Here is a 44,660-nt window from a genome sequence, read left to right as displayed (position 1 = left end):
AAATAGACTACCGCATTATTGGCGGCGATATTCAAATAGTAGAAGTAGAGCTTGACAATGGCGAAACTGTCATTGCAGAGGCAGGTGCTATGTTGTATATGGAAGGCGGCATCAAGTCGGAAAGCAAGATGGGCGATGGCTCGAATCCAAGTCAGGGCTTTTTTGGCAAACTCATGTCGGCAGGGGCGCGTATGATAACGGGCGAATCGCTCTTTATGACACACTTCACACACGAAGGTAGTGGCAAGGGTCATGTCGCTTTTTCTGCACCTTTTCCGGGTACGGTGATGCCTGTTCATTTGAATCAGTGCAATAATAGCACGCTTATTGTTCAAAAAGATGCCTTTTTGTGTGCCGCTTTGGGTACAAAAATCTCTATTCACTTGAATAAAAAGTTAGGGGCAGGCTTTTTTGGCGGTGAGGGTTTTATCCTACAAAAATTGCAAGGCGATGGCATGGCGTTTATCCATGCAGGCGGTACGGTCATCGAGCGCACGCTCAATAACGAAACCTTGCGCGTGGATACAGGTTGCGTTGTGGCTTTTGAAGAGGGTGTCAATTACGACATTCAGCGTTCAGGCAACTTGAAATCTATGTTTGTAGGGGGCGAAGGCTTGTTTTTAGCCACTTTGAGCGGAACAGGCAGAGTCTGGATACAATCTATGCCCATTTCAAAATTAGTGCAGGCACTTTCTCCTTTTAGCGGAAATGCGACAAAAGGAAGTTCTGCCTTAGGTGCTATCGGCGACCTTTTAGACTAAGTGCGATACACGTTGAAAACAACCGAAACCCTTAGCGAGGCAACTTGCTAAGGGTTTTTTATCAGTCAGCTTAAGTTGTGTGAAAAGCCTTTTTTTGTCAAATTTATAAACCCTAAGGGTCTTTAAGACCCTTAGGGTTTGGCTCATTCGAACCTGTTTTTTAGAATTTAACATCACTGTTTTTTATGGGCTTTTCGCCTGCTTTTTCGCGCTTTTACCCAAAAAAAACGAACTTTGCACCATACGCAGACCAATAAAAACACGCCTACTCTTTTCTTTTCTCCAATCTTTTCTCTTTTTTATGACTCCTAATTCGTCTGTCAAATATTTTATCATCGACTTTGATAGCACTTTCACCAAAGTAGAGGCTATGGACGAGCTTTGCCACCTAAGCCATGCGCATAAAGCAGAAGCGGAAAAGGCGCGAAGTTTGGCGCAAATCAGCGAACTTACCCATTTGGCGATGGAAGGCAAAATTTCATTTCGCGATTCTTTACAAAAAAGGCTGCAAATCTTGGCAGCAAATCGCCGCCATTTGCCCGATTTAATTTCAATTTTGAGCGAAAAAATATCAGACTCTTTCAAACGCAATCAAGAATTTTTTAATACCTACACCGACCATATCTTGATTGTATCGAGCGGCTTTAAAGACTTTATAGAGCCTATCGTTACAACTTTTGGCGTGAAGCCTGAAAATATTTATGCTAATAGTTTTGTTTTTGATGCAGATGGAAATATTGTTGGCTTCGACGAACAAAACTTTTTATCCGAAGACAAGGGCAAAGTCAAACTGCTCAAAAGCCTCGATTTGAAAGGTGAGATTTACGTCATCGGCGATGGCTACACCGACTACGAAATCAAAGAGGCAGGCTTGGCAAACCAATTCTACGCCTTTACCGAAAATGTGCGCCGTCATTCGGTTGTGGAAGTGGCTGAAAAAGAAGTGGTTAGCTTAGACGAGTTTCTTTATATCAACAATCTGCCGCGCAATGTTTCTTTTCCTAAAAATCGCATCAAGGTTTTACTTTTAGAAGGTATCCACCAGAGGGCAGTAGATTTGATGCGTGCCGAAGGCTATCAGGTAGAATTGCTCAAAACGGCTCTAAGCGAAGACGAACTTTTGGAACGAATGGCAGAGGTTTCGATTTTGGGGATTCGTTCCAAAACACAACTAACGGCAAAGGTGATAGAAAAGGCAAATCGCCTTTTGGCGGTAGGGGCTTTTTGTATCGGCACAAATCAAATTGATTTGGAGGCTTGTACCAAAAAAGGCGTTACCGTTTTCAACGCGCCTTATAGCAACACGCGCAGTGTCGTAGAGCTTGCGATTGCCGAAATGATTATGCTCTTGCGCAATGTGCCTGCCCAAGTGATGGACATGCACAAGGGAAAATGGACAAAATCGGCTGCTAATAGTTTCGAAATTAGAGGCAAAAAATTGGGTATTGTCGGATATGGCAATATTGGCTCACAACTTTCGGTCTTGGCAGAGGCAATGGGCATGGAGGTTTATTTTTATGATATTGTCGATAGATTGGCTTTGGGAAATGCCAAACCTTGCCACTCGCTCGAAGAGCTATTAGAAAAAGCCGACATCGTAACCCTGCACGTAGATGGGCGCAAAGAAAATCAGCACTTAATTAGCCATGCCGAATTTGAGCGCATGAAAGAAGGCGTGGTGTTTTTAAATTTGGCGCGTGGTGCGGTAGTGGATATCGAAGCCTTAGTTACTTACCTACAAAATGGCAAAATCTTGGGCGCAGGGATTGATGTTTTTCCTTATGAACCCAAAAACAACAGCGAAGAATTTATTTCCCAACTTCGCCACATTCCCAACTGTATCCTAACGCCGCACGTAGGGGGCAGTACGCAGGAGGCGCAGGTAAATATCGCCCAATTTGTTCCCAATAAAATCATAGATTACATCAATGCAGGCAATACCTTTGCCAGCGTTAATTTCCCCGAATTGCAACTGCCCAAACTCAAAGATGCGCATCGTTTGATTCACATTCACCGAAACGTACCGGGTATTTTGGCAAAAATAAACCAAACCTTAGCCCAGCATCAGGTCAATATCGTGGGGCAGTATCTCAAAACCAACGAAGAAATTGGCTATGTCATTACCGATGTCAATAAAAAATACAACGAAAACGTTATCGCCGACCTAAAAAATATAGAAAACACCATTCGTTTTCGCATTTTATATTAGGCACTAAAACAGATTTGTAGGGACAAGGCTGACCTTGTCCTTTTTTATTTTTCAGACCCAACTGCTTCAAACCCGAAACGCCTTCCCTGCGCTTCGGGTTTGAAATTAAAATCTGAAAGGTACATTAAAAATCAGATGTAAGTTTTTTGTCAAAAGAAAACGCCTGCCCTTTTTCTGACTTAGGATAAGAAAGTTTTATTTTTTTTGGTAAAAAAGGGAAAACAAAGCAGGAAAAATCGAAAAAAAACGATTTTTGCGAAAAAAAAATCGTCAATCGCTTGCAAATCAGGATATTATGTTTTTACTTTGCATCAATGTTATGCAAGCATACCTTTTAAACAAAAAAAAGAAATGCCCAGCGGCGTTTGCACAACTCAAAAGGCTTTTATCTTCTAACTGCTTTGCTAACAAAACGATACAAATTTTCACACAGACACACTCAATATTCCCCTTCTTTTTACCCATGAAAAAAATTGTCCTCTCTTTGGTGGCTTTTGCCTTCTATTGCCTTGTTAGTTTTGGCGCATTTGCGCAAATAAAGGAGATAGAATTAGATGTTCCGACAGGAAACTTACCTACCACTTCACAGCTAAACACAACCCTACAACGCAGCCAAGGCGACATTTTGGGCAATGGCAGCAGCGATGCAGGCAATATTTATTACGGTGCAAATCCTACAAATCCGCGTGCAGGTGCGCCCGTTTTGGTCTTCATTCATGGCTACTCGTCGCGTGCCAGCACTTGGTGGGAAAACAACGACATGTACACACGCGCCTATAACGACGGCTACCGTACCGCCTTTGTATCCGTTCACCCCGATAAAAATATGTGGGTCAATGGACAACTTTTTCGCGACATGCTCAATACGGTTGCCAATCGCTATGGTGTTTCGCGCGTGGTAGTGGTAGCGCATAGCAAAGGTGGCTTGGATAGTGATGCCGCCTTGGTACATTACGGCGCAACAAGTCGCGTGGAGCGCGTCATTACTTTGGGTTCGCCACACTTTGGTACGCCTTTGGCAGATTTGGCGCAAAGTGGTTGGGTTTGGTGGCTTTCCAATGTTTTTGGACAGGTAAATGATGCCACTTACAGCCTGCAAACAGGCTATGCCAGCTATTTCCGCTCTCAAACGGATTCGCACCCGAACCGTCCTAATGCGCGTTTTCGTACCGTAGGCGCGTGGGGATATGGTGGAATCCTTTGGTTTTCAGGCGTTTATCTCAATCTAAATGGTGGCAGTTCTTCCACAGGTGGAAATGATGGCGTTGTGCCTTATTATAGCACCAAACGCCCCAATTCTATACACCTTTTAGGCGGACATGGCACTGCCGCAACCGATTTAGACCACAGCGAAGTGCATAAAGGGCAGTATATGTGGCAATATGTCAAGGCGAATTTGCCCACAACCCTTGCTAAGGAGCAAGCCCAAAACCTTGCGCCCGAACCAGTGAAAAACCCCAACGCCATTGTAGAGAGTTTTGTGCAGGTGATTAGCACCAAAGAAGGAAAGGCGAATTTGGTTGTAGAAAAAAATACAACAGAACTTTTGCTCGATATTCACCATCTTTCCGAAGCAGACGATTTTGTACTAATTGCGCCTAATGGCGAAACAATGCGTCCCGAAATTTTGCGCAGTGCAGAAATCGTGCAGATGGACATGTTGGGTGGCTATGTAACTACTTTGCGCTTGGAAGGCGAAAACCTACAAAGTGGCACTTACACCTTGGCAAGCCGTTTAGACGCTACGCCTTTTGTAGCCTTAGTGAATACAGGCACACAAGTTGGATTGCGACTTACTTCTGACCTAAATGACGAAAAATGGACGTATCGTGCAGGCGAACCTATCGCACTTAATTTGCAAGTTTTGGCGCATCAGCCCCTTAATGCGCAGGGTGCAAAGGTTACGGGTGTAATAAGCCTAACTTCTGATGCCGAAGGTTTTGATAGAATGACTGCCCCTACTTATGTAGTGGAATTTGAGGAAAAGGCAGGCGTTTATAGCCTTCATTTACCAAAAGGATTGCCACAAGGCTTGTATAACCTCGCCATTCACGCTGAAAACGGCAATTTTAGCAAGTCTTTGGTCAGCAGTTTTGCCGTAGTAGAAAATACCTTGCACCAATTAGGCACAAGCCAAAAAGAGGACGAAACCAAAAAAGCAAGCTCTTTGCGCTTAGAGGCGGCTTATCCAAACCCGATGAGCAGCCAAACGACAGTGGTTTTTGAAAACCAAACCTTACAAGATGTTGTCGTTTCGGTTTATGATGCCAAAGGGCGCAGAGTGGCGCAGCAAATTTTGCCAGAGCTAAACTTGGGCAAACACCAATACCAATGGCAGGCAGAAGGGGCAGAAAACGGACTTTATATCATAGAGATTCGCACCGAAAATGAACGCCTGACGCAAAAAGTCATTTTAGAAAAATAGCCTCGCGCCTATTTTTTGAGCCTTTTTGCACCTAACTAATAAACCCCAATAAACCCTAAGTGTCGTCAGTACGCTTAGGGTTTTGCCGCTCTTGGGGTTTTGTTTTCGAAAGCTTTTGGTTATCTTTGCCTATCTTCGCTTATCTTCGCTTATCTTCATTGCTTGTCTTTCTCTTTTTTCTCATTTTACTTCAAATGTTATGATAGTTGTTACGGGTGGTAGCAAAGGCATTGGCAGAGCCATTATCGAAAAATTTGCACAGAAAGGCTACCATGTCTGCACTTGCGGACGTGATAAGCAAGCCTTAGACCAGCTTAAAATGGAAATCGAGACCAAATATCAGGTTTCGCTTCACTACCGTCTTGCCGACCTATCCAAACCCAAAGACATAGAAGATTTTATTTGGTTTGTTCATTTTTTAGACCAGCCCATCGAGGTCTTGGTCAATAATGCAGGCTACTTTGTGGCAGGCTCTATCACCGAAGAACCCGCAGGCACGCTCGAAAATATGCTCAATACCAATCTTTTGAGTGCCTATCACGTTACGCGCGGTTTGGTCGGAAAGATGAAGGCACAAAAGAAAGGCGATATTTTCAATATCTGCTCTATCGCCAGCATTACAGCCTACCCGAATGGTGGCAGCTATTGTATTTCCAAATTTGCCCTTTACGGCATGACCAAAGTCTTGCGCTTAGAACTGATGCCGCACCAGATTCGCGTGGTGGCGGTCTTGCCCGGTGCTACCCTTACCGATAGTTGGGCAGGGGCAGGTTTGCCGCCTGAACGCTTCATAAAGCCGCAAGATGTGGCAAAGGCTATCTATGCCGCACACGCCCTTTCTTCACAAGCCGTTATCGAGGAAATGATTATCCGCCCTCAATTAGGCGATATTTAGACCTGAAAAATGCTTTTTGCTTTACAAATGCTGTTTCTCTGTTGCCAAAAGTAGGGACAAATAAAAAGCGCGAAGTCGAAACTTCGCGCTTTTTTTAGGTCAGAAAGAACGCAATAACGCAGTGAGGTTAAATTCTAAAAATTAGATTCAAATGAGCCAAACCCTAAGGGTCTTAAAGACCCTTAGGGTTTATAAATTTGACAAAACAAGGCTTTTTACAGAACTTAACATTACTTGATAACACCGTTGCGCTCTATTTTGAAAGCCTTTTGGGGTTGAAAGCGTTTTGATATTTGTAACGTCTTAGAAAGAGAAGTCTGTATTTTCGTTTAGTATTCTGTAATGAGCGTGCCTACGGCTTCGCCTTGCAAGACCTTTAATAAGTTGCCGGGCGTGTTCATATCGAAGACAATGATAGGCAGATTGTTTTCGCGGCAGAGGGTAAAGGCGGTCATGTCCATGACGTTGAGTCCTTGTTGATAGACCTGCTCGAAGGAAATATTTTCATAGCGCACAGCTTCGGGATTTTTTTCAGGGTCGGCAGAATAAACGCCATCTACGCGCGTACCTTTCAAGACCACGTCTGCACCAATTTCTATGGCGCGAAGCGAAGCGGCAGAGTCGGTAGTGAAGTAGGGGCTACCCAAGCCTGCGGCAAAAATGACGACTCTATTTTTTTCTAAGTGGCGAATGGCGCGACGGCGAATGTAAGGCTCGCAAATTTGCTCCATCTTGATTCCCGACATCAGGCGCGTATAAACACCCATCTGCTCTAAGGCAGATTGTATCGCCATCGCATTGATAACGGTAGCAAGCATGCCCATGTAATCGCCCTGTACGCGGTCTATGCCTACATTATCCGACTGTACGCCTCTAAAAATGTTGCCGCCCCCAATCACGACCGCCACTTGGATTCCATTTTCTACGGCGTTCTTGATTTCTAAGGCATATTGCTCTAAGCGGCTCGGCTCGATGCCAAATTGTTGTGTTCCCATGAGGGCTTCGCCGCTTAATTTGAGCAGCACCCGTCTATAGCGTTTGTAAGTCATGGTAGAATTGGGGTAAGGATTTAAAAAGTTATCAAAAAAAGGCAAGCCAGAAGCTCACCTTCAAATATTGCGATATTACTGAACTTCGAAAGTAGTCGTACCGATAAGTAGCTCGTCTGCCCAAATTTCGAGGCGAAAGAAGCCTCGTTCCTCCGACAAATGCTCATAAACAAAGGTGAGCATTTGGTCTGTTTGGGTATAATGAAAATACTGCTGGGCAGTGCAGGCGTGAGGGACATTGGCAGATTGAAGGAGCTTTCCACTCGGACTTAATACTTTCAGACATATATTCTTCTGCCCGATTCCTACCTTAGAAGTGGCGCGAATCAGAGCCTTGATGCGGATTTTGGCGTATAAAATTTGTAGCGGTTTTTTCAAATTGAGAAGCGAATCGCCTTCATAGAGCATAATCGGCTCGGCTTGTAGGTTTAGCGGTTCTAAATCGCCTCTTTTCGATTGTAGGCTATCGCGCAAGGTTTGGCTTTCGCGTTTCATATTTTGAATCAGGACATCTCTTTGTGCCAATTCTGCCTCATATAGTTTGAGCTTTTCTTTGAGCAACTTGTAGTTTTGCGTCGTCAGTGCGTTGCTATGGGTGAGGGTCACGATTTCTTGGCGCAAGGAAGTTTGCAGATTTTTGAGTTGCTCGATGTCCTCGCCCATCTGTTTGAGAAGCGATTGTCGGAAGTCAATTTCGCGTTGTAGGGAGTCGTAGGCGTGTTTGAGAGCTAAAAGTTCCTGATTTTTGTTGGTATTTTCCTGCCACGCACTTTTGAGGTCTTGATTGAGATACCACGTGTAAATTCCTAAAAAAAGAAGCCCAAAGACCAAAAGCAGTATGAACCACCTTAGTCTTTGCAGACGCTGCGAATGGAAATCATCGGGGAGGGGCGCAGACATGGGAACGGGCTTAGAATAGAGGCAACCTAATCACGACGATTGCCGACGTGCAATTTTTAAGACTTCAAAACAAAAACAGCCCATAAAGTGAAGTGCTTTACAAAACGCAACACCCTTTTCAGGCTTTCATGGCAAAGATACGAAAAAAAAGCAGAGCTACAAATTAGGGTGCAGTTCTATTAGTGCTTCTATGTAGGTTTCGCCTTTCAAAGGTAGCGTTCCTTGATAAGCGCAACGGTATTGAGGAGTTTGGCGGCTTCTACGCCTTCGCCTATGGTATAAAATCGCCAATCTTGCCCGCGTCGGAATAGTTTGCCCATCACCATCGCGACTTTGCCATGAAAGGCGGCATTGGCAGCTACATCAAAACTACCCAAGAGATTTTCTACCTGATTGGGCGCAGAGGCTGTGTAGATGCGGATTTGGGTATAGGGAATGTCCGAAAAATCTGTCTGACTGCTGCTTTGGACAAAGAAAAAGAGCTGACTTATCGAGGGATTAAGGCGCGTAAGGTCTAAGACAATGGTTTCGTTATCGTTTTGGTCGCTACTAAGGGTCTTGTCGCCTGTGGTATCGTCGCCAGAGTGAGAGATTGCACCATCTTTCGAGTGAGGCTTATTGGGGTAGATAAGGTCGAGCATTTCGCCTTGCTCATCAAAAAGAGCCGCGCCTAAGTCTAAATTCACCCCTTCCCAAGTAGGCACTAAGCCCAAAAAACGCTTCTTCTTCACAATCGCGCCCCAATTTACCCCAATGCAGAGTTTGGGTTGGGTTGCTAAAACGTCAATCGTGCTGCCTTTGTGTAGGATAGGAATTTGCATAGAATACGCAAGAGAGGTAAAAAAGGAAAAAATCGAGGTAGGCTTGCTTTAAAAGCATACTTTATCTTACAAAAGTGCTTTATCGCGTCATGAACACATACTCTTCCAAAACTGCTTCTAAAAAGCGCACAGGCTCTTGTGGCACTTTGCTAAGTTTTAGCTTTTGTGCAATCGTCTGGGCTGCTTCCTTCAAAAGGGTCTGATGTGTTGGCGAGGGGTTTTTATAGTAGCGAGCGAGTAAGTTTTTGATGAGCATCATCTCTTGGTCGTTGAAGGCGATAAGATTGGGGTACAAAAATTCGCGCTCCTGCTCCTTGTTTTCTTCCTTAAAAACGCGCCCTTTGTGTTGGTTGCCTTCGGGTTGGAGCTTGACTACGAGCGTGCCTGCCAAGACATCGCCCAAACGTTGCTTGTTTTCCGAAGTCAGAATGAGGGTAGCGGCTAAGGCGGTAAAGGAAAAACTAACATCAATCATTCTAAAAGCCCAACGAAGCAAAAAATCGTCGGCAGAGGGCAAATCGCCATTAAACTTGACCACTTTGAGGCGCATGATTTTTTTGCCTATGCTCTGTCCCTGCCAAAGAATTTCTAAGGCTAAATGGTAAAAAACAAAGAAGGGGACTACCAATAAAAAATAGACATATACAAACCAATCGCTATCTTGAAGCAAAATGCCCATCAGAGTACCGATAAGCGAAATCCAAGCGATAATTACGATAAAATCGATGAAATAAGCCACTGCCCTTTCGAGGGAAGAAGCCAAGCCTACTTCAATGGTTACATTCTGCGGAGTTTTTAAATAAACTGTTGCCATTTTTTTGTATTTCTATTTGAAAACGGAAAAAAACACGACTAAGATTTGGGCTTTCTAAAAAAATGACTATATTTACAATCCCGACGCTACTGCCTACTATGCGCCGCAAGTATAGGCGTAAAAATAGCCACAGCCGAATTAAAAATCAGGCTCTGCCGTCTTCAAAGATAAGACTTTTTTTCAAATTTATCGTTCTTGGGCTTTTTTTTTCGCTCTTTTTCGTAATTTGTCGGGGAAAGACTATTTCAAGCCGCTTTGCTTTCCAATTTCCTAAGCCGCCCAAATTTTACTTTTTATGCGCGAAAATGAATTTATCCGTCAGAACAAGTCTAAATGGCTGCATTTCGAGAACCTACTTGTACAAAAACACAAAGACCCTGACGAATTAGCCGAGCATTTTATTAAAGTTACAGACGACCTTTCTTATGCGCGTACCTTCTACCGTCATCGCGTTATTTCGGTCTATCTAAATGGTTTGGCGCAGCGCGTCTTCAACCAACTTTTCCGCTATCGCAGCAAAGAGCAGGGCAGTTTTGTGCGTTTCTGGACACACGATTTGCCTTTGGCAAACTACCACATTCGCTATGAACTTCTCATTTCTTTTGTCGTCTTTGCCTTAGCGTTTTGTATCGGCGTGCTTTCCAATCAGGAGTCTGACGGCTTTGCGCGTTTGATTTTGGGTGATGCCTATATCAATATGACCGAATCGAATATCTCACAAGGCGACCCTATGGCGGTCTATAAAGATAGCCAAAAAGTCAATATGTTTTTGGGCATTACGCTCAATAACGTCCGCATTGCCTTTATGGTCTTTGTCTTGGGCGCATTGGGCGGAATTGGCACTTTGGCGATTCTGATAAAAAATGGCGTAATGGTGGGCGTTTTTCAGCACTTTTTCTATCAAAAAGGCGTGTTTTTAGAGTCCTTTGCCACAATTTGGGTGCATGGCACGCTCGAAATTTTAGCCATTATCGTAGTAGGGGGCGCAGGCATGACCCTAAGCAGGGGGCTATTTTTCCCCAACTCTTACACGCGCCTACAAAGTTTTCAGATGGCGGCACGTCGCTCGATAAAGGTCATTATGGGCATTGTGCCTGTCTTTGTGGTGGCGGCTTTTATAGAAAGTTTCGTTACGCGCTACACCGAACTTTCCTATACCATACGCTTTATGATTATCATTAGCTCCTTGCTTTTTATGATTTTCTACTTCGTATTTTATCCGTTTTGGGTGGCACGCCGCCTTTCAGCGCAGGAGCGTACCGAAACACAGCCTGCTTATCAGCCTCAAAGCGTGTTTAAATACTACCAAATCCGCTCGGCGCGTCAGCTCATCAAAGATACTTTTACTTTCTATAAAAAACACATTGGTTTTTATCTCAAAGTGTTCGCGCTGGTAGTTTTTCCACTTTCCTTTTTGCAAATGTATCAAATTAGTGCGCGAGAGTTAGCCGACAAAGACTTCTTCTTCTTTTTCTTGGAAAGTGAAGGCTATTTTGTGCATTACCTCAAACTTATCTTCGGTTTGGCGATGAAGCCTTGGGCGCATTTTGGGGTGTATCAGGCTCTTAATACGCTCCTTTGGCTGCTTAGTAGTCTGCTTTTTCTGTTTCATATCGAGCAAAAGACACTGCGCCCTGACCTTCCTTTGGGTTGGAATCAAGGCACGCTGCAAATTGTAGGTAAATTTTTGGCTACAAAAGGGCTTTTGGTGTTTGCCACTTTGCTCCTTGTCAAATTGCTTGTCTTGATAAGTGCCGCTTGGATTTGGGTTGTTTTTCCCCTACTTTCCACTATCTTGGCTTTTTGGGTGGCAGAGCGCAATGCCTTTTCTTTTTGGAAAGGTAACGTGCTAAAAGGTGGTTTCTACTTGGCTTTCCTGCTTGTTTTGGTGGGTTTCTACCTGCTGCTTTTGGGTTCGCCCCTGCTTTATCTGCTCTATGATAGCCTGATTTCGATATTGGGCTTGGGCAATACGGGGCAGACCAACTTGCTTTTGCAAGCCTGCGTAGTTGCTTTTGCACAGGCGAGTTTTTTTGTGGCTTATCCGCTTTTCATTATTGCCATGCGCCTGCTCTATGGTTCGGAAGTGGAAAAAAGCGAAAGCCTGACTTTGCAGCGCGAACTTTCCGACTTTCATTTTCGCCATCAACCCAAAGAATGGGAGTAGCAATTTTTGGTCTAAGGGTGTTCTAATTACAGTCTAAAAAAGTATCTTCTTATGCGTTTTTCTCTATTAAGTCCTGATTTTTTGGCTTCTTTTTGGCGCAGGTTTTTCCTTCTGGCTCTTTTCTGCACGCTTGCGCTGCCTCTTTTGGCACAAAAAGCCACACGCCTCGAAGGTTCGCCCTATGTTTTGGGCAAAGAAAGCCTAAAACAAGCCACTTGGGAAAAGGCGATTGAAGGCATCGATTACACGCCGCCCGAAAAGAAAAAAACAGATGGAGGAGAAAACATAAATCTTCCTACTTGGCAACCAAAGTGGGACGCTTTTGATGCGCTGCCTTTTTTGAAGCCGCTTTTGGTAATTTCTATCTCCGCGCTGCTTTTGGGGATTATTTTTTGGCTGGTTTTGCAAAATTGGGGCAAATACAATAAGCGCAACCGCCAACAGATTCAGTTCGACTTCGAGCAGGAAGTAGATGTTAAGAAGGTGAATTGGAGCGATTTAGAGTACCTTTTGCAGCAAGCCCTTCAAAATCAGAACCATCGCATTGCCTTGCGCCTTTTGTTTCTGATTTTACTAAAAAAATTGCAAGAGAATGGCTATCTCAAAACGGCAAAAGGCTTTTCAAACGCCCAATATCTACAACAGATGCAGCATCAAGTCGAGCTTTATGATACCTTTGCTTACCTTTTGCGCTGTTACGAATGGGTTTGGTATGGTGAGCGTAGTCTCTCCGCTCATCAATTTGAAGCCCTCAAAAATCAATGGGACAGCTTTTTGGCACAAATCAAACCCCTACAACAGGTCTGATACACTTTCTAATGACCTTTTAATGCTTTGAATGGTATGAAAAATAAAGGATTTATTTTACCGCTTTTTATTTTTATTATCGCACTACTAACGGTAGTGTCGATTTTCGTTTTGCCAAACTTTAATACAAATAAAAATTTAGATTGGGACGAAGATTACCACAAGAGTAGCAAGCAGCCCTACGGCACTTATATTCTGCACCAAATTTTGCCCGAAGCTTTTGGCAGCGGCGAACTAACCGAAATAGACGATACTTTGGGCGTTTTTTTTGTGGAAAATGAAATGCCAAAAAATACCAATTATGTCTTTGTGGGAAACCACTACAACACACACGAAAGAGAGATGGAGCTACTCTTCGAGTATGTGGGGGCAGGCAATGAGGCTTTTATCAGCAGTGAAGGCTTTTTAGACTATCAATTTATCAATTTTTATCAAGATAAAATTGTCCAAAATCCGCAAATGGTGGAGGCAGACTTTGCCGCTGCGCTTGGTTCGGCGGCAGCCGTTGGGAGCGATTTGATAACAACTTTGAATCAGATGACAGGTGCAACCTTAGAAAATGTGCCTGCCGACCGTTTGGGTTTGTATTTGCCCGAAGTTCGAAAAGGGCGCGTTGCCGCTTATGAGCGCGTTCTTTATTTTGAAAAACAGACCATTACACACACTTCTGTCTTTACGCCTGCCACACAAGAATATCCTGACGTGCGCTTTTTGGGTGGTATCAAGGTAGAAGAAGCCGCCTTCGAGCTTCTCGATAAAGGCGAATATACGGAAGAAACAAAAGAAGTGGAAAAACGCGGCTATAATGTTGATTTGAGCAAAGCCTACAAAGCCGACCAAACCTTATTGTATAATTTTGTCCGCTTTCGCTATGGAAAAGGGCATTTTTATATCCATACCTTCCCACAAGCCTTCGCAAACCACCAACTTCTCAAAGCCGAAGGCTACGATTATGTAAAGGCTATTTTTTCGCATCTGCCCCAGCAGAAAACCTATTGGGACGAGCGCAGCAAATTCTACAAACAGCCGCCTTCCCAAGTGCCTTTCACCCGTTATGAAAGCAAGGAGTTGAGCTATATCCTTTCGCAGCCGCCTCTGAAATTTGCCTATTACACTTTGTTGATAGCGGCATTGCTCTACATCTTTTTTGCAGGAAAGCGAAAGCAGCGCATTATCCCCATTTTAGAAGAAAAAACCAATACCTCTTTGGAATTTGCCAAAACCGTAGGCACGCTCTATTTTCAGGAGCAAGACCATGTCAGATTGGCAGAGCTAAAAATCAAACTCTTTTGGGACTTTGTGCGAAACAAATACCAAATAGAAACGCAGGTACGCAATCCAGATTTTTACAGAAAATTGGCACAGAAGGCGCAAATTTCCGAAACCTACCTTAGTCAGATTCAGAAATTGATAGAGGTAGTAGAGCGTGCGCGTCAGGCACGGATTCAGATTTCGGCAGAAAAACTCATGGCGTTGCATGAACACTTAACCTATTTTTACAAAAAATCAAAATAAAAATGACAGACGAGCCACAAGCGAACCCCGAAAATAGCCCCTTAGAGGAAAACAACCAAACCGACCAATCGTGGCAGACTGCCCAGATTGATAGCCAGCGCATCGAGCTACTGATACGGCGCATCAAGACCCAAATCCACCAATACGTCGTAGGGCAGGAAAAGATGGTAGAGCAGCTTTTGGTAGCACTCATCACAGGCGGACACGTCTTGATTGAAGGCGTACCCGGTATTGCCAAGACGCTCACAACCAAACTTTTAGCCAAGAGCATCAATACCAACTTTTCGCGGATTCAATTTACGCCCGATTTAATGCCTACCGACATCATTGGCACTTCGGTCTATAACCTCAAAACAAGCGAATTTAATTTTGTTTCGGGTCCCATTTTTTCCAATTTGGTACTTATCGACGAAATCAATCGCGCTCCCGCCAAAACGCAGGCAGCCCTCTTCGAGGTCATGGAGGAAAAACAAGTAACCGTAGATGGGAAAACGTATCGCATGGAAGAGCCTTTTTTTGTCATGGCAACGCAAAATCCCATCGAGCAGGAAGGAACTTATCGCCTACCCGAAGCGCAATTAGACCGTTTCCTCTTTCGCATCAAAATTCACTATCCCGAACTGCACGAGGAAAAGCAAATCTTGGAACGCTTTAAAAATCAGTTTCAGCCCAACTTAGATACCTTCGAGGCAGTAGTGGAAAGCGGTGAGATTGCTTTGTGCCGCAAAATGGCAGAGCAGGTCTTTGTCAAACAAGATTTAATAGATTATATCGCCGAAATTGTCTATCAGACACGACACAATGGCGCACTCTATTTGGGTGCTTCGCCACGCGCTTCTTTGGCTATCTTGCGCAGTGCCAAGACCTTAGCCGCCATGAGAGGACGCGACTTTGTTACCCCCGACGACATTCAAGAAATGGCATATCCTGTTCTCAATCACCGCATTATCCTAAGCCCCGAAAAGGAAATGGAAGGGCTGCAAAGTGAGGACATTGTCAAGCAAATTATACAAAAAATAGAAGTGCCGCGCTAAATTCCCGCACTAAATTTCTAAGATGCACACAAACTTTTGCCTAACGCTTTATCTAATAATACCTTATCGAACTTGGGTCTTGTATTTCGGTAGGATTTAGGGCAGAAAATTGCAACACCCCTAAGTGGCTCGCCTTTACTTTTTTAGAAAGAAGCAAGCTACTTAGGTTTTTAAATTGCACTTTTTTGAGTTTAACTAAAAATAAAGCAAGAACGTTTCGTTTTTTTTGAGCCTAAAAATTACATGCCCGCTTTTATTTCAGAAAAAAAGTGTTACTTGCAGCGCAAGCATGAAAGTATTGCTTACTTGCCCTTATCTAACCTAATTTCAAGTAGGTGAAAGGGGACATAAAAAGGCTTTCATTTTCAGCCAATTATAGGAAAAGGTATAATCCAGTTTGAAAGCTCAATAAAAACTTGGTTTGCTTTTTGCAAGAAAGGCTGCTTAAAGTAGCATGGTTGTGAAAATTCTTTAAAATGACACAATCCTCGCGCTTGCTCGGCATCTGTCTTTATGACGGGGCAGGTGGAAAACAAACCGCTTCCGACACACGCCACAAAAAATAAGAAAATAAGGCTTTCGGTCTGATGACCCTAAAAAAGCTAAAAAGGTTGGCACTTGTGTTAGAAAAAGTTGAAATCTTACCTCGCCATCATCGCTTCTTTTGCAAATGAAAAGGGTAGCTTGTGTTTGATAACATTTTTGCACCCTTGTTTCGTACCAACCTCAAAAACTACATGGCACGAATAAAGTATTACTACGACACAGAAACCTGCCGTTATGAGCGGGTCAAGACGACGAAATCTGACGTTATTTTCAATATATTAGGCTTTCTTGCCGTTTCTGCCCTCTTTGCTGTGGGATTAACGATGCTCTATGTCTATTTGTTCCCTTCCGAAAAAGAAAGGCTATTGGCACAAGAAAACCGCGAACTTTTGCTCAAATACCAGCTTTTAGACCAAGAGTTGAAATCCGCTTCGGTGATGATGCAAGAATTGCAGGAGCGCGACAACAAACTCTATCGTGCTATCTTCGAAGCCGACCCTATCCCGATGGAAATGCGAAAAGGCGGTACAGGGGGCGCAAAACGCTATCAGGAGCTACTCTCCGAAGGGCTTTTCAATCAGAACCTAATTATTGGAACAGCGCAGAAGATAGACCAACTCAAACGCCAAATGTATATCCAGACCAAATCCTATGATGAGTTGGTTACTTTGGCACAAAATAAAGCCCAAATGTTGGCTGCCATTCCAGCCATTCAACCTGTGCAGAAAAAACACCTGACGAGTTTTGCCTCTGGTTTCGGCATGCGCACACACCCCATCTACAAAGTTAAGAAAATGCACACAGGTTGCGACTTGGCTGCGCCTACGGGTACGCCCGTCTATGCCACAGGCGATGGGGTTGTCATTTCGGCAGGCTGGCACAGTGGTTACGGTCAGAGCATAGAAATAGACCACGGCTACGGCTATGTAACGCGCTATGCGCACCTTTCTAAAATAGACGTAAAAAGAGGGGCTAAAATCAAGCGCGGGCATCTAATTGGAAAAGTAGGAAGTACAGGACTTTCTGTATCCCCACACTTGCACTACGAGGTGTTGCACAACGGCAAGTTTGTCAATCCTGTCAATTACTTCTTCAACGACCTGACTCCACAAGAATTTAATGAACTTTTAGAAATATCAAGCCGTGAAGGACAATCCTTAGGGGGCGGACACTAAGAACTTTGCAAGAGGTAGCCTCAATTTTTTCCTAACTTTCTGGCTCATTTTCTACAAATCATCAATACACCACATCAACATATCATCAATATATCATCAATATATCATCAATAAGGCTTCAAATTGAAAGGACAAACTTTTAAAGTTTGTTCTTTTTTTTGTCCTTGTGGCTAAAAAGGCGTGTTTGGGGAAAGATAAAAGCCCATAAGGTTAGGTGCAAAAGCCTTTTTGGGGCTGAATACACAGTTTTATTTCAATCTCACTACGAACAAGGCAATGCCCTACATTTGCACCTAATTTTTAGAATTTGACACAAATGCCCCTTAGTTTTTTGCGTTTGTTTGATGGCTACCCTGCTCCATTGTTTGCTATTTTTCTATACAAAAAAACCACGAGGTTCGCTCGCGGTTTTTTTGGGTGCGCCCTAAACAAGTAGGCTTGCAAAGGGCTATGAAACTGTAACGCTTGTGTTTTATTGTACGACTACAAATTTGAGTACCTGTTCGCCTTGTGCATTTTTGAAGCGGACAAAATAAGTGCCTGCTGCAAGGTTTTCTATCTTGACCTGCAAAGGTGCATTGGGTTCTACCTTGCCTTCCAAAAGTGTATTCCCCAAAACGTTGAGGATTTGGAAGTCGGCAGCCTCTGTACCACTCAAAGTAACTTCCCCTTTGGTAGGGTTGGGGTAGAGTTGGAAAAGCGCGGATTCTAATTCGCTATTTCGGCTCACCTCCACTACTTTCGAGTAGAAAATCTTGCCACTATTTTCCACACCTTTGATGCGATAATACTCTATTTTTTGTGGTTTGGTATGATGGAAAGCATAATGGTTTGCTTGATTGCTTTGTTTGCTTTGGCTCAAAAGGGTTGTGAGCGTTTCCCATTGTGCTGCCTCTCCATTACCTTTTACAAGTCTTTCCACTTCATAGCTTGCAACATCAGACTCTAAGACCGTCCAAACAATTTCATTATAGCTCGCCTTTTCTTTTCCTGCCACTTCTAACCAAGAGATAGGCAAAACGATATTTGGGGCAGCATAAAATTCTTGCGCTTCACAAAGACAATACTCGTTGGGTTGTGCAGGGTTTTGTACCTGATTGATGCTCACGATTACGCCATTGGTTTCAGGGCAGGCAGCGTTGGGAAAGAGATTGGGGAAAGGCACACTTACCAAATTGTAACTTCCGCCCGCAGGAATGGTTACGTTGAGCTGAATTGTGCCAAAATCGAAATCGCCTGCATCAGGGCTAAGACTTGCGTTGTTATCGCAAACCATCGCAAGAGTGAGGGTTTCGGTCAAATCTGCCGTACCATTATTTAGAATTGTACCCGTTAGCTCGGCTTGGTAAAATCCAAAAGGCGCGGGTTGCCATTGCAGATAGACCTCTGTAACGGTCAAATCGGCATTGGGGCGGATAATGGCAATATTGGCAGCGTTTGTAGAGCCTGTGGGGATAAGCACGCTGGGACAATTTGTACCTGTAAAGGCGCAGAAAAGTTCTTCTTCTACTACCGTAGAGGCAGGCATGGTCGTCGGACTCATACAAGCGGCATTGGTAGCATCTAAATCGAAGCTAAAACGCATGCGCGAACCATTTGGCACGCCTGCTTGCAGGCGGAAGCGCAAGCGAGTTGCGCCTCCTCCCAAAGGAAGCACCGTTAGGTCTGCTACGGCAGGCATGTTTTCTATGGCGGTATAATTTCCACCATAAGCCACGCCCGGTGGCAGGTCTAAGACATAAAAATCTTGTGCCGCTGTTGGGTCTAATCCCAAATTCTGAATATTGACCGAAAGATTGCGGTGCGTATCGCAGTTATCGATGAGTAGGTCGTTGTTTTCATAGGTGATAACCGTATTGTAAGGACGAACTGCACCTAAAATCGAGGGCTGTGGCGAATTAAGCAGCGGCGTTTGAATCGTGCCACCGCACATGCGCTGTGCAGAAGCGCGGAAAGAGACCGTTCCACTCACAAAATCGCAATTTAGGCGCGTTTTAAATCGAATCGTAATGCGGCTCGAATCGAGGCTATTGTTGGCATCACTGACACCCGGAAAGGCTGCCGTTCCTGCAAAGGGCGCGATAATCGTATTGAAGTCCCAAGTGCGCGTTGTACCTGCACCTGCGGGGTCGGCTAAGGGTACAAAAGCGGCAGAGTTGGGGTAGCGAATTTCGCCCGTTCCGCTCACGTAGGTAAGCCCTGCGGTAGGGAAAAAGAGCGTTCCTTGCAAATTGCGTAAATACTGCAAGTCGCCGTTGGAGATTTCTACCTCGTAGTCTATCTCATCACAAATCCCCACAGGGTCGGTGGTGCTGGGTGTGATAGAAGCCAAAATAGCGGCAGGCTTGACATCAATCTGCATGTTGCGCGTCGTTACGTTAGTCGTGCAGGTCAGATTATCGGGGTCGGTAGGATAGCCAAAACAACTCCAAGCAGTTTTGACCTCTACGCTAAAAGGTGAGCAACTTGTGTATCGGTACTCGATGCGGTAGCGGCGCGTCGTATTGCGCGGACGGTCGCCCACTTGCGCCCAATACTTCCCTGCACCGTAATTTAGGACAGGCACATTGAAGGGCGCACCCGTAATGTCGGTAATGCGGTCGACGATAATATTGGGGTGGTCTATGGCAAACCAAACATTATTTGACGTAAGGTTGGGATTGAGCGGTGTGGTGATGCTCATCTCAAAGCTCTCAAAATTATTGAAAGCCTCATCTATTTCACCTACAGGCAAACCGATACTTAGGCTATGAAAATCAATCGTATAGTCGATGTTGCGCGTGCGCTGTGCATTTAGGTTTTTGTCTGATACATCATGGGCGTAATCTCTATCCACAAAACGCCAAATGGTTTGGAAAGGCGTAGTGGGCAAATTACAGGTGAGCGGACGCACGCGGACACGCAAACGGTGCCATCTGCCATTTCCGCTTGTTTTATCTAAAAAAGTCCAGTTGTTTTCTGTAAAAGTAATCGTATTTCCCGTTATCACACCTGTATATGGTTCATTAACAGTGGCTACGCCGGGTGCAGGCTGTATTTCTCCTATCCAACGTCCGATATTAGATTCAAACTCAAATTCTGGTGGAATATTGATGATAATTTCAGTAGGGTGCGTATAATTTCTAAACTCATTTGGATAGTCGTCGCCTGAATTAGTGTCATGCACAAGGTCAATATTCAAATCTACAACTCCGCAATTATTGCGTGTAAAAGAAGCTGGATTGAGATAGATATTCGGTCTATGCGTTTGGAAATCTTCGCGCACCGAATTACATGCCCTTTCTACGTTGGCAGGAGTGAGGGCAAAAAAGCGTCCTCTCAAATTGGCAAGGTTGGTAGGGGTAGTGGGGTGGTCGTTGGTAATGGTTACTTTCAAATCGCCACTAATCTCTATTCTATCGCTGGCATCAAAGGTGAAACCTGCGGGAAAGCCTCCCGCCGCACCAATGAGGCTGCCCCATTCATAACGCAAGCGCTGGTTTCCTGCGGCAATCGTCTGAACAGGGTCGGCAAGGGTCAGGTTGTAGGTCGTGCCTGTGCTGGCATCAAAATATTCCAATGTCGCGCTACCTGATACGAAATCAAAGGCAGAAAAAGGCGTTGTGTAAGTAATTTCAAAAAAGGAATTGTCCCAGCCGCTGTTTCGTACTGCCCCTTCTGCCGTAAAACGAACAATGTCGGTAGCCATTGCCCTATCCAAGCGCATGGTACATTCGTTAGGGGTCGCCAAAGTGGTTTTGGTGCGGTCTGTCCAGCCCATAGTAGTACGACGCATTTTAAAGTCGCGCGTGAGCAGTCCGTCATTACAGTTTAAGCAGTTTTTAGTGGCAAAATTGATAGAGCCACATTCCAACTGTTCCACACAGCCGCAATTATTGTCGCAAACATATTCAAAGAAATAAGGAATGGGAGCAGCAGGATTGAAACCCGGAACAGAACAGTCCATTTCTATATTGAAGACCAAAGTCAAATCATTAAAGCGGCGAAAGGTGCGCGGATTGATACCGTTGGTAAAGCCAAAGGGTGCTAAGTTGGGTCTGATGATGTAGTTTAAAGGGTCGGAAGTAATGTCCAAATCTACATTGACCGTCAAGCAGGGGTCAAAACTCGCTACATTCGTGATGGTATAGCCCGGTATGCGCGGAATACGCAGGTAAAGGTCGTCGGTCTGGCACTGCAAATTGCGGTACTCAAAATCCATAGAAAGCGATACCGTAACGGGAACGCCCTCTTCTATGATAGCAGGAATGACATTGGCATTAGGGGCGCGGTTGTCTTTTCTAAGTGTGAAAACGCTGGTAGCATCACCATTATCATTCAAAACATTGCAACTATACGAATTGCCCGCAGTGGCGGCGCACTGGTCAGAATTATATAAAACCAAAGATTTGAGCCTTTGGGTAGCATAGTCTGCCTCGCAGGTGGTAGCGCAATTATGGCGCACGCGGAAGGTAAATTCTACCACACCGCCCACAGGCAAGTCATCAAATAAGCCATCGCCATCTTCGTCTGTAAGCCCCATGACAGGTGCGGCATAGGCAGTAGGATATTGATAGCCATCAGCCGCTGCTGCAATCGTAGGCGCGAAAGGCGTGCCGCCGATGGCAAAGTCGAGGATTTCTATATCGTTTCGGCGAGCAGGAATGGTGTTGTTGTTGTTATTATTCGTAACCCAACCAAAACGAAAGTCTAAATCGTAGGCGATACCCGTTCCTGCAATCGTACCCGTAGAAGTGTTCTCGAAACGCACCGTAATAAGGTCGCTATCATTACAAGTAGAAGGATAATTTCCGCGCAAAAGGGTCGTCGTGATTTGAGGACGCTCCGTAGTAGGTTGTACCTGTGCAATGCGGCTATTGGTCTGACAAGTAGCTCCGTCGCAGCCCCAACTGACGACAAAATTTTCATCGGTACAGCCTGTACAAGTGCTAATGGTTTCGGTCAGAACCAAACTTATCGTTTCGTTAGGGTCTAAAAAGTTGTCGTTATTGCCAATCGCAGCAAAGTTTGCGCCTGCAAAACTAACTGTTGTGCCTACCAAAGTTCCCACTGAAACGCTATTGACTGTGCCGCAAAGCGTTTGGAGTTGTAGCTCAAAATTTGCCAAACGCCCTACGCCATTGTTTGTAATTTCGATGGTTCTATCAAAAGGCAAACCCGCACCGTAAGCAATCGGGGTAGGCGAAATGTTGGAAATCGCCAGCGAAGGCGCAAGCACATTATAGACAGGACTCAAAACACTTTCATCATAGCCATTTTGGTCGGTTACGGTGATGCTATTCTGAAAATTCCCTGCAAAGCCCAAAGAGGCACATTTGGCGGCAAGCCTAACGGTAAAGCGCACACTTTCCCCCCCCATTCAAGTCGGGCAGCGCAAAAACAATAGAGGCAGGATTGGAAATATCATCTTCGCTTACATTGCCCCCGGGCGTTGCTAAGGTCGTTACAGAGCCTACTTCATACAAAATGCCCGGTGGTAGGTCTAAGGTTAAAACATTGCCCTCGGCAGGATTGACTACAATATTGCCCACTTCAATCGTAAAAGTTTGTGCCTCGTCACAGGCTACGACATTGAGAGGCGAAAGGAGGTTGAAGTCAAAATCAGGGTCTTGTGCAAAAGTATTAAAAAAAGGAAAGATGCACAAGACGAGCCACACAAGACTCATTTTGTGCCAAAATTTGAAGTTGAGAATCATAAAAAGGCGTTTGTAGATGGTAAGAAGGTAGAGTTTTGCGTGTTAGCGGTAATTTTTTTTAGGGGTGAAGGGTAGAAAAAGTGTTCAAATACTGAAAAACTATGCAAAGATAGCAAGAAAACAACGAAACAAGGCGTTTAAAAATTGCGCCCCTCTTTATTTTCTCTGTTTATGAACAAAATTTAATCTAAGCCTAAAATCCTAATATATTTGAATCGCCGATGTATTTATTAGTTTTAAAAAAAAACTACAAAACAGACTTCAAACTATCCGTAAAGAGTTGAATACGAACCTCTTGTACAGATGAAAGTCTATCTCGTAAGGCTCATTTGCAAATAAGCTTTGCAAATCTTATTTGTCTTTCTTTTGTATGAAGAACCGCCAAGGGAAAGGCGGCTCTATTGGGGCTTTTTCTGTTACTTTTTCAGGCTCTTTTTCCAAAAGTGCCAACCTATCTGCCAAAGCCCAAAGCGTAGCAGGGTGATGTCCCATGCCCACATGACTTGCCACAACCTCGATGTTGTGTGTTTCGGCTTGAAAGCAATGTAGGGGCGAAACAATCCCATCTATTGGACTATAAAAACAGATGGACGGCACAGGCGGTGGCGTTTCTGCCAAGCGGCGCAAATTTTCATCTACTTCGCCCTGTTTCTGACGGCTTAAAAACTCATACATGCGGCTCGCGTGGCTATGTGCCTTTGTTCCTAAAAAGGGTGAAGCTAAGGTAATAACGGATTCTACCATTTGCGGTTGCTGATGTGCCAAAACACGCGCATAGATTCCGCCCAAACTCCAACCGATAAGCGTTACGGGCTGTTTTTCTTTTTCATACACATAGCGCAGACGCTCCAAAAGCAGGGGTTCGTACTCTTTGTACCTGCCCAAATTAAAGCCCAAACGCCACGCATACGTCCGATAGCCTTTCTTACGCAAAAAACGCCGCAAGATGCGTGTGCTAAAATCGCCATTTGCCAAGCCGGGCAATACCAAAACGGCTTTTTTCCCTTTCAGGTGGCGCGTTTGGTAGGATAAAAAAGGCGAAGAAAAGTAGTAAAAAAGTAGCTCACTTGCGCCTCTGACCAGTTCTGTGGCATAGAGCCAACGCGGTGGGGGCGCAGCCTTTGTCGTAAAGTCTGAAAAGGAGGGAGGCGCGTCAGGTTTCATATCCGAATAAAAAGAGATAAAAAATAAATTCGCCAGCGATTTGAGCCTATCCGCGCTTTCGACTTGTGCCGCCCTTTTTAGTCGGGCAAAAAGCGGTCATGACTATTTTTATAGGCTTTGTAGCTGCGCATTAAGTTATTGGAAAAGAGAAATTCATTTAGTTCGGAAACCGAAGAATTGACGATATTGTTTTTAGTGCCTTCCCAAACTTTGTAGCCCTGATGTAAGAAAATGACGTATTCGCCAATTTCCATGACCGAGTTCATGTCGTGTGTAACGACGATAGTGGTCATTTGGTATTCTTCTGTAATTTCTTTGATAAGATTGTCGATGACCGTAGAGGTTTGGGGGTCTAAACCCGAATTGGGTTCGTCGCAAAAAAGATATTGTGGATTCATCACTATCGCACGTGCAATACCGACGCGCTTTTTCTGCCCTCCGCTCACTTCCGAAGGCATTTTGTTTGCCGACTGTTCCAAGCCTACCCTTTTGAGGCAAAAATTGACGCGCTCCATCTTTTCTTCCAAACTCATTTTCGAGCGCATATCGAGCGGAAAGCGCACATTTTCGGCTACGGTCATCGAATCAAAAAGCGCACTGCCTTGAAAAAGCATGCCAATTTCCTGTCTGATGTCGCGTTTGGTATCCACACGAGCGTTCAAAAAATCGCGCTTATCAAATTCTACCGCGCCTTCGTCTGGCTCTATCAAACCTACAATACATTTGAGCAGCACACTTTTCCCTGTGCCACTGCCCCCGATAATTAAATTGGTCTGTCCTTTTTGGAATTGTGCGTCGATGCCTTTCAGGACGGCTTTCCCATTAAAGGCTTTTTTGATGTTGCGTACTTCTATCATAGCGAAATGGGGTAAAAAATAGGGGGAAATAGCAGGTGCGTGTTTTATTTTTTGAGTTTGAAGCTACGTTTCTCAATTTTTTTGAGTTGCAATTTTTTCCACTTCGGAAAGCAATTCCATAATTTGGTCGGAAATGCGCCCCAACTGTTTGTAGAGTAGTTCGGCTTGCTCACTTTCGCCACGCGCTTGTGCTTTGATGATGGCGGCTACCAAATTGTGTAACGTTTGATGGGTTTGGTCGAATTGCTGCATTTGCGCAAAATGCCCGTATTTGGGCTTGCCCACACTTTCAAACCACTTTCCCAAATCACAATCCTTGTACGAGGTAGCCTGTGCCAAAGTTAGCGTTTCTTTTCCATCTAAAAAAGAGCGCAAGCGGAATTTCCAATTGAGATGACGAAAACGTGCCGCCGAAAAATCTATTACAATAGCCATGCCTTTTTGTGTTTTTTTGAGAAAAAGAGAAAACAGTAGGCGCAAAGTTGCCTTTTTCAAAGCCTATTTTTTGCGCCCTTCACAAATCTTATGGAAAGGAAGGCAAAACTCGATTTTTTTGGGCAGAGTAGAAAATTGCTGTTTCTATCTTAGAAAGTGCCTTGTGTAAGGTTTTTATTTGTTTTCCTGCTTTTGGCTTTTTTCATTGGGCTGTAAAGGAATCGGCATAAAAAAAGACGAAGCGGGAAAATGCTCCAAATAAGCGGGGTAGTCTTGAAAGGGTGCAATCCATTCGGGCATGGCAAAGTGGCGCACGTGCCTTGATTCGGTGGAAAGGCAAAAGTCGGTAAGTAGAAAACGCCCTGCTACGAATTTTTGTGCAGATTTTGCCTGCCTCATATCAGACACAAAAAAGAAGCCCCACAGAGGCAGACTTAGTGCCAAAACCAATAAGCCCAAAGTAAAGGTCAGAAAGACAGAAAAAGGATAGACGCGCATTTTTTGATTTGCTTATTCTGTTGATTCATAGTTAAACTCAACCGTCTTGCCTTGTGCGTCTTTGAAGTTTAGTTTTCCCATAAATTGACGCAACGAAATAGGATTTGCCATTTGGGGCAATTCGACAGTGAGCATCTTGCCTTCGGTATCACGCAGGACTTCATCTCTAAAATTTTCTTCGGATAAAATTTTGCCAGCCTGTTTTTCTGTGTTTTTTTCGCTCCAATACCAAATCGCTAAGGCTTGGTCTTGGTCGGAATTGTTTTCGTATTGAATTTGTATCCATTGCTTTTCTGCTCCTTCGCCACTTGCATAAATATAGCCCGAAGGCTCGTTGGAAACCGTCATGGGCATTTCTTCTGTTGGCGTTTCTTTGGTGGTAGTTTCTTCTTGTGGCGTTTCATTTGTAGCTACCGTAGTGCTGCTTTCTTGGTTCTGTTGGTTATTTTTCTGACAAGCAAAAACCAAAGCCGCCGAAAGGAAAGAGGAAAAAGCAAGTAGGTATAATTTTTTCATTTTTGTTCTGATTTGGTAAAAATTAGAGAACTAAAAAAAGGACGTTTGCGCCGCCCCGTGTCGTTCTTTCTACAAAGATAGAAAAAAAGACAAAACTTGCGCCTTTGCCGCCCATACAAAAACCCTAAGAAGCGCGAAGTTTCTTAGGGTTTGAACTGACAAGTTTAGGGGCTGAAACGCCTAAATAGGATTCGAGGCTTATTGCTTGATAAGCAATTTCTTCGTAACCTGCTCATTTTCAATGCGGAAGGTTACAAAGTAAAGACCTTCGGTTGCATTTTCAAGCGTAATGGTCTGATTGAAAGCCGTTCCGTTGGTTTGGAAGGTTTCATTTTTGACAACTCTGCCCACTACATCTGTAACCACTACTTCTACCTGTGGCACTGTCTTCAAGAGTTCTGCACTTACTTGGAAGCTGCCTTTTGCAGGGTTAGGGAAAAGGTTGAAGGAAGCATTGGCTAAGAAGTCGGAGATGCCTGTTGGGTCACCGCCGCCGCCGCCACTTTGGTTACAATCTTGAATTTCCAAATCATCAATCGCCCAACCCCAGCCGATAGCCGCAGGGTCAGAGAAAAGACGGAAGCGCAACAAGACATTATCACCTGCACGGAAACGGTCTAATAAGTTCATCTCACGCGGACGGTAGAGTGCCGAAGTACCTACTGCTTCTGAATCCTGTCCGTTGATAGCGGCAGAATAAGCATTGCGCCAAACGGCATTGGCATCAGAATCATAACCATCTTGAAGCGGTCGCCAAGTAGCACCGTTATCAGTAGAGCCTTCTACAATAACATAGTCCCAAAACTCTTGGTCGCCAAATTCTGTACCCGGCTCACCCGGCTCTACCAACACTACTTCGCTAAATCTTACATAAGCCTGATTGCGGTTTGCTGCCACAACGATAGGCACTTGCAACTGCGAAACGTAGTTTAGCTCGTCTGTATTTTGAGAAGTGCCGCTTACGTAAGGGTGCTGTGTGTGAAGGGCTTTGCTATCAAAACCGCTTTCACGCACGATAGTAAAGGCTTCTGCACCTGCAACAACGTTAGTGGTGAAATTATCTACTACGTCATTGGCTTCAAAGTCTGTCGTGAAACATTTAGCAGGCTGTGGAATAGCTCTTACACGCACTTGGTAGAAACCTGTAGCAGGGGCAGTGGCTACATTACCCGCAGAAGAAGCGTCAGTGGCTACGATACGATACTCGATAATATCGCCTTCGGCTACTGTGCCGTAGTTCATATTGTTTCTATAAACGGCTGAACCGAAAGTAGGAGTAAGCTCGAAAGGCGTGCGGTCTTGTCCATTGACCTTAAATTCTACCGTTACTCTATCAACGCCTAAGTTATCTGTTACACGCGCAGAAACTTCGGCAGCAGTGCTTACATCATATACAAAAGGAATTGGCTCGTGGAAGATAGCGGGAGCTTCTGTATCAGGTCCGATATTGTAGCTATAAGTATTTTCAGGCGCACGGAAAGGTGCGGTAAAGGCACGGTCGTGTTCGTCTTCGGCAGTGAAATAATATTTTACTGTGCCTTGACGGTTCATGGCAGGGAAAGTGCCATTGTAGATAGCTCCCTGACCGCGCGTAAGGGTTACGGTCTGTTCTGTGGCAAAGTCGTCCATAGAATAGTGTAGTACTACAGAACCGCTCTTGATTTCGTTGTCGCTACGCACGATAGCCGAAACAGTATTGGTAGCTCCTGTATTTTCAATGTCAGGAGTAGTCGCCTCGTCGTGGTCGATGAAAGTCCATTCCCAACCCATGTCGGCAAAGAACTGCATCGTAAAGCCGGGGTCGTGAATAGCCTCGCCAGGACCAATTTGAGGGGTCATCAAAGAGTGTGGATTACCCGGCTGATAGGTAGATTCGTTCCAGTGTGAGATACTTGAACCGCCCGACCAAGTGCTGGGTGCGAAAATACGCGCAGGACGGTCTTGGTTCGCCTTCATCAAAATAGGACCATCTACATAGAGGTCGTTGCTGGTGAAAGCAGCTCCTAATTGGTTAGAAGGATTTGGGAATAAGTTGGTGTCGGTTAGGCGTTGTCCTTGTCCATTAACAGCATAGGTCATGTAGATAAAATCGTAGTAAGTGCCGTCGTTGGTAGTGCCGCCCATCTGCCCACGTCCGTTTTGAAAGGACGCTCCACCGATAAACCCGAAGCCGTGTCCAAGTTCGTGCAAGGCTACCGAAACGAGGTCGAATTGGTTGCCGCCCGGATTGCCGTCTAAGCCGTAGTACCAGTTGGTAGTGCTATTGAAATTTACGTTGATATCGGGTTCGCCACCATTTAGGTTTTGGCGCAATAATTTTTCTGCAATTACGACAGGATAAATCGCCGACTTAGGAGCTGCCCCCTCAAAAATGATGTTAAAGCCATTAGGTGAAGCCGAACCCAAAGTACCGCCCCCTAAACTGCGCCACTGTAGATAAACATTGACGGGTACGTCGGAGGTAAGCAAAGAAGCCCAAATGTCAATCGCTCTTTGGAAAGAGGCTTGCGCTTGGGGGGTGAAGCCTTCATAGACAGGCTCGATGCGCAAGGTCTGTGTTCTGCCTTCGCGAAAAGCTAAGGGCGCAGGCACATAGCTTTTGCCCTGATATTCGCCTTCGAAACAAATTACGTCGGGTTTTACTTCTATGCGCTCAACTTTTAACTTGGTATCTGTATTTTTAGGATGTGTGTTCTGCTGTGCAGAAGCATCAACTACCGAAAGCGTGAGTAAGCCTAAACAAAGAGTCGTTGCTTTGGCTAACTTGGTAAATAAATTCCTCATGGTAAAGCAATTAGGGTGTGTGAAAAACGACTGCTTGGGCAGCAGGTAGCTATTTTGAAGGCTCAATTTATTGAATCCTGACCAAAAAACCCAAACTTTTTTCGAAATTAACATTTTGCAACGAAAAGGTCAAATTCTACTCGCGTTTTCTACCAAAATTTATTCGGCTTCGAGGTAGTCAATACAGTTTTTATTTGGGAAAGGGTATAAAAAGAGCAAACCAAAATCGCTTTTCTATGCAGACGCAATCTTTTTGAAAAGGGCTGCAAATTTTTTCTCTTTTTTTTCAAACCCCATTAAACTTTGCACTTGCCAAAGGGTCTATCCCACAGAACCGCACAAAAAAGCGGCGTGAAGCGCGTTTCACTTTTTCATTTCTGATACCATTCCTATCACCACTTTATCTTCCCAAATCCTTATGAAAACCATTCGTAAAAATATTTTTGTAGCCTTCGCTACTTTGGCTTTCGCTTTTGCCTTTGTTGCTGCCCCTTTGCAGGCACAAAAACACCAGCATCATAAAGGCGAAAAATTAGAAGAAATGCAAAAAGAGTTAGGACTTTCCGAAGCCCAAATGGAAAAAGTACAGGCTGCCGCCCAAGTACGTGATGCCAAAATTAAGGCGGCACGCCAAAAAATGAAGGAAAACAGCCAAGAGCCGCGCGAAGAAATCAAAGCCGCTCGCCAAGCCTTTCGTAGCGAAGTAGAAGCCCTGCTCACGCCCGAACAAAAGGCAAAACACGAGGCTCTTAAAGCCGAGAAAAAAGACCCTGCCAAGCGTGCTGCCAAGCAAGCCCAAAAGATGAAAGAACACCTTGCCCTTTCCGATTCGCAGACCCAAAAAGTAGAAGCCGCCGCCACTACCTTCCACCAAAAAATGCAGGCACTCAATCCTGATGCCGAACCAGAGGAGGACGAGGACGAGGAAATGGGCGAAAAACGCGCCGAAAGAAAAGCCATTCGCCAAGCCTTTGATGCCGAACTCAAAGCCATTCTCACGCCCGAACAGTATCAGAAATGGCAAGAACACAAGGCAGAAAAAAAAGACCAAATGAAGGAAAAAAGAGGCAAAGGAAAGGGTAAGAAATAAGTCCCCCAAAAAGGCGTTGTTGCAACGATAAAAGTCTTAAATGCACCCCACCCCAAACCCCGCCCCCATAGGGCGGGGCTTTTTTATCATAAAATATCTTTGCTTTGTTATAAAAAATTCCAAAAATTAGTTTGGTTTTAGAACCCTCCCCTATTGGGGGAGGGCAGGGTGGGGGTTCAGGAGGCTTGTGCGAAGCACAAAACCCCGTTTTTTGACCTTTTGACCGTCGTAACAACGCCCCCCAAAAATCAAAACCAACTAAAACGAGCTAAAAAAAAGGAGGAATAAGCCTCCTTTTTTTGTGTTCAAATATTGCCTACCATTTGTATCGCACCGTCAGGCTTACATTGCGCCCTGCTTCTGGCAGATTCAAAAGGCGGTAGCGGCTTAGGTGATTCAAATATTTTTCGTTAGTAAGATTTTGTATTTGCATAAAAACATCTAATTTTTGATTCTTGATAGAAATTTCTGTGCCTGCCCTTAGATGCCAAAGTAGATAAGAAGGCGTTTTCTTTTCGTTTCTATCGGTTCTATTTTGCGCCGAAAAATAGTCGGCTTCTATGCTCAAATAGCTATTTTTGAGTAGATTTCCTATTTTTTTTCGCTGCCATTCTGATTCCAAAGAGGCTTGAAAAGGAGGCGTAAAGGGTAATGCTAAGGCGGTTTTTAGGTTTTGATTGTAGAGATAAGCCAGCTGCCCCTTCCAATGCCACCAGTCAAATAAACTCCATTCGGCTTGACTTTCAAAGCCTGTATGTAGGGCTTCGGTTTGGGTGTATTGATAAATCTGACCTGCTTCGGGTAGGGTAGAAAATCGTGCAGTAGGTTGTAGAAAGATGTAATTTGTGAAATAATTGAAGAAAGGCGAAAGCGAAATATTCCATTTTTCTTCTTTTCTATCGTGCAAAAGAAAAACCATATCTGCCTGATAGCCGCGCTCACTTTTGAGGGTAGGGTCGCCTTTTTCGTGCCTAAAAGTGCCATGATGCACGCCATTGGAGGTAAGCTCTACGATATGAGGCGTTCTGAAAACGTTTCCGATATTGGTTTTAAGTTGGAAATAAGGGCTTATACGATAAGCAAAACCCAAACTGCCCGAAAGGTTTTGATAAGTGGCTTGCAAGTCTTCGCTGCGTCGGTCTTTGTAGTTGAGGCTGCCATCTTCATTGTAAAAAATGACGCTATATCCTTGTGCCGTCTGAAAGGCAAAATCATAGCGCAAGCCGCCCGTTAGGGTGAAATGAGGGTTTAGTTGGTGTTCTTCTATCCAAAAAAGCCCTGCATTAGTCATAAAATAGTTGGGAATAAGAAATTCATAACCTGCAATGTTATTTTTTTGAGCTTGTGCATTAAAGCCAATTCTACGCTCGCCCTTGTTTGTGCCGTTTTTGTTGAGGTCTTGTATCCAAATGCTATTTGCGCTTAGGGTTTGCAGGTGCAGCCCCAAAGCCAAAGTGGTGTTGGGTATGAAATTCCCATGCGCATGGGGGGCAGAATTTTCCTCGCGCAAATTGTATTGATAGCCGATGTCGGTTTCTAAATACGCATTTTTAAAGTTGTGAGTATGATTTAAAATTATTTTTAGATGATTGTTGTATTGATTGGGCAAATCTACATTTCTAACATTGCCGTCATCTACAAGCTGATAGGCGCGAGGAATACCCGTTGCACCTGTAAAAAGTCCTACATTTTGATTAAAATTAGAAACACTTAATCGAAAGGCACTTTTTTGATAGAGTTTGCCATACTGAAAAAATAAGTTGTATTCCTTCCCTGCTGTATTTTTAAGGCGTTGATTTTCAATAGGTAAGATATAGCGATTGTATAGAAAAGTTTGGGCAGGCACGCGATAATCGGCAAAATCCTGTCCGCTTAGGCGCAGGCGAAAAAAGTGGTCTTGCTTTCTTTTTTCTACCCAAGCCGACAAAGAAACTAAATCATTATTAGAACGAAACCCCGTTTCTACGCCGCCTTTTATGCCTTCTTGGGTAGGAAAAGGCGCAGGTTGAAGGTTGATAACGCCCCCGATGGCATCAGAGCCGTAACGTAAGGCGGCTGCTCCGCGCACAATCTCTACATTTTCTACGGCAAAGGCATCAACTTGCAAGCCATGGTCTGTTCCCCATTGTTGGTCTTCTTGTTTGATACCCATTTGATTGACGCGCACCCTATTTTGGCTCATGCCGCGAATCATGGGCTTGGCTATACCCACGCCCGTATTGAGGGCATTGACTCCCGCTACCTGCTCAAAGGCATTGGCAAGGGCAATGCTTTGGTACTTGTCTAAATCTTTTCGGTCTAAAACGGTACTCAAAATGGGACTTTTTTCTATCTCCTGACCCAAAAAACTACCCTTAATTTCTACCGTTTGCAGCAATTCGGTATGCTCATGCAAACAGATTTGTGGCAGTTCGGTCGTATTTTTTTCTATCCTGATTTGCTGAATATGGGTATGATAGCCCAAACAGCGAAATTCGAGGTGGTAAGTCCCATGACAAAGACCCTGAATTTCAAATTCGCCCTTCGAAGAAACGACTACCCCTTTGTTCAATTCCTGAATTAGCACCGTCGCACCCAAAATCGGCTCGCGCGTGCCATGTTCGCACACACTACCGCGCACAGTGAGATTACAAGCAGGCTCTTTTTGGGCAAAAAGTGCTACCATTCCTACAAAATTCAATACCAAAAACAATAACAATCGAAGAACAAAAAGGGGCATCTGTATTTTTTGTAGCAAAGATATGCAACTTTGTTGCAAGAAACAAGTCCTATTTTGCGCTGTCGTTCATTTTAACCAATATTATCATTGACTTTTTCCTGCACCGATAAGTTTTGAAGCCCATAAATAAAGTCGGCAATCCTGCCTATTTTGTGTTTATTGAGGGCTTCGATGGCTTTTTTGTCGTCTTGGGTGATGGTCTGATGCTGGTATTGGGCAAAGGTTTTGGCATCTGTTTGGTTATGAAGGCGCACAAAAAGGCGTTTGGTAGCCATTGGCTCTTTGTCCAAAGAAATCGTGGTAGCGACGGCGACAAAATGCGTAATTTCGCCTATTCTTAGGTGGTTTCCCAAATTAGAGATAAATTGATAAAAAAAGTTTTCTTTCAATCCTGTGCTGTGTTCTATCGTCGTGATTTGAATAGAAATCAAAGAGCCATCAAAGACCTGCGCCTGCCCTAAGTGCTGTGCATTTCCGTAGCCCTTGATAACGACTTTGCCCGTATCTTCGAGCAGCAAAATATTTTTGATAATCGTGCCGCCTCTTGCCGAAAGGTGATAGACTTCATAAATGCCGCGCAGGTTGGGCAGATGTACTTGCGTTTGGGCAATATCGAGCGACTGTTCGCCATTTTCTAAGATGTAAGTGCCGCGTTTTTCGTCCCAAACAAAACTAAGCCGTTTCAAATAGATTTCGAGCAGCTTTAATAGGTTTGGAAATAGCTCCTGTTTGCGATTATAAATGCGATTGAGCTGTGAATCCGAGGAGGCGATACTGCTCAAATTTTTATATTCCTGCATCTTTTTTATTTCTTCAAGCCGTTCGGAAAGCCTTTTGTAGGAAAAGTTTTCGCTGTGTTCTTTCAAAACTTCAATCGCTTTGCGATAACGTTCTAAGTGGTTCTCATCTCTAAGTGTTGGCATAAGCAGAAAGGTTCAGAAGTGGAAAAAAAGGTTTCAAAGTTGGACTTGTCTTTTTGCAATATCGTCACTATTGGGCTTTATTGATTCGCCATACGCCTTCCGCCGTTTCGTCTGTGGGGTGCTTCTCAAAATGCAGGCGTAGGGTCTGTGTCTTCTTTTCGAGAAGGCTTAAAAGGGCAGCGGCTTGGTCGGTGTTCCACTTTTTCTTACAAAAAGTAGCTTCGGCGAAGGCTTGAATTTGCGTATCTTGGGCAAGCGTAGGAGCGGTTGCGCCTCGTGCCAAAATTTTCGTAATTTGTAGCCGCCACTCCAAATGGGCTTTTGGGTGTGCCTGACTTATGTCTAAAACTTGTGCTTCCACTTCTATTTGGTTGGGCGCAAGGTACTGTTTCGGATTTTGAGGCTGATGAGGCTTATCTTGTTGGTTTGCCATTTCGGTAGGCTGGTCAGAAGTAGAGCTTGGGTCGGAAGAAAGTGGGCGTTTGCAAGCCACAAGTCCCAAAAGAACTCCCAAGAATAGCCCTATTCGGAAAAGTTTTGACTTAGCAGAAGAAAAAGGCAGGTGCAAAACAAAAGTTCGGTAAGATTTCATGTTTCAATTTTTAATCTCAAATCTAAAAAAAATATGCGTATTAGAAAAGATAACACAGCTTTTATTTTGGTAGATGTGCAGGAAAGACTTTTCCCACACATTTTCGAGGCAGAAAGGTTAGAAAAAAAACTGCATACCCTCATTTCTGGTCTGCAAATCCTACAAGTGCCAATCTTAGTGAGCGAACAATACACCAAAGGCTTGGGCAAGACCATAGAAAGTTTGCAGCCGCTTGTGGCAAACCTACCGACGGCGGAAAAAATGGCGTTTAGTTGCTACCAAGAGGAGCGCATGGTCTTGCAAATAGAGCGGTGGCAGGCAAATTTTGTGATTTTGGCAGGGATAGAAACCCATGTCTGCGTCCTACAAACGGCATTGGATTTATTGGAAGCAGGAAAAACGCCCGTTATTGTGGCAGATGCAGTTTCCTCGCGCTTCGAGAACGACAAAATCATTGCCCTGCAAAGGCTTGTGCAGGCGCAATGTCTGATAACAACCGTAGAATCGCTACTCTTCGAGCTTTGTGTAAAGGCAGGCACGCCAACTTTCAAAGAGATTTCGCGCTTGGTAAAGTAAAATAGTGGGTCAGATAAAAATCAGACAAAACGCCCTTTATTTCTTTCTTTCCAAAAGAGCCATAAAAAAGCCGTCTGTGCCTTTTTGGGCAGGCGTTAGGCTTTGCGATTTGAGAAGGCTAAACTTTTCTTTGTGTTTTTCTAAAAAAAGCTGCACTTGTTTTTCATTTTCAGAAGGCAAAATACTACAAGTGGCATATACGACTTTGCCCCCTACTTTGCAGATGGGCGTGTATTTGTCTAAAATTTCCGCTTGCGTTTGGCGAATGGTAGCAATAAATTGCGGTTTGAGTTTCCACTTGGCATCTGGATTGCGGCGCAAAACGCCTAACCCCGAACAAGGCACATCTAAAAGTAGCCTATCTGCCGTTTGGTAAAGGCGTTTGATGGTCTTGCTGCCTTCAATAGGGCGCGTTTCTATCAGACTTGCCCCTGCACGTTTGGCGCGTTTTTGCAGTTCGGCTAATTTCCAACTTTCAGTATCGAGGGCGATAATTTTGCCTTTGTTTTGCATCAGAGCCGCCAGATGCAGCGTTTTGCCCCCTGCCCCTGCACAGGCATCGACAAGGCGCATGCCCATTTCTACCTCCAAAAAAGGCGCAATGCTTTGTGAGCCTGCATCTTGCACCTCGAAAAGCCCTTCTTGAAAGGCAGCATGGCGGAAAATATTTTGCCTTTTTTGCAAAACAAGTGCCGCTTCCGTACCCAAAAGTGGGCTTTTTCCGCTTGCCCAAGTCTGCCATCTTTGCGTTTCGATGCCCTCCTCGTCTAATCTTTTTTCGAGGTCGGATACCGATATTTTGAGCGCATTGGCGCGAAGCACCACAGGCGCAGTCTGATTGAGTGCTTCTAATTCTGCCTCCCAACGCGCCTGCCCTAATTCTTCTACCAAGAGTGCGTCAAGCCAAGTAGGAAGGGCATGGAAATATTGGCGCAAAAGGCTACGCCTATCTTTGTCCTGTGTGTGTCTATCTTCAAAGGCTGCCCCTAATTGCGCCTGTTGGTCTAAAAGTCTTGCCGTAGGGAGGGCTGCAAAAAGAGCGGCTTCCATTTTGAGCGTTAGTCCGATTTCAGCAGCAAGGCGAAAATCTTGCTTCAAAAGCGAATCCGCAGGGCGTTCTTTTTCTAAAAGTTGTGAATAGGCTAATTCTGCATCTAAAAAATGAAATAAGCCCTTGCCTACATATAAAATTTTGCGCCAACTTCTTACTATATCATAACTATTTTCGGCAATAAACGCCCTATCGCGTGCGCCCCATTTCGGATTCGAGCGCAATAGCTTTTCTATGACTTTATCCGCATATTTTTTTTCTACAAAAATCTGGAAAAGTGCCGATGCAATGGCATCTACAAGGGTCTGATGAATTTTAATCGCCATTTTTTTGGTAAGATTGCAAACAAACGGCAAAGATACGATTTTACGCGCTTTCTTACCTTTCTTTTTTCAAAACTCAAAAAGCAAATTAAACAAAACACGACGCGCCGCCATCTGATAATCCATGCGGAAGGCGTTGTTTTTGATAAGAAAATCGCGCCCGTTGGTAATATTGGTAACCAAGCAGCCAATTTCTACCTGTTTGGTTAGGCGATAGCCTACTTTGGTATTGAGGCGCACCCAAGCAGGCACACTTTGAGGGCGAAAACCTGCATTGCGCTCATTAAAATCCGAGCTGCGCCGCTCCACAGCACTCTGATATTGCACCTGCAAAGAAAAATGATACTTCGGTTTCTGATAGCGAACCCCTAAGTTGGCGCGGTGGGCAGGATACCAAGTGAGCAAATCGGGACTTTCTACAACGGTGCTATCCACAATTTGCTCATCTAAGCGGTGCGTATAGGTGTAATTTAGAAAGCCTGCCCAATGGCGGCTGTAAAGTTCCAATTCTGCCTCTACACCTGCCGTATGCAGGGAGTAAATGTTGGTCGAAAGGTTGGCATTGGCGGTACTATAAGCAATGATATTGTCAAAATCGTTGAGATAAAAATTAAGTTTTGTGTTCAATCCTTTTAAAATGCGCCAAATCCCTTGTATTTCATAGCTATTGATGCGTTCAGGTTCTAATTCTGATAGGTTTGATGCCAAAGAGTAGGTATAAGTGCCAAACATTTCCGTAGGCGAAGGTGTGCGAAAGCCACGACTGTATAGGGCTTTTAGGGTCAGGGTTTCTATCGGTTTGAACACAAGCCCCAAGCGCGGACTTAATTGCGAAAAACTTTTGCGCAGTTCAGGCGAATCGGGCAAAAAAACATCACGATACTCGAAAAACTGATTGTCGTAGCGCAAAGAAGCCGTAAGTTGTAGCTTTTCGCCAATCCAGAAAGGCGAAATGTATTGCACAAAAACGCCTAAATTCCAGACAGGCTTGTTCTTGACAAAGGAGAGCCAATCTTGAATGGGGTAAAGGCGATTGTCGGCAAAGGGCGCGAAATCTTCATTGAGATTGACATTTGAAAAATGCGCCTTATCGCCACGATAAAAGAAACCGATACCTTCTACGCCACCAAGCCAAGTATTGCCATTCAAATCTTTGTAGAGATACTGACTACGCAAAAGTAGGTCGTCTGCCTGTGTTTTGAGGTATTCCGTTACGCCAAAGGGGTAGAAATTTTCCAATGCGCCGTCGGGGAAATAGCGCATGTTCCAATCTATGCCATGCCTTTGATAGCGCAAGATGTATTCTTGTGAAATTCTTTTGTTTTTAAAATCGTCATTGTATTTGAACGCCAAGATGCGGCGGTTTTCACTTAGATTTTCGGGTTGGTCGGGGACATTGAAAAGCCAGCCATGTCCAGAGCCATAGCTCCATTTTTGGTCGTGAAATTGTAGGGAAAAGCCCTCGAATTTGCCCCTACCTTGCAGTTTGGTAAAAAAATAGCGGCTATCCAAGGGGTTGTGAATGTCGAATTGGGCGGGATTCCCTGCTTCGTCTGTCCTTTCCGAATCGTCATAAGAGCGATAAGAGCTGCCATCGGTGGTGTAGGTATTGAAGGCGACGATACCATCTAAATAATCGCTTCTGACACCTGCCACAATATCATAGATGCGTGTGTTCTGATTGCCAAAGCGAAACTGTGCCATGCCAATGCCGCGCAAATCGTCAGGCGAAAGGGTAGAAAGGTTGATTGCCCCATTGACGGCATTGCTACCGTAGAGGGCAGAGCCAGAGCCGCGCAAAATCTCGACGCTTTTATTGAAAACCAAAGGGGTAATTTCCCAAGTGTAGGCAGTGCCATAGAGATTGTCGTTGCACTGCACGCCATCAATGAGCAAAAGTAAGTGGTTGTTGTTCCAACCCTCATACACGCCTCGACTGCTTACCGTTTTCCTATCATAATCCTGACTCAAAGCAAAGGTAGGCAGGCGCGTGAGCATTTCGCCCAAACTAAGCCAGCCGTATTGGTGGATTTGTTTCTGATTGAAAAAAGAAATCAAGTTGGGCGCGTCTGAAATTTTTTGCGAAATTTTAGATGCCGACACCACTTCCACATCTAAGGTATTCTCCTGACTCTGTAATTCCTGCAATTCAAGCTGATACAGAAGGCTTGTGTCCTTTTTAAAAAGTTGGGCTTCAACTGAAAAAGGCAGGGAAAGCCCTGATAAAAAAGCGCAGAGGCTTATCAAAAAGCGGTATTGATGGAACATACGCAGAAAAAATCATGTTGAAAAAGGAATAAAAATGAAATTTGTCTTGTAAAAAGGCTCTTGGGGAATATTTTGTAGTAGGCTCTGTCAAATTTAGGAAAATTTAACGAAAAGAACAAGCCGCAGGAAAGAATGTTTGAAAAAAGTCTTCGCCCGACGCGCTACCTACAAGTTTTCTTTTTATTTGCCCTTTGGATATTTTAGCTACCTTTGTGGTCTAAATTCGTTTTGCCTTTATGATTCTTTCCGACGCAGCCATTCTAAATGCCATCGAAGCAGGCAGTATTGTCATCGAGCCTTTCAAGCGCAGTGCTTTGGGGTCTAATTCTTATGATGTCCATTTGGGCAAATATTTGGGCATCTATCCCCAAACTATCTTAGATGCACGCCAGCACAATCCCATCGAGCTTTTCGAAATTCCTGCCGCTGGCTATATTTTGCAGCCGCACGAGTTTTATTTGGGTGCGACCTTAGAATACACCGAAACCCATGCGCATGTGCCTTTTTTGGAAGGAAAAAGCAGTATCGGACGCTTAGGAATAGACATTCACGCAACGGCGGGGAAAGGTGATGTAGGCTTTTGCAACCATTGGACACTTGAAATTAGCGTCAAAAAACCTGTGCGCGTCTATGCAGGCATGCCTATCGGACAGCTTATTTATTTTGAGGTAGAGGGCATAGTGGAAAATGCCTATCAGCACAAGCAGTCGGCAAAGTACAATCAGCGAACCCCCTACCCTGTCGAGTCTATGATGTGGAAAAATAAGTTTTAGAAACTAAACTATACCCCTACGCCTTACTTTTTGGGTCTGAAAAACTATTTTTATTTTAATCTAATTTCGCAAGGCAATCGCTTGTCCCTATTAAAAGTAGCGCGAAGTCCCAACTTTGTACTTCCACCTTCGCACTTCTAAAAAATCGTTTCATGCCGCTGCTGTAATTTTTAGGCGCAGATAGACTACTAAAACATAAAATAAGTGGCGCGTAGCATTTTGAAAGCTACTGCTGTATTTTTAACATCAGACCATTCTAACCTAACTTTTTATATGAAAAATTCTATTTTGATAGAAAAAAGCATCTATCTCACCCTTATCTACGCCACTTATAGCTTGGTGAGCTACCTATTGGGCGTTGCCTTTATGTTGGAAAATTCTTGGCTTAATTGGATTTTCTTTCTTATCAGTTTTGGGGTATCGATACTATTGGTACGTCAGGTGCGTCAGGTGCGCTTGACGGCTGCACAGGAGGGTTTTGAGGAGGTTACTTTGCTTGATGCCACAGAAAAAAAAGCGGGTTTTTATCCGTTTGGGCGTGCTTTTTTAGATTTTTTTATTATCTTGACGGTTGCAGCCCTTTTGAACAGTTTGCTTTCGGCTTTTCTCTATTTGGTCATCGAGCCAGAAGCGCATGAGGTCTTTATCCAACTTTCGGAAGCAAAGATTTTGGCAGAAAACCCCAACATGCAGGGCGCAGGTTTAGAAGTAGCACGCGATATGATGGCGATATTTTCGCCTTTTCGTCCAATCGGTATGTTAATCGGCGTATTTAGTGCTGCCGTTGGCAATGCCGTTATTGCCCTTATCGGTGCAGCGATTTTGAAAAAGTAACGAGATTCTCTAATTTTAGAGCCATGAACGCCCAAGAATCGGAAAAGGAGATTTATATCCGCAGCGAAGAGATGCAGGAGGTTTTGTCGCAAGTGCCTACTTGGATAGTGCGTTGGGGCATTACCCTGATAGGGTTGGTGCTGCTTGCCTTTGTGTGGATAGCCTTTCTGGTCAAATATCCTGATGTGGTAATCGCGCCTCTCAAACTCACGACGGCAGAATTGCCTATTCTGATGGCGGCGAAGGAAAAGACGCGCCTGCTACACCTTTTTGCCAAAGAGGGCGATATGGTAGAGAAAGAAGCCGTATTGGTCATTTTTGCCAATAGTGCCAACTACGAAGACATCGAGGCTTTGCGCCAAACATTCGAACCCTTCAAGAAGGCGTTTTTAGACAAACAAACCGTCTTGAAGGGGTCTTTTTCCAAAGATATGAACTTAGGCGAAGTCCAGCCTGCCTTCGCTGCCTTTCTCAATGCGTATCAGGAATACAGTTTTTTTCAGAATCAGCCTTTTAGCCAAGAAAAATTTGAGCAGGTAGCCGAGCAAATCGGTATTTTCGAAAACCTTTTAGACAAGCTCAATACCCAACAGCGCAACATCGACGGACAATATCTTTTAGCCAAAAAGCAATATGAGATAGACGAAAAACTCTACCAAGACAAAGTCATTGCCTACACTGAATTTAATGCTTCCGAAAAGCGATTTTTAGAAGAAAAGTATAAAAAGGAAAACATCAGGATAGAAATTCTGCAAAATCAGCTCAAATTGCAGGAATTGCGCCGCCTTCGCACCGATAACGAAGAGGGCTACAAACGCGAGGAATTAGCCAAACGCGAGAACTTGCGAAGCACAACTTTGCAGTTGGAGGCTGCCCTTGCTGCGTGGGAAAATCGCTACCTTTTGCGTAGCCCCATTGCAGGGCGCGTTTCTTTCTTCAAACCCCTTGCACCCAATATGCCTGTGCAGGAAGGCGACGAGCTAATGGCGGTATTGCCTCAAAAAGAGGCGGTCTATGGCTATGCCTATCTCACTTCGGCAGGCATTGGGAAGGTAGAAAAAGGGCAGCAGGTCAAGATTCGTTTCGAGGGGTATCCTTACGAGGAGTACGGGTCGGTGAGGGCTACCGTTGCCGATAAAAACCCTATCGCCCATCAGGGGCAGTATTTGGTGCGAATTGAACTGACAAATGGTTTGGAAACAAGCTATAAGAAAAAATTAACCTTTTCGCAAGACATGCAGGGCGAAGCCCATATCATCACCGAAGACCTGCGTTTGATTGTACGTATTTTTTACCAAATCAGAAAAATATTCGACAATACCCTAAGTAATTAGCAAACAGTTAGTAGATAATTAGGGCTGCCAATCAGAAAAGCCAACCAGCGGGGCAGAATTTGAGAGATTTTTTCTAAAAGCCTCAAAATCAAATTCTTAGAGTGTGTAGTGAATGTAGTAACGTTTCATAAAAGTTAGAAAAAAGAAGTAAGAAGGAATAGAATTTGGAAAACAAAAGCGGAGCAAAAAGGCTAATTTCTATGCAGGTGCGATATTTTTTCGCAAAACTGAAACAGAAACGGGGGGGACATTTAAGCCATAAGCCACGCTAAGGCATCAGTTTCATCATCAAAGAACTCTAAATTTACCTTGCCTCCATAGGCGCGTTCTAAGGTTTCGAACATGCGCTGGTCGGCAAAACTGGCAAAGGCATCTTTCGAGCGGATAACCGCCACTTTTTCGAAGCCTACTTTCTGACTTTCGGGTAGCCAATTTTTATTGAGCCACATTTGGTCGGAAGGGGCAACGACTTTGCCTTTTTTGTTATTGATAAGAATACGCTTGCAGTTATTTGTTTTTAAAAGGGTGAGAAAATTGCTAAGAATTTCTCTATAAAATTCGCTTGGTACGAAAGAAAGCCATTCGAGCAGCGCAACTTGGTTGTCAGCTATCATTTCAACTTTGGCAAAGCGATTTTGGATTGCAGCAGAATATGCCATATAAAACGGAGTATTTTGAAGTAGAGGTGAATGAGGAAAGCAGAAATGCCTTTTGGCACAAAATATTATTTGGTAGCTTTTGAAAAGGCGGTTGTTGTTGTCGTTTTGATGCTGCAAAGTACGCATGCAAACGAAAAACCTGCAAATGGCTACTTTTTCCGCCTTGTATCTTTCGAGCAGTCTTTGTAAAAGTGGCTTCTTTTTTTAGGAAAAATACAAAGAAAGATACAGCCCCTTTTCAAGGAAAAAATGCCCATAAAGGGCTAAAAAAGACGCTTTTAAGCACTTGGGAGTGTTTTTTTTCGTGAGATTGAAAATAAATCTTACGTAAGATTTTTCGCAACCAAAATGAAAAGAAACGCCTGCCGCCAAATATTATTTGGAAGCCTAAAAGGGTTGTAGGCAAAGGGCTTTTTGGATTTTGCTGACCGCCTATAATCTTTTGTATCAAAACTATTTTAAAAACCTTTTCAGGTGCATCTTTTCGCCCTCAAAGACAGCATAGGTATAAAAATTGAGCCACTCGCCCAAATTTATGTAGCGGCTTTTTTCGCCTACCTTTAAATAAAGTGGCAAGTGGCGATGTCCAAAAACATAGTAGTCGTGCGGATTTTGGGCTTCCATTTCGAGGGCATATTCCCAAAGCCATTCATTTTCTCTGCCCCTAAATACTTCCTTGTGGCGGTCTTTTTTCCGACTATCAGACCAAAAATGCGCCAAACCTACGCCCAAATTAGGGTGCAACCACTCGAAACCCCAACGCAAGAAGCGATTGGTAAAAATCCATTTTTTCAACCATTTGTAGGCATAATCGCCTTTGCCTAAGCCATCGCCATGGGCTAAATAAATTTTTTTCCCATTCCAAACTACCGTTTGCGGCGTTTTAAAGACGGTTACGCCCAATTCTTCTGATAAATAATCGAAAAGCCAAAGGTCGTGATTGCCTGCAAAAAGTACAACAGGCACGCCGCTATCTACTAAACTTGCAATTTTGCCCTGAAAACGCACAAAACCCTTTGGCACAACTTTTTTATATTCATACCAAAAATCAAACATATCGCCCAGAAGCACCACTAAGGCGGCATCTTCGGCTATGGCATCGAGCCAACGCAGGATTTTCATTTCGCGCTCACGCCCGATACTACCTTTGGGGTAGCCCAAGTGAAAGTCGGAGGCTAAATAGATTTTTTTGCCTTTTTCTAAGTTTAAAACGTGCATGAGAGCCAGCCCAAATAGATAGGCTTTTGGTTAGTTTTCTAAAATATAAATAATGCGTTCCAAACCCGTAGGCGTGAGGTAGGGTAGGGTTCGCACGTTCTGATAGCCACATTGGGCAGCCATTTGGCGAATATCCTCCTCGTAGGGCAGGTAGGCTTCCAAAATGCCCCACTCGGTTTCTACACGAATGTAGTGCTTGTCTATTTTTACGCCTACTACTTTGAGATTGCCCTGTGGTGCTTCTATAAAAAGTTTTCCCTTTGGTTTTAAATATTCACGAATTTTGCAAATGCTGTATTTCTGTTGTTCTAAGGTTTGTTCTAAAATACCCGACCAGAGCCAAAGAATGGCATCGGCTTTTTCGGGCAAATCGATGTGGCGAATGTCTTGCGGAAGAATCGCCTCGCTTTCTAATACCTTTTCTTTTTTTGCATAGTCTAAAAATTTTTCCGACCGCTCCAAAGCGTACATGCGCCCTTCGAAGCCCAAACGCCGCAAATGTTCTACCGTCCTGCCATATCCTAAGCCCAATTCTACCAATACCTCTGCCTTTGCAATATCGGGATAGATGAGTTCTATGTCTATGCCTGTATCGAAGCCACTTTTTTTAGCGATTTCCTTAAATTTTTCTATTTCAATATTTTGATAGAAGTCTATGTTGTTTTTATTTTGTGTAAAAATATGATTCATAAAAAGAAAGGGGAGAATTTATACGAAAATAATGTCGAAGGGGAGATAGTTAGCTACTACAAACGGTGAAAGCCCTAAGCGTCTTTTTAAGAGGCTTAGGGCTTGAAAGGTTATGGAAACTTGGGGTACTTTTGAAAATCGGGGTCGCGTTTTTCCAAAAATGCTTTTTTGCCTTCTTGTGCTTCTTCGGTAAAATAATAGAGGAGGGTAGCATTTCCTGCCAATTCTTGTATGCCTGCTTGCCCATCTAATTCAGCGTTTAAGCCTGCCTTGACCATACGCAAAGCCAACGGACTTCTTTTGAGCATAATTCTGCACCAGCGGACGGTTTCTTCTTCCAAGCTCTCGTGTGGGGTCATTTTATTGATAAGTCCCATATCGAGGGCTTCCTGTGCCGAATATTGTTCGCACAAAAACCAGATTTCGCGTGCTTTTTTCTGCCCTACAATGCGAGCCAAATAGGAAGAGCCGAAGCCGCCATCAAAACTACCGACTTTGGGACCCGTCTGTCCGAAGATGGCATTTTCAGAGGCAATGGAAAG

The 44,660-nt window shown here is 44.2% G+C and carries 36 protein-coding genes (1 of these 36 only partly in view); 15 read left to right on the top strand and 21 right to left on the bottom strand.

Annotation, left to right across the window (positions count from 1 at the left end):
• The first annotated feature begins 2 nt into the window (after positions 1-2).
• The 4 genes from G500_RS0102625 to G500_RS0102590 all read left to right on the top strand — a co-directional run bounded on the left by G500_RS0102625 (position 3) and on the right by G500_RS0102590 (position 6,290).
• Positions 3-761: a TIGR00266 family protein gene (locus G500_RS0102625; RefSeq protein ID WP_027001464.1), complete on the top strand. Its 759-nt coding sequence runs from the start codon at positions 3-5 to the stop codon at positions 759-761.
• A 301-nt stretch (positions 762-1,062) separates the two neighbouring features.
• Positions 1,063-2,970 (top strand): phosphoglycerate dehydrogenase, encoded by a 1,908-nt coding sequence (gene serA / locus G500_RS0102615; RefSeq protein WP_027001462.1) that lies wholly within the window; start codon positions 1,063-1,065, stop codon positions 2,968-2,970.
• A gap of 463 nt (positions 2,971-3,433) precedes the next feature.
• On the top strand, positions 3,434-5,395 hold the full coding sequence (locus G500_RS24725; protein WP_161626063.1) for an alpha/beta fold hydrolase: 1,962 nt from the start codon (positions 3,434-3,436) through the stop codon (positions 5,393-5,395).
• Positions 5,396-5,594: 199 nt separating this feature from the next.
• Complete coding sequence (locus G500_RS0102590) at positions 5,595-6,290, top strand: SDR family oxidoreductase (RefSeq protein ID WP_027001460.1); 696 nt, start codon at positions 5,595-5,597, stop codon at positions 6,288-6,290.
• Between the two features lie 329 nt (positions 6,291-6,619).
• Here G500_RS0102590 and pyrH read toward each other — a convergent pair whose 3' ends face one another.
• From pyrH to G500_RS0102570, 4 genes are all read right to left on the bottom strand, one after another.
• Entirely contained in the window at positions 6,620-7,339 is a 720-nt protein-coding gene (gene pyrH, locus G500_RS0102585) for a UMP kinase (protein ID WP_027001459.1), read from the bottom strand.
• A gap of 75 nt (positions 7,340-7,414) precedes the next feature.
• Complete coding sequence (locus G500_RS0102580) at positions 7,415-8,239, bottom strand: hypothetical protein (RefSeq protein ID WP_027001458.1); 825 nt, start codon at positions 8,237-8,239, stop codon at positions 7,415-7,417.
• A 206-nt stretch (positions 8,240-8,445) separates the two neighbouring features.
• Entirely contained in the window at positions 8,446-9,060 is a 615-nt protein-coding gene (locus tag G500_RS0102575; RefSeq protein ID WP_027001457.1) for a TerD family protein, read from the bottom strand.
• Positions 9,061-9,139: 79 nt separating this feature from the next.
• Complete coding sequence (locus G500_RS0102570; RefSeq protein ID WP_027001456.1) at positions 9,140-9,874, bottom strand: RDD family protein; 735 nt, start codon at positions 9,872-9,874, stop codon at positions 9,140-9,142.
• Positions 9,875-10,169: 295 nt separating this feature from the next.
• Here G500_RS0102570 and G500_RS24720 point away from each other — a divergent pair, with 295 nt between their 5' ends.
• From G500_RS24720 to G500_RS0102540, 5 genes are all read left to right on the top strand, one after another.
• Entirely contained in the window at positions 10,170-12,041 is a 1,872-nt protein-coding gene (locus G500_RS24720) for a stage II sporulation protein M (RefSeq protein WP_051203228.1), read from the top strand.
• A 51-nt stretch (positions 12,042-12,092) separates the two neighbouring features.
• Positions 12,093-12,848, top strand: a complete 756-nt coding sequence (locus G500_RS0102555; protein ID WP_027001455.1) for a DUF4129 domain-containing protein — start codon at positions 12,093-12,095, stop codon at positions 12,846-12,848.
• A gap of 36 nt (positions 12,849-12,884) precedes the next feature.
• Positions 12,885-14,363: a DUF4350 domain-containing protein gene (locus G500_RS0102550; RefSeq protein ID WP_027001454.1), complete on the top strand. Its 1,479-nt coding sequence runs from the start codon at positions 12,885-12,887 to the stop codon at positions 14,361-14,363.
• A 2-nt stretch (positions 14,364-14,365) separates the two neighbouring features.
• Positions 14,366-15,397: an AAA family ATPase gene (locus G500_RS0102545; RefSeq protein WP_027001453.1), complete on the top strand. Its 1,032-nt coding sequence runs from the start codon at positions 14,366-14,368 to the stop codon at positions 15,395-15,397.
• A gap of 737 nt (positions 15,398-16,134) precedes the next feature.
• Positions 16,135-17,118, top strand: coding sequence for a M23 family metallopeptidase (locus G500_RS0102540; protein WP_027001452.1), 984 nt, complete (start codon positions 16,135-16,137; stop codon positions 17,116-17,118).
• A gap of 472 nt (positions 17,119-17,590) precedes the next feature.
• Here G500_RS0102540 and G500_RS0102535 read toward each other — a convergent pair whose 3' ends face one another.
• The 8 genes from G500_RS0102535 to G500_RS0102490 all read right to left on the bottom strand — a co-directional run bounded on the left by G500_RS0102535 (position 17,591) and on the right by G500_RS0102490 (position 29,068).
• On the bottom strand, positions 17,591-22,477 hold the full coding sequence (locus G500_RS0102535; protein WP_027001451.1) for a T9SS type A sorting domain-containing protein: 4,887 nt from the start codon (positions 22,475-22,477) through the stop codon (positions 17,591-17,593).
• Positions 22,446-22,814 carry a hypothetical protein gene (locus tag G500_RS0102530; RefSeq protein WP_027001450.1) on the bottom strand — a complete coding sequence of 123 codons (369 nt, stop codon included), beginning with the start codon at positions 22,812-22,814 and terminating at the stop codon, positions 22,446-22,448. The genes G500_RS0102535 and G500_RS0102530 overlap by 32 nt, the downstream gene beginning before the upstream one ends.
• 351 nt (positions 22,815-23,165) lie before the next feature.
• Complete coding sequence (locus tag G500_RS22040) at positions 23,166-23,978, bottom strand: PGAP1-like alpha/beta domain-containing protein (RefSeq protein ID WP_051203227.1); 813 nt, start codon at positions 23,976-23,978, stop codon at positions 23,166-23,168.
• 77 nt (positions 23,979-24,055) lie between these two features.
• Complete coding sequence (locus G500_RS0102520; protein ID WP_027001449.1) at positions 24,056-24,835, bottom strand: ABC transporter ATP-binding protein; 780 nt, start codon at positions 24,833-24,835, stop codon at positions 24,056-24,058.
• Between the two features lie 72 nt (positions 24,836-24,907).
• Positions 24,908-25,270: a CZB domain-containing protein gene (locus G500_RS0102515; protein WP_027001448.1), complete on the bottom strand. Its 363-nt coding sequence runs from the start codon at positions 25,268-25,270 to the stop codon at positions 24,908-24,910.
• Positions 25,271-25,444: 174 nt separating this feature from the next.
• Positions 25,445-25,768, bottom strand: coding sequence for a hypothetical protein (locus G500_RS22035; protein WP_051203226.1), 324 nt, complete (start codon positions 25,766-25,768; stop codon positions 25,445-25,447).
• 12 nt (positions 25,769-25,780) lie between these two features.
• Positions 25,781-26,284: a hypothetical protein gene (locus tag G500_RS0102500; protein WP_027001447.1), complete on the bottom strand. Its 504-nt coding sequence runs from the start codon at positions 26,282-26,284 to the stop codon at positions 25,781-25,783.
• Positions 26,285-26,482: 198 nt separating this feature from the next.
• Positions 26,483-29,068, bottom strand: a complete 2,586-nt coding sequence (locus G500_RS0102490; RefSeq protein ID WP_161626062.1) for a T9SS type A sorting domain-containing protein — start codon at positions 29,066-29,068, stop codon at positions 26,483-26,485.
• 418 nt (positions 29,069-29,486) lie between these two features.
• Here G500_RS0102490 and G500_RS24715 point away from each other — a divergent pair, with 418 nt between their 5' ends.
• Positions 29,487-30,158, top strand: coding sequence for a hypothetical protein (locus tag G500_RS24715; protein WP_027001445.1), 672 nt, complete (start codon positions 29,487-29,489; stop codon positions 30,156-30,158).
• 316 nt (positions 30,159-30,474) lie between these two features.
• On the opposite strand, the gene G500_RS0102465 is transcribed toward G500_RS24715, so the two are convergent.
• From G500_RS0102465 to G500_RS0102455, 3 genes are all read right to left on the bottom strand, one after another.
• Positions 30,475-32,823 carry a TonB-dependent receptor gene (locus G500_RS0102465; RefSeq protein WP_211220123.1) on the bottom strand — a complete coding sequence of 783 codons (2,349 nt, stop codon included), beginning with the start codon at positions 32,821-32,823 and terminating at the stop codon, positions 30,475-30,477.
• Positions 32,824-32,948: 125 nt separating this feature from the next.
• Positions 32,949-33,800: a hypothetical protein gene (locus G500_RS0102460; protein WP_027001443.1), complete on the bottom strand. Its 852-nt coding sequence runs from the start codon at positions 33,798-33,800 to the stop codon at positions 32,949-32,951.
• Between the two features lie 67 nt (positions 33,801-33,867).
• A complete protein-coding gene (locus G500_RS0102455; protein ID WP_027001442.1) occupies positions 33,868-34,392 on the bottom strand; it encodes a hypothetical protein in 525 nt (174 codons plus the stop codon).
• A 33-nt stretch (positions 34,393-34,425) separates the two neighbouring features.
• On the opposite strand from G500_RS0102455, the gene G500_RS0102450 reads away from it, so the two are divergent.
• Positions 34,426-34,968 (top strand): isochorismatase family protein, encoded by a 543-nt coding sequence (locus G500_RS0102450; RefSeq protein ID WP_027001441.1) that lies wholly within the window; start codon positions 34,426-34,428, stop codon positions 34,966-34,968.
• 36 nt (positions 34,969-35,004) lie between these two features.
• Here the strand turns inward: G500_RS0102450 and G500_RS0102445 are convergent, their stop codons facing one another.
• Positions 35,005-36,345: an RsmB/NOP family class I SAM-dependent RNA methyltransferase gene (locus tag G500_RS0102445; protein WP_086047784.1), complete on the bottom strand. Its 1,341-nt coding sequence runs from the start codon at positions 36,343-36,345 to the stop codon at positions 35,005-35,007.
• A 66-nt stretch (positions 36,346-36,411) separates the two neighbouring features.
• A complete protein-coding gene (locus tag G500_RS0102440) occupies positions 36,412-38,610 on the bottom strand; it encodes a TonB-dependent receptor plug domain-containing protein (RefSeq protein ID WP_035756074.1) in 2,199 nt (732 codons plus the stop codon).
• Positions 38,611-38,846: 236 nt separating this feature from the next.
• Between G500_RS0102440 and dcd the strand changes: the two genes are divergently transcribed.
• The 3 genes from dcd to G500_RS0102425 all read left to right on the top strand — a co-directional run bounded on the left by dcd (position 38,847) and on the right by G500_RS0102425 (position 41,551).
• Positions 38,847-39,383, top strand: a complete 537-nt coding sequence (gene dcd, locus G500_RS0102435) for a dCTP deaminase (protein ID WP_027001438.1) — start codon at positions 38,847-38,849, stop codon at positions 39,381-39,383.
• Between the two features lie 273 nt (positions 39,384-39,656).
• Positions 39,657-40,217 carry a DUF4199 domain-containing protein gene (locus tag G500_RS0102430; RefSeq protein ID WP_027001437.1) on the top strand — a complete coding sequence of 187 codons (561 nt, stop codon included), beginning with the start codon at positions 39,657-39,659 and terminating at the stop codon, positions 40,215-40,217.
• A gap of 23 nt (positions 40,218-40,240) precedes the next feature.
• The gene (locus tag G500_RS0102425) at positions 40,241-41,551 is read left to right on the top strand and encodes a putative HlyD family type I secretion protein (RefSeq protein ID WP_027001436.1); all 1,311 of its coding nucleotides are present in this window, start codon (positions 40,241-40,243) and stop codon (positions 41,549-41,551) included.
• 251 nt (positions 41,552-41,802) lie between these two features.
• Here G500_RS0102425 and G500_RS0102420 read toward each other — a convergent pair whose 3' ends face one another.
• Entirely contained in the window at positions 41,803-42,210 is a 408-nt protein-coding gene (locus G500_RS0102420) for a hypothetical protein (protein ID WP_027001435.1), read from the bottom strand.
• Positions 42,211-42,240: 30 nt separating this feature from the next.
• Here G500_RS0102420 and G500_RS25615 point away from each other — a divergent pair, with 30 nt between their 5' ends.
• A complete protein-coding gene (locus tag G500_RS25615; protein ID WP_154656982.1) occupies positions 42,241-42,399 on the top strand; it encodes a hypothetical protein in 159 nt (52 codons plus the stop codon).
• Positions 42,400-42,663: 264 nt separating this feature from the next.
• Here the strand turns inward: G500_RS25615 and G500_RS0102405 are convergent, their stop codons facing one another.
• The 3 genes from G500_RS0102405 to menB form a co-directional block, all read right to left on the bottom strand.
• Entirely contained in the window at positions 42,664-43,428 is a 765-nt protein-coding gene (locus G500_RS0102405; RefSeq protein WP_027001433.1) for a UDP-2,3-diacylglucosamine diphosphatase, read from the bottom strand.
• Positions 43,429-43,458: 30 nt separating this feature from the next.
• Positions 43,459-44,118 (bottom strand): class I SAM-dependent methyltransferase, encoded by a 660-nt coding sequence (locus G500_RS0102400; protein WP_027001432.1) that lies wholly within the window; start codon positions 44,116-44,118, stop codon positions 43,459-43,461.
• 110 nt (positions 44,119-44,228) lie between these two features.
• Positions 44,229-44,660 carry the end of a 1,4-dihydroxy-2-naphthoyl-CoA synthase gene (gene menB / locus G500_RS0102395; protein WP_086047783.1) on the bottom strand. Its footprint extends 435 nt past the window's final position, so the window shows 432 of its 867 coding nt (coding positions 436-867); its start codon lies beyond the right edge, outside the window — the gene reads right to left on this strand; the stop codon is at positions 44,229-44,231.

Origin of the sequence: Hugenholtzia roseola DSM 9546 (assembly GCF_000422585.1) — a bacterium.
Taxonomy (GTDB): domain Bacteria; phylum Bacteroidota; class Bacteroidia; order Cytophagales; family Bernardetiaceae; genus Hugenholtzia; species Hugenholtzia roseola.
Note: the sequence above shows the minus strand (reverse complement) of the source record. Positions and strands in the feature narration are given on the sequence as shown.

What these genes read in the sequence shown, in the direction of transcription:
- G500_RS0102450 (WP_027001441.1), top strand. Translation starts at nt 34,426, where the DNA reads ATGCGTATTAGAAAAGATAACACAGCTTTTATTTTGGTAGATGTGCAG.
- G500_RS0102500 (WP_027001447.1), bottom strand. Translation starts at nt 26,284, where the DNA reads ATGAAAAAATTATACCTACTTGCTTTTTCCTCTTTCCTTTCGGCGGCT.
- G500_RS0102535 (WP_027001451.1), bottom strand. Translation starts at nt 22,477, where the DNA reads ATGGGGGGGGAAAGTGTGCGCTTTACCGTTAGGCTTGCCGCCAAATGT.
- G500_RS25615 (WP_154656982.1), top strand. Translation starts at nt 42,241, where the DNA reads ATGAGGAAAGCAGAAATGCCTTTTGGCACAAAATATTATTTGGTAGCT.
- G500_RS24720 (WP_051203228.1), top strand. Translation starts at nt 10,170, where the DNA reads ATGCGCGAAAATGAATTTATCCGTCAGAACAAGTCTAAATGGCTGCAT.
- G500_RS24725 (WP_161626063.1), top strand. Translation starts at nt 3,434, where the DNA reads ATGAAAAAAATTGTCCTCTCTTTGGTGGCTTTTGCCTTCTATTGCCTT.
- G500_RS0102515 (WP_027001448.1), bottom strand. Translation starts at nt 25,270, where the DNA reads ATGGCTATTGTAATAGATTTTTCGGCGGCACGTTTTCGTCATCTCAAT.
- G500_RS0102580 (WP_027001458.1), bottom strand. Translation starts at nt 8,239, where the DNA reads ATGTCTGCGCCCCTCCCCGATGATTTCCATTCGCAGCGTCTGCAAAGA.
- G500_RS0102490 (WP_161626062.1), bottom strand. Translation starts at nt 29,068, where the DNA reads ATGAGGAATTTATTTACCAAGTTAGCCAAAGCAACGACTCTTTGTTTA.
- G500_RS22040 (WP_051203227.1), bottom strand. Translation starts at nt 23,978, where the DNA reads ATGAAACCTGACGCGCCTCCCTCCTTTTCAGACTTTACGACAAAGGCT.
- G500_RS0102570 (WP_027001456.1), bottom strand. Translation starts at nt 9,874, where the DNA reads ATGGCAACAGTTTATTTAAAAACTCCGCAGAATGTAACCATTGAAGTA.
- G500_RS0102445 (WP_086047784.1), bottom strand. Translation starts at nt 36,345, where the DNA reads ATGGCGATTAAAATTCATCAGACCCTTGTAGATGCCATTGCATCGGCA.
- G500_RS0102540 (WP_027001452.1), top strand. Translation starts at nt 16,135, where the DNA reads ATGGCACGAATAAAGTATTACTACGACACAGAAACCTGCCGTTATGAG.
- G500_RS0102460 (WP_027001443.1), bottom strand. Translation starts at nt 33,800, where the DNA reads ATGCCAACACTTAGAGATGAGAACCACTTAGAACGTTATCGCAAAGCG.
- pyrH (WP_027001459.1), bottom strand. Translation starts at nt 7,339, where the DNA reads ATGACTTACAAACGCTATAGACGGGTGCTGCTCAAATTAAGCGGCGAA.
- G500_RS24715 (WP_027001445.1), top strand. Translation starts at nt 29,487, where the DNA reads ATGAAAACCATTCGTAAAAATATTTTTGTAGCCTTCGCTACTTTGGCT.
- G500_RS22035 (WP_051203226.1), bottom strand. Translation starts at nt 25,768, where the DNA reads ATGCGCGTCTATCCTTTTTCTGTCTTTCTGACCTTTACTTTGGGCTTA.
- G500_RS0102575 (WP_027001457.1), bottom strand. Translation starts at nt 9,060, where the DNA reads ATGCAAATTCCTATCCTACACAAAGGCAGCACGATTGACGTTTTAGCA.
- G500_RS0102545 (WP_027001453.1), top strand. Translation starts at nt 14,366, where the DNA reads ATGACAGACGAGCCACAAGCGAACCCCGAAAATAGCCCCTTAGAGGAA.
- G500_RS0102440 (WP_035756074.1), bottom strand. Translation starts at nt 38,610, where the DNA reads ATGTTCCATCAATACCGCTTTTTGATAAGCCTCTGCGCTTTTTTATCA.
- G500_RS0102455 (WP_027001442.1), bottom strand. Translation starts at nt 34,392, where the DNA reads ATGAAATCTTACCGAACTTTTGTTTTGCACCTGCCTTTTTCTTCTGCT.
- G500_RS0102550 (WP_027001454.1), top strand. Translation starts at nt 12,885, where the DNA reads ATGAAAAATAAAGGATTTATTTTACCGCTTTTTATTTTTATTATCGCA.
- G500_RS0102405 (WP_027001433.1), bottom strand. Translation starts at nt 43,428, where the DNA reads ATGCACGTTTTAAACTTAGAAAAAGGCAAAAAAATCTATTTAGCCTCC.
- dcd (WP_027001438.1), top strand. Translation starts at nt 38,847, where the DNA reads ATGATTCTTTCCGACGCAGCCATTCTAAATGCCATCGAAGCAGGCAGT.
- G500_RS0102555 (WP_027001455.1), top strand. Translation starts at nt 12,093, where the DNA reads ATGCGTTTTTCTCTATTAAGTCCTGATTTTTTGGCTTCTTTTTGGCGC.
- G500_RS0102430 (WP_027001437.1), top strand. Translation starts at nt 39,657, where the DNA reads ATGAAAAATTCTATTTTGATAGAAAAAAGCATCTATCTCACCCTTATC.
- G500_RS0102465 (WP_211220123.1), bottom strand. Translation starts at nt 32,823, where the DNA reads ATGGTAGCACTTTTTGCCCAAAAAGAGCCTGCTTGTAATCTCACTGTG.
- G500_RS0102400 (WP_027001432.1), bottom strand. Translation starts at nt 44,118, where the DNA reads ATGAATCATATTTTTACACAAAATAAAAACAACATAGACTTCTATCAA.
- G500_RS0102530 (WP_027001450.1), bottom strand. Translation starts at nt 22,814, where the DNA reads ATGATTCTCAACTTCAAATTTTGGCACAAAATGAGTCTTGTGTGGCTC.
- G500_RS0102590 (WP_027001460.1), top strand. Translation starts at nt 5,595, where the DNA reads ATGATAGTTGTTACGGGTGGTAGCAAAGGCATTGGCAGAGCCATTATC.
- G500_RS0102420 (WP_027001435.1), bottom strand. Translation starts at nt 42,210, where the DNA reads ATGGCATATTCTGCTGCAATCCAAAATCGCTTTGCCAAAGTTGAAATG.
- G500_RS0102520 (WP_027001449.1), bottom strand. Translation starts at nt 24,835, where the DNA reads ATGATAGAAGTACGCAACATCAAAAAAGCCTTTAATGGGAAAGCCGTC.
- serA (WP_027001462.1), top strand. Translation starts at nt 1,063, where the DNA reads ATGACTCCTAATTCGTCTGTCAAATATTTTATCATCGACTTTGATAGC.
- G500_RS0102425 (WP_027001436.1), top strand. Translation starts at nt 40,241, where the DNA reads ATGAACGCCCAAGAATCGGAAAAGGAGATTTATATCCGCAGCGAAGAG.